53 protein-coding genes and 1 tRNA gene (1 of these 54 cut by a window edge) are annotated in these 55,551 nt (G+C 66.7%); 36 read left to right on the top strand and 18 right to left on the bottom strand.

The annotated features are described in order from the left end of the window. Positions 1-228 precede the first annotated feature (228 nt). The 3 genes from ACYQR9_RS02280 (at position 229) to ACYQR9_RS02270 (ending at position 3,357) form a co-directional block, all read left to right on the top strand. A complete protein-coding gene (locus ACYQR9_RS02280; protein ID WP_461228558.1) occupies positions 229-747 on the top strand; it encodes a Ros/MucR family transcriptional regulator in 519 nt (172 codons plus the stop codon). A gap of 172 nt (positions 748-919) precedes the next feature. Then, positions 920-1,606, top strand: a complete 687-nt coding sequence (locus tag ACYQR9_RS02275; RefSeq protein WP_461228557.1) for a YoaK family protein — start codon at positions 920-922, stop codon at positions 1,604-1,606. A gap of 494 nt (positions 1,607-2,100) precedes the next feature. After that, positions 2,101-3,357, top strand: a complete 1,257-nt coding sequence (locus tag ACYQR9_RS02270; protein ID WP_461228556.1) for a sensor histidine kinase — start codon at positions 2,101-2,103, stop codon at positions 3,355-3,357. A gap of 335 nt (positions 3,358-3,692) precedes the next feature. Here the strand turns inward: ACYQR9_RS02270 and ACYQR9_RS02265 are convergent, their stop codons facing one another. From ACYQR9_RS02265 to ACYQR9_RS02255, 3 genes are all read right to left on the bottom strand, one after another. Then, positions 3,693-5,276 carry a UdgX family uracil-DNA binding protein gene (locus ACYQR9_RS02265; protein WP_461228555.1) on the bottom strand — a complete coding sequence of 528 codons (1,584 nt, stop codon included), beginning with the start codon at positions 5,274-5,276 and terminating at the stop codon, positions 3,693-3,695. Continuing rightward, complete coding sequence (locus tag ACYQR9_RS02260) at positions 5,276-6,490, bottom strand: putative DNA modification/repair radical SAM protein (protein ID WP_461228554.1); 1,215 nt, start codon at positions 6,488-6,490, stop codon at positions 5,276-5,278. Before ACYQR9_RS02260 ends, ACYQR9_RS02265 begins: the two co-directional genes overlap by 1 nt. Before the next feature lie 355 nt (positions 6,491-6,845). Beyond that, positions 6,846-7,490, bottom strand: a complete 645-nt coding sequence (locus tag ACYQR9_RS02255) for a RecX family transcriptional regulator (protein ID WP_461228553.1) — start codon at positions 7,488-7,490, stop codon at positions 6,846-6,848. 89 nt (positions 7,491-7,579) lie between these two features. Here ACYQR9_RS02255 and ACYQR9_RS02250 point away from each other — a divergent pair, with 89 nt between their 5' ends. Next, a complete protein-coding gene (locus ACYQR9_RS02250) occupies positions 7,580-9,010 on the top strand; it encodes a TAXI family TRAP transporter solute-binding subunit (RefSeq protein WP_207413329.1) in 1,431 nt (476 codons plus the stop codon). Between the two features lie 281 nt (positions 9,011-9,291). Further along, positions 9,292-11,538 carry a calcium-binding protein gene (locus ACYQR9_RS02245; RefSeq protein WP_461228552.1) on the top strand — a complete coding sequence of 749 codons (2,247 nt, stop codon included), beginning with the start codon at positions 9,292-9,294 and terminating at the stop codon, positions 11,536-11,538. A 120-nt stretch (positions 11,539-11,658) separates the two neighbouring features. On the opposite strand, the gene ACYQR9_RS02240 is transcribed toward ACYQR9_RS02245, so the two are convergent. From ACYQR9_RS02240 to ACYQR9_RS02225, 4 genes are read right to left on the bottom strand one after another with little or no spacing between them, the layout of a single operon-like run. Further along, entirely contained in the window at positions 11,659-11,877 is a 219-nt protein-coding gene (locus ACYQR9_RS02240) for a SlyX family protein (RefSeq protein WP_018045441.1), read from the bottom strand. Between the two features lie 13 nt (positions 11,878-11,890). Further along, positions 11,891-12,640 (bottom strand): oxygen-dependent tRNA uridine(34) hydroxylase TrhO, encoded by a 750-nt coding sequence (gene trhO / locus ACYQR9_RS02235; RefSeq protein WP_461228551.1) that lies wholly within the window; start codon positions 12,638-12,640, stop codon positions 11,891-11,893. Between the two features lie 28 nt (positions 12,641-12,668). Next, positions 12,669-13,685 carry an AprI/Inh family metalloprotease inhibitor gene (locus tag ACYQR9_RS02230; protein ID WP_461228550.1) on the bottom strand — a complete coding sequence of 339 codons (1,017 nt, stop codon included), beginning with the start codon at positions 13,683-13,685 and terminating at the stop codon, positions 12,669-12,671. Beyond that, positions 13,682-14,662 carry a 2-hydroxyacid dehydrogenase gene (locus ACYQR9_RS02225; protein ID WP_461228549.1) on the bottom strand — a complete coding sequence of 327 codons (981 nt, stop codon included), beginning with the start codon at positions 14,660-14,662 and terminating at the stop codon, positions 13,682-13,684. Before ACYQR9_RS02225 ends, ACYQR9_RS02230 begins: the two co-directional genes overlap by 4 nt. 271 nt (positions 14,663-14,933) lie before the next feature. Between ACYQR9_RS02225 and leuC the strand changes: the two genes are divergently transcribed. The 11 genes from leuC to ACYQR9_RS02170 all read left to right on the top strand — a co-directional run bounded on the left by leuC (position 14,934) and on the right by ACYQR9_RS02170 (position 29,365). Next, the gene (leuC, locus tag ACYQR9_RS02220) at positions 14,934-16,349 is read left to right on the top strand and encodes a 3-isopropylmalate dehydratase large subunit (RefSeq protein ID WP_056421992.1); all 1,416 of its coding nucleotides are present in this window, start codon (positions 14,934-14,936) and stop codon (positions 16,347-16,349) included. 104 nt (positions 16,350-16,453) lie between these two features. Then, positions 16,454-16,538 (top strand) — tRNA-Leu (locus ACYQR9_RS02215). Positions 16,539-16,771: 233 nt separating this feature from the next. Next, positions 16,772-17,026 (top strand): DUF6538 domain-containing protein, encoded by a 255-nt coding sequence (locus ACYQR9_RS02210; RefSeq protein WP_461228548.1) that lies wholly within the window; start codon positions 16,772-16,774, stop codon positions 17,024-17,026. A gap of 134 nt (positions 17,027-17,160) precedes the next feature. Next, complete coding sequence (locus tag ACYQR9_RS02205; protein ID WP_461228547.1) at positions 17,161-17,382, top strand: hypothetical protein; 222 nt, start codon at positions 17,161-17,163, stop codon at positions 17,380-17,382. Between the two features lie 139 nt (positions 17,383-17,521). Continuing rightward, complete coding sequence (locus tag ACYQR9_RS02200) at positions 17,522-18,619, top strand: DUF2806 domain-containing protein (RefSeq protein ID WP_461228546.1); 1,098 nt, start codon at positions 17,522-17,524, stop codon at positions 18,617-18,619. 595 nt (positions 18,620-19,214) lie between these two features. Continuing rightward, positions 19,215-20,195, top strand: coding sequence for a hypothetical protein (locus ACYQR9_RS02195; RefSeq protein ID WP_461228545.1), 981 nt, complete (start codon positions 19,215-19,217; stop codon positions 20,193-20,195). Positions 20,196-20,397: 202 nt separating this feature from the next. Further along, positions 20,398-23,526: a hypothetical protein gene (locus ACYQR9_RS02190; protein ID WP_461228544.1), complete on the top strand. Its 3,129-nt coding sequence runs from the start codon at positions 20,398-20,400 to the stop codon at positions 23,524-23,526. After that, the gene (locus tag ACYQR9_RS02185; protein WP_461228543.1) at positions 23,523-25,187 is read left to right on the top strand and encodes an SWIM zinc finger family protein; all 1,665 of its coding nucleotides are present in this window, start codon (positions 23,523-23,525) and stop codon (positions 25,185-25,187) included. The genes ACYQR9_RS02190 and ACYQR9_RS02185 overlap by 4 nt, the downstream gene beginning before the upstream one ends. A 316-nt stretch (positions 25,188-25,503) precedes the next feature. Further along, a complete protein-coding gene (locus tag ACYQR9_RS02180; protein ID WP_461228542.1) occupies positions 25,504-27,315 on the top strand; it encodes a reverse transcriptase family protein in 1,812 nt (603 codons plus the stop codon). 354 nt (positions 27,316-27,669) lie between these two features. Next, a complete protein-coding gene (locus ACYQR9_RS02175) occupies positions 27,670-28,662 on the top strand; it encodes a HAMP domain-containing protein (RefSeq protein WP_461228541.1) in 993 nt (330 codons plus the stop codon). Continuing rightward, positions 28,601-29,365 carry a methyl-accepting chemotaxis protein gene (locus tag ACYQR9_RS02170; RefSeq protein ID WP_461228540.1) on the top strand — a complete coding sequence of 255 codons (765 nt, stop codon included), beginning with the start codon at positions 28,601-28,603 and terminating at the stop codon, positions 29,363-29,365. The genes ACYQR9_RS02175 and ACYQR9_RS02170 overlap by 62 nt, the downstream gene beginning before the upstream one ends. A gap of 219 nt (positions 29,366-29,584) precedes the next feature. On the opposite strand, the gene ACYQR9_RS02165 is transcribed toward ACYQR9_RS02170, so the two are convergent. Both ACYQR9_RS02165 and ACYQR9_RS02160 read right to left on the bottom strand, forming a co-directional pair. Continuing rightward, positions 29,585-30,919, bottom strand: coding sequence for an IS1182 family transposase (locus ACYQR9_RS02165; RefSeq protein WP_461227898.1), 1,335 nt, complete (start codon positions 30,917-30,919; stop codon positions 29,585-29,587). Between the two features lie 338 nt (positions 30,920-31,257). Next, positions 31,258-31,956, bottom strand: a complete 699-nt coding sequence (locus ACYQR9_RS02160) for a glutathione S-transferase family protein (RefSeq protein ID WP_461228539.1) — start codon at positions 31,954-31,956, stop codon at positions 31,258-31,260. A 114-nt stretch (positions 31,957-32,070) separates the two neighbouring features. Here ACYQR9_RS02160 and ACYQR9_RS02155 point away from each other — a divergent pair, with 114 nt between their 5' ends. After that, positions 32,071-32,646, top strand: coding sequence for a TetR/AcrR family transcriptional regulator (locus ACYQR9_RS02155; protein WP_056421968.1), 576 nt, complete (start codon positions 32,071-32,073; stop codon positions 32,644-32,646). A 330-nt stretch (positions 32,647-32,976) separates the two neighbouring features. Next, positions 32,977-33,798, top strand: coding sequence for an oxidoreductase (locus tag ACYQR9_RS02150; protein WP_461228538.1), 822 nt, complete (start codon positions 32,977-32,979; stop codon positions 33,796-33,798). A 45-nt stretch (positions 33,799-33,843) separates the two neighbouring features. On the opposite strand, the gene ACYQR9_RS02145 is transcribed toward ACYQR9_RS02150, so the two are convergent. Next, entirely contained in the window at positions 33,844-34,752 is a 909-nt protein-coding gene (locus ACYQR9_RS02145; protein ID WP_056421964.1) for a LysR family transcriptional regulator, read from the bottom strand. 139 nt (positions 34,753-34,891) lie between these two features. On the opposite strand from ACYQR9_RS02145, the gene ACYQR9_RS02140 reads away from it, so the two are divergent. Both ACYQR9_RS02140 and ACYQR9_RS02135 read left to right on the top strand, forming a co-directional pair. After that, entirely contained in the window at positions 34,892-35,506 is a 615-nt protein-coding gene (locus tag ACYQR9_RS02140) for a glutathione S-transferase family protein (protein WP_461228537.1), read from the top strand. 41 nt (positions 35,507-35,547) lie between these two features. Next, positions 35,548-36,477 (top strand): pyridoxamine 5'-phosphate oxidase family protein, encoded by a 930-nt coding sequence (locus tag ACYQR9_RS02135; protein ID WP_461228536.1) that lies wholly within the window; start codon positions 35,548-35,550, stop codon positions 36,475-36,477. A gap of 37 nt (positions 36,478-36,514) precedes the next feature. On the opposite strand, the gene ACYQR9_RS02130 is transcribed toward ACYQR9_RS02135, so the two are convergent. Further along, positions 36,515-36,685 (bottom strand): hypothetical protein, encoded by a 171-nt coding sequence (locus ACYQR9_RS02130; RefSeq protein WP_200919005.1) that lies wholly within the window; start codon positions 36,683-36,685, stop codon positions 36,515-36,517. Between the two features lie 268 nt (positions 36,686-36,953). Between ACYQR9_RS02130 and ACYQR9_RS02125 the strand changes: the two genes are divergently transcribed. From ACYQR9_RS02125 to mscL, 3 genes are all read left to right on the top strand, one after another. Continuing rightward, the gene (locus ACYQR9_RS02125; protein WP_018045459.1) at positions 36,954-37,664 is read left to right on the top strand and encodes a phosphatidylserine decarboxylase; all 711 of its coding nucleotides are present in this window, start codon (positions 36,954-36,956) and stop codon (positions 37,662-37,664) included. An 89-nt stretch (positions 37,665-37,753) separates the two neighbouring features. Continuing rightward, positions 37,754-38,599, top strand: a complete 846-nt coding sequence (locus ACYQR9_RS02120) for a CDP-alcohol phosphatidyltransferase family protein (RefSeq protein WP_056421958.1) — start codon at positions 37,754-37,756, stop codon at positions 38,597-38,599. A 56-nt stretch (positions 38,600-38,655) separates the two neighbouring features. Beyond that, on the top strand, positions 38,656-39,078 hold the full coding sequence (mscL, locus tag ACYQR9_RS02115; protein ID WP_461228535.1) for a large conductance mechanosensitive channel protein MscL: 423 nt from the start codon (positions 38,656-38,658) through the stop codon (positions 39,076-39,078). 2 nt (positions 39,079-39,080) lie between these two features. Here the strand turns inward: mscL and ACYQR9_RS02110 are convergent, their stop codons facing one another. The 3 genes from ACYQR9_RS02110 to ACYQR9_RS02100 form a co-directional block, all read right to left on the bottom strand. Next, positions 39,081-39,386 (bottom strand): hypothetical protein, encoded by a 306-nt coding sequence (locus ACYQR9_RS02110; protein ID WP_461228534.1) that lies wholly within the window; start codon positions 39,384-39,386, stop codon positions 39,081-39,083. A 208-nt stretch (positions 39,387-39,594) separates the two neighbouring features. Next, positions 39,595-40,005, bottom strand: coding sequence for a DUF1236 domain-containing protein (locus ACYQR9_RS02105; RefSeq protein WP_056421956.1), 411 nt, complete (start codon positions 40,003-40,005; stop codon positions 39,595-39,597). Positions 40,006-40,229: 224 nt separating this feature from the next. Continuing rightward, positions 40,230-40,973 carry a sigma-70 family RNA polymerase sigma factor gene (locus ACYQR9_RS02100; protein WP_056421955.1) on the bottom strand — a complete coding sequence of 248 codons (744 nt, stop codon included), beginning with the start codon at positions 40,971-40,973 and terminating at the stop codon, positions 40,230-40,232. Between the two features lie 302 nt (positions 40,974-41,275). Between ACYQR9_RS02100 and ACYQR9_RS02095 the strand changes: the two genes are divergently transcribed. Then, positions 41,276-42,043, top strand: coding sequence for a DJ-1/PfpI family protein (locus ACYQR9_RS02095; RefSeq protein WP_082470619.1), 768 nt, complete (start codon positions 41,276-41,278; stop codon positions 42,041-42,043). A gap of 172 nt (positions 42,044-42,215) precedes the next feature. After that, positions 42,216-43,685, top strand: a complete 1,470-nt coding sequence (locus ACYQR9_RS02090; RefSeq protein WP_461228533.1) for an amino acid permease — start codon at positions 42,216-42,218, stop codon at positions 43,683-43,685. 63 nt (positions 43,686-43,748) lie between these two features. Here ACYQR9_RS02090 and ACYQR9_RS02085 read toward each other — a convergent pair whose 3' ends face one another. Further along, the gene (locus tag ACYQR9_RS02085; protein ID WP_056421952.1) at positions 43,749-44,660 is read right to left on the bottom strand and encodes an MBL fold metallo-hydrolase; all 912 of its coding nucleotides are present in this window, start codon (positions 44,658-44,660) and stop codon (positions 43,749-43,751) included. A gap of 822 nt (positions 44,661-45,482) precedes the next feature. Between ACYQR9_RS02085 and ACYQR9_RS02080 the strand changes: the two genes are divergently transcribed. The 5 genes from ACYQR9_RS02080 (at position 45,483) to ACYQR9_RS02060 (ending at position 47,361) form a co-directional block, all read left to right on the top strand. After that, entirely contained in the window at positions 45,483-45,656 is a 174-nt protein-coding gene (locus ACYQR9_RS02080; RefSeq protein ID WP_207412307.1) for a hypothetical protein, read from the top strand. Further along, positions 45,653-45,976 (top strand): hypothetical protein, encoded by a 324-nt coding sequence (locus ACYQR9_RS02075; protein WP_056421950.1) that lies wholly within the window; start codon positions 45,653-45,655, stop codon positions 45,974-45,976. Before ACYQR9_RS02080 ends, ACYQR9_RS02075 begins: the two co-directional genes overlap by 4 nt. A gap of 132 nt (positions 45,977-46,108) precedes the next feature. Next, the gene (locus tag ACYQR9_RS02070; protein WP_200919001.1) at positions 46,109-46,267 is read left to right on the top strand and encodes a hypothetical protein; all 159 of its coding nucleotides are present in this window, start codon (positions 46,109-46,111) and stop codon (positions 46,265-46,267) included. 242 nt (positions 46,268-46,509) lie between these two features. After that, a complete protein-coding gene (locus ACYQR9_RS02065) occupies positions 46,510-46,761 on the top strand; it encodes a hypothetical protein (RefSeq protein WP_207412308.1) in 252 nt (83 codons plus the stop codon). Positions 46,762-46,941: 180 nt separating this feature from the next. Next, complete coding sequence (locus ACYQR9_RS02060; RefSeq protein WP_056421947.1) at positions 46,942-47,361, top strand: hypothetical protein; 420 nt, start codon at positions 46,942-46,944, stop codon at positions 47,359-47,361. Positions 47,362-47,374: 13 nt separating this feature from the next. Here ACYQR9_RS02060 and ACYQR9_RS02055 read toward each other — a convergent pair whose 3' ends face one another. From ACYQR9_RS02055 to ftsE, 3 genes are all read right to left on the bottom strand, one after another. Further along, positions 47,375-48,067: a YdcF family protein gene (locus ACYQR9_RS02055; protein ID WP_056454796.1), complete on the bottom strand. Its 693-nt coding sequence runs from the start codon at positions 48,065-48,067 to the stop codon at positions 47,375-47,377. A 264-nt stretch (positions 48,068-48,331) separates the two neighbouring features. Further along, a complete protein-coding gene (locus tag ACYQR9_RS02050) occupies positions 48,332-49,300 on the bottom strand; it encodes a cell division protein FtsX (protein WP_056421944.1) in 969 nt (322 codons plus the stop codon). Then, complete coding sequence (gene ftsE / locus ACYQR9_RS02045) at positions 49,300-49,998, bottom strand: cell division ATP-binding protein FtsE (RefSeq protein ID WP_056421937.1); 699 nt, start codon at positions 49,996-49,998, stop codon at positions 49,300-49,302. The genes ACYQR9_RS02050 and ftsE overlap by 1 nt, the downstream gene beginning before the upstream one ends. 159 nt (positions 49,999-50,157) lie before the next feature. On the opposite strand from ftsE, the gene ACYQR9_RS02040 reads away from it, so the two are divergent. The 6 genes from ACYQR9_RS02040 to ACYQR9_RS02015 all read left to right on the top strand — a co-directional run. Next, positions 50,158-50,937 (top strand): zinc-ribbon domain-containing protein, encoded by a 780-nt coding sequence (locus tag ACYQR9_RS02040; RefSeq protein WP_207412309.1) that lies wholly within the window; start codon positions 50,158-50,160, stop codon positions 50,935-50,937. A 70-nt stretch (positions 50,938-51,007) separates the two neighbouring features. After that, positions 51,008-51,577, top strand: a complete 570-nt coding sequence (hpt, locus tag ACYQR9_RS02035; protein WP_056421935.1) for a hypoxanthine phosphoribosyltransferase — start codon at positions 51,008-51,010, stop codon at positions 51,575-51,577. Between the two features lie 189 nt (positions 51,578-51,766). Continuing rightward, positions 51,767-52,132, top strand: coding sequence for a response regulator (locus ACYQR9_RS02030; protein ID WP_056421932.1), 366 nt, complete (start codon positions 51,767-51,769; stop codon positions 52,130-52,132). A gap of 96 nt (positions 52,133-52,228) precedes the next feature. Next, positions 52,229-53,434 (top strand): SMP-30/gluconolactonase/LRE family protein, encoded by a 1,206-nt coding sequence (locus ACYQR9_RS02025; RefSeq protein ID WP_461228532.1) that lies wholly within the window; start codon positions 52,229-52,231, stop codon positions 53,432-53,434. 69 nt (positions 53,435-53,503) lie between these two features. Continuing rightward, positions 53,504-54,475, top strand: coding sequence for an SMP-30/gluconolactonase/LRE family protein (locus tag ACYQR9_RS02020; protein ID WP_461228531.1), 972 nt, complete (start codon positions 53,504-53,506; stop codon positions 54,473-54,475). Between the two features lie 32 nt (positions 54,476-54,507). Beyond that, positions 54,508-55,551, top strand: the 5' portion of a protein-coding gene (locus tag ACYQR9_RS02015; protein ID WP_461228530.1) for an SMP-30/gluconolactonase/LRE family protein. Its footprint extends 147 nt past the window's final position; 1,044 of the gene's 1,191 nt are visible here — the first part of the coding sequence; it begins with the start codon at positions 54,508-54,510; the stop codon falls past the right edge of the window.

The raw sequence follows: 55,551 nt of genomic DNA, 5'->3' as shown, positions 1-55,551 counted from the left end.
TGGAAAAGTCTTTTCCGGGAAAAGTCAGTATTATGAGATGGGCACTGATTATATGAGGCGAAAATAAGACGTTCGTTAATAAATGTTTGTGTGCGATGACTGAAAAACAGCGCTCTGTCCGGTTTTATACCAACGGTTCCTGCCCAGGGAATTATAGCTCTTGAAAGATTGTCATTCTCGCCGAAGTCAATCTATAGCCTTTGATGGATTGGCAGGAGTACCTACCACATGAGCGATGATGCCCAAGAATTTCAGGCCGATTATATCGAACTCACGGCCGACCTCGTATCCGCCTACGTCTCCAACAACTCGATACCTGCAAGCGCGCTGCCTGATCTGCTAAACAACATTCACGCCGCGATCAGTGGTCTGGCTTCCAGAGGATCGGAGGCAACCGAGACCGACAAGATCGAAAAGGCGACACCGGCGCAGATCAAGAAATCGATTTCCCCGGACGCTCTGATCAGCTTCGAAGACGGTAAGCCCTACAAGACGCTGCGCCGCCATCTGACCCTCCGTGGTCTCAGCCCCGAAGCCTACCGGGCGAAATACGGCCTGCCGCCCGATTACCCGATGACCTCCGCGAGCTACTCGGCGCAACGCTCGGAACTCGCCCGGTCGCTCGGCCTCGGGCAGCCGCGCCGGGCCCCTGCGCCCGAACCGGAGGAGACGGTCGTTCAGGACGACGCTCCGGTATCCGAGAAGCCGAAGCGGGCGGGCCGTCCGCGCAAGGCCGCTACCGCCTGAGGGACACGTTCGGCCTGAGCCGAGGCCCGGTCGAAGCCGATCCGCACGCGACAGGCCCGAGCCGGTTGCGCGATCGGCTTCGAGTGACGCCGATCCGAAGGTGAGCGCGCTCGCCTTCGGCAGGCCTTGCGCCCGGGGAAGATCAAAGGCCCGGGAAGATCAGAGGCGCGGAATGCCCGTTCGGGATCATGGAGACACCTTGATCGGTGCCGGCCTCGCCTTCACTGCGGGGTTCGTGGACGCCGCCGCCTTCATCGCCCTCACCGGCCTCTTCACGGCGCATGTGACCGGCAATTTCGTGCTCATCGGTGCGGAGCTGATGTCCACATCCAGCGGCGTCATCGCCAAACTGCTGGCGTTGCCGGTCTTCATCCTGGCCGTCGCCCTGACGCGACTGGTCACCCTGGTCCTGGAGCGGAGAGGGGTGGCGCCGCTTCGGCCTTTGCTGGCCTTCGAGGCTGCCGTTCTCATCGCCTTCGCGGTTGCGGGCATCGCCCTGTCGCCCCTCGGATCGCCGGACGGCATCGCGGCGATCACCGTGGGCATGCTGGGCGTCGCCGCCATGGGCATTCAGAACGGGATCGGCCGTCTCGTCATCGGTCATCTGGCGGCGACGACCGTGATGACCGTGAATGTCACGCAGGCCGTGATCGACCTGACCGATCGCTTCTGCGGCGCGCGCGCCACTGCTCAGACCAATACCCGCCTGAAGCGGACGCTCTCGGCCGTGCTGGCTTTCGCCGTGGGGGCGTTGGCCGGGGCTTTCGGCGTGGCGGCCCTGTCCTTCTGGTCGATCTTCGTGCCGGCCCTCATCCTGACCGGGTTGATGATGATCCCCGTGCGAAGCCCGAACGCGTGACGAGGCGCGGCGGCTGCGTGGTTAGGGGCGAGGTCGACGGTCGTCTTATCCTGAAGCAGCCCCGCCGCCCCGATCTGCTCACGGGGTCGGCGGGGTGCATCGTGTCGTGTCCACACGACGGGAGCCGATACGCAACTTGGCTCGACATCAGGATGCACCGCTTCGGTTAGCAGAAGGCAAACTCCCCATCGGGCGACTGGCCCGGATCGGGAATGCGGGATCGTCCCCTCTCGAACCCCCTCGGGTCCGGCCTTCGCGACTTTTCGCAATCCCGAATCCTCGCGGAAACAATCCAGGCGACGGCGCAAGCATGCCTGCCCGTGGGAACCGTCTGTCCGCCACCATGCATCCCCGCAGCGTCTGAAGAGTTTGATGGAGGCACGACCGCGTGAATCGAGGGCGCTCGACGAGTCACATCTCGTGAGATCACACTGGGATCGCAGGGAAAGCCTTGGCTGTTTGAGGCCGCGGCCCCGCTGGGAAGAAAGCCGGACATGACGGCAGATCGATCGACGCCTCCGGGGGTGCCCATGGAGCAGGGAGGCGGAGCCGCGGAGCAGCTGGCCTACCGGCTTCGCCAGCAGGAACTCACCGCCGAGTTCGGGTTGTTCGCGCTCAGGACGCGCGTCATCGACACGCTCCTGCAGGAGGCGACGCGTGTCTGCGCGCAGGGGCTCCAGAGCCGGTATTGCAAGATCATGGAATACTTGCCCGCCGAGCATCAATTCGTGGTGCAGGCGGGGATCGGCTGGAAACCCGGAATCGTCGGTATCGCAAGGACGGGGGCCGATGCGGCGAGCCCATCCGGTTACGCCTTTCAGACCGGGCAACCGGTCATCTCGAACCATCTCGGGGGCGAAAGCCGCTTCCGCACGCCCAAAGTGCTCGAAGACCATGGGATCCAGCGGGCGATCAACGTCATCATCCGTGGCGAGGGCGAGCCGTTCGGTGTCCTCGAAGTCGACAGTCCGACGGAGGGGCGCTTCACCGAGGCCGATATCGCGTTCCTCCAGGGGTTCGCCAACCTGCTGGGCGGCGCGATCGACCGGCACCGCACGGAAGAGGAGCTGCAACAGACGGAAGCCCGTCTACGGCAGGCCTTGGCGCATCAGGAGGTTCTCACGCGGGAAATCAGCCACCGGGTGAAGAACAGCCTTTCGATCGTGGCGAGCCTCCTGAACATGCAGGGCGACATGGCGACCGATCCCGTCTTGCGCGCCGCTCTGGGCGACGCGCGGAGACGGGTCCTGACCATCGCGACGGTGCACGACCGGCTATGGCGCACGGACGAGGTCCAGGTCCTCGATCTGGCCGAGTTCCTGGCGGAGCTCTGCGAACATCTGGGCGCATCGGTGGGGCCGAACCACAGACTGACCTGCGAGGTCGCACCGGTCATGGTGGCGACGAACCATGCCGTGCCGTTGGGGCTCATCGTCAACGAGCTCGTCACGAACGCCTTCAAATATGCCTATCCCGATGGGGCCGGCGAAGTGCGGGTCTCGGTGACGCGGGAGGAGCCGGGACGGCTCCGTCTCGAAGTCTGCGACAGCGGCGTCGGCCTGCCAGCGGGCTTCGACCCGTCGCGGTCGAAGAGCCTCGGCATGACGGTGATCACCGGGCTCGGTCGCCAACTCGGCGGTCAACCGGAATGGCAGGATCTGCAGCCCGGCACACGGGTCGTGCTCGCATTTCCGTACCGGGAGGCCGGCGTACGAGAGGGGGCCGAGGATTCGGGCACCCTCTCGTCCTGAAGCCTCACAGGCCTCAGAGATCTGGGATGAGGAGGCAAGATCTTTCGGTCGGCAAGGTCTTTTGGTCGGCAAGGTCTCTTGGTCCGTATGTCCCGATCTCGCATCTCGTCATGCTGCCGATCGTCGGGTGACGGTCCGACACGCCATGCTCTGGCTGGGTCGCTGCGTGACGTCCACTCGGGCGGACGATCCTTCTTCCGGGGTCGCTACGGTCATCAGACTTTTCTATCCTACCCGAGGCATCTCAGGCGGACCCGTGACACCCGAATGCGCAGGTCGTACCCGCAGCTAGGGCAAGGTCATCGATCGTAGCGCCGGATCCCGTGGCCAAGCCGCTATCCCCCCAGCGTGCGCGCCAGATCCCCGACCCGTTTCAGGTCGGCCACGAAGGCCGCGTAAGCGTCTTCCTTGGCTTCGTCGGGGAGGCGCAGGAGGTAGGAGGGGTGCACCGTGATGAAGCCCTCATAGGGCTTGCCGAAAGAAGCGGGGCCGCGGGCGCGGGTGATGGGGATCGCCTTGCCCGTCAGGGCCAGGACGGCGGTGGCGCCCAGGGCCACGACGAGTTTGGGGGCCACGAAATCCAGCTCCCGGTCGAGCCACCAGCGGTAATGGCTCACCTCGCCGGCAGTGGGCTTCTGGTGGATGCGGCGCTTGCCGCGCTCCTCGAACTTGAAATGCTTGACCGCATTGGTGAGGTAGGCCGCGTTCCGCTGAATGCCCGCATCCGCCATGGCGCGGGACAGGAGCTGCCCGGCCGGTCCCACGAAGGGGCGGCCCTGCCGATCCTCCTGGTCGCCCGGCTGCTCGCCGACGAAGGCGATGGCGGCATGGGCAGGGCCTTCGCCGAGGACGGCCTGGGTCGCGCCCGGCACCAGGGGCTCCGAGCGCCGGATGATGGCGTTGAGCTCCTCCAGGGAGGTGGGATCCTGGTCGGACATGGCGGCGACGGCCTTGGCGGGGTTACGCTTGGTCGGCATCTGCGGCTCCCGTTCGATCATGGCTTCCGTGCGGGCTGAGGCGGCGCGGACGAGGCCGGGAATCGCCGCTGTTTCCGGCATGTTGCGCCAATACTTCTTCGGCATCTCCGCCCGCATGGCGGCGAGGTTGGTGCGGGCGGGGTTGAACGTGCTCTCATAATAATCGCGCCAGCCGGCCTCGAACCCGTCGGCCTCGGGCGCATCCTCGCGTCGTCCCGGCGGGCCGAAGGTCAGGGTCTCCCCATCCCAATGGGCGGAGCCGTCCGGCGTGAGGATCGTCCAGTGCAACGACCGGAAACGCGAGACGAAGAACGTGGTTGCCGCCTCCAGGATGTGATGGTCCGGCTCGAACCAGGCGACGAAGCGCTCGACACCGTCGGCCTCAGTCCGCCGGAACCGCAGGAAGGCGTGCATCTTGTGCAGGTCGCGGGCGATGGCCTTGCGCATCCGGTCCAGCCGATGGACCAGCGGGTCGCTTCCCACTTCCAGCAGGCCACGCTCGCCGTGAGTGATGCGCCAGATCAGGGTGTAGAGCAGGGCGTAGCGCTCGGGATCGCGATGCGGGACGACCATGCGGATCAGGTCGGCCGCCGCGCGCGGCAGGCTTAGTGGCGCATCGGAGCCGGATTCTGGCTGGGAGACCTGTCCGAACAGGCCGGGGGCCTGCCCGATGGACCAGACTACTCTATCGGGCGGGACCGATGCGGCGGCGAGCCGGCGCGCTGCGGTGCGGAACCCGTCGAGATCGGCGCCCTCGCGGAGGGTGATCGTTTGGAGTGATCCACCCGACCTTGCCCCCTCTGCGGGGGAGGGTGGCCCTCGCGTGAGCGAGGGTCGGGAGAGGGGAGCGCCATCTCCGGAAAGGTCGTCCCCTCTCCCGCCTGCTCCGCAGGCACCCTCCCCCGCAGAGGGGGGAGGGTGATGCTCACCATCGCGGTCCATCAGAACAGGCTCAGCTGCCGTGCCGGCTCGACGAGCTTGGCGCGCAGGTCCAGCCGGTCGGTCCCGCCGGGGCCCGGATGATAATCGGCGGCGATCAGGAACGGGCGGGCGCGCTTGAGGCCGGAGGTCAGGCGGGCGACGTCGTCGAGGCGCAGCCGTGTGTGGCGGCGCGCCTTCACGATCTTGTCCACCGCACGCGCACCGAGGCCCGGCACCCGCAGCAGCATCTCGCGGTCGGCGACGTTCACGTCCACGGGGAAACGCCCCCGGTGCTTCAGGGCCCAGGCCAGTTTCGGATCGATGTCGAGGGAAAACATGCCGTCTTCGGCGGCATCCGCCACGTCGTCGGCGGAGAAGTCGTAATACCGGATCAGCCAATCGGCCTGGTAAAGCCGGTGCTCGCGCTGAAGCGGCGGGGATTTCAGCGGCAGGATGGCCGAGCCGTCGGGGATCGGGCTGAAGGCCGAGTAATAGACCCGCTTCAGGTTGAACGAACCGTAGAGAAGGGCGCTCTTGCGGATCAGCGCCTCGTCGGTGGTGGTGTCCGCGCCGACGATGACCTGCGTCGACTGGCCGGCGGGCGAGAACCGGCGCTTCTCGGCCTTCGCCTCGGTGATCCGCGCGCCGATCTGCTTCATCGCCTTCTGGATGACCGGGCCGTTCTTCTCCGGCGCCAGCCGGTGCAGGCTGGCATCGGTGGGGAGTTCGAGGTTGATCGAGAGCCGGTCGGCATAGAGCCCCGCCTCTTCCACCAGCCATGGGCTCGCCTCCGGGATCGATTTCAGATGGATATAGCCGCGAAAGCCGTGGTCGCGCCGAAGGCTCTTGGCCACCCGCGTCAGCAGCTCCATCGTGTGGTCGGGCGACTTGATGATGCCCGAGGAGAGGAACAGACCCTCGATATAGTTGCGCTTGTAGAACTCCACCGTGAGGGTCACGACTTCCTCGACGGTGAACTTGGCGCGAGCGACGTTGGAGGAGCGCCGGTTCACGCAATAGGCGCAATCGAACAGACAGTAATTGGTCAGCAGGATCTTCAGGAGCGAGATGCAGCGCCCGTCCGGCGTGTAGGCGTGGCAGATGCCGGCGCCCGTGGTCGAGCCGAGTTCGCCCTTGCCCGCCACCCGTTTGGGTGCCCCCGACGAGGAGCAGGAGGCGTCGTATTTCGCGGCATCGGCCAGGATGCGCAGCTTCTTGGCGAGGGTCTCGTCCATGACAGGGACATGCGCGTCGTTCGTGTTTCGTTCAAGTTTTTGTCGGGCCGGGTCGGAAATGCCGCAGGGTGCGCAGGCCCCTTTCCCCGCGCGTGGAGCCGCCGCGTTCAGCAGGCATCGCGCGTCCCTCTCCCCCTTGTGGGGAGAGGTTAGGAGTGGGGGTGGCTCCGCCAGCCTCCGCAGCGTGAGGGTCGCCCAACCACCCCCACCTCCAACTCCTCCCCACAAGCTCGACGGATCTCGGGCAGGCCCGAGATCCGCTGGGGAGGAGGGCCGCGTAGCGCGCGAGAGGTGTGAATGCCCTAGGCGTGCGGGGAGAGGCGGAAGCACCGCTCGGCTGACGGAGATACCTCCATCACCGGTCGAGCCCGTCCTCCGCATTCACCTCCTCATCGACGACCGCCTTCGCCAATCCGTACGAGAACCCGGCCCGCGCCATCGAGGCGAGATCCTTGTCGCGGTGGGCGGCACGGAGGTCGGGGCGGCGGAACGGGCCGAGGCGGCGGCGCTTGGCATAGGCGCGGGCCGCCACCTCTTCCGCATTGGTGCCTTCCTCCTCGCCCCGGTCGCGCTCGGTCTCCAGGGTTTCGGCGATCAGCGTCCGGTCGACCCCCTTGGCGGCGAGCTTGGCCGCGAGGCCGCGGGCGGAGGTCCCGCGCCGACGCAGGGTCGCGGCCCGCGCGGCGGTGAACCGGGCATCGTCCACGAGGCCGGAGGAACGGGCGCGCTCCACGATGGCGGCGACGGTCTCGGCGAAGGCGGCCGGGTCTTCGTCCCGGAGCCGGCACCTCTTGGCGACCCGGCGCTCCAAGGTCTGGCGCAGCATCGCCACGGAGGCGCTGTAGCGCTCCAGATAGTGCAGGGCGACGCGCTCCAGATACGCGGCCGTGACCGGCGGCGTAGGTTTTGCCTCGCGGGTATCAGATTTTGCCTCGCGGGGCGTAGCTTTTGCCTCACGAGAGGGCCCAGGCCGACCCGCTGCAACGTTTCGAGCGTTCATCGGTTCATCACGCTTCGGACAGGTTTCAGGATCATGTCGCGCATCGTCTCGACCGTGAACCGGTTTCCTGTCTTACCCCGAGAGGACGCATGCATGTCATGCCGGCATTCCTCCTGAAGCGCGAGTGGCTCCTGGTCGCGCTCGGCCTCGGCTTCGCCGTCCTGGCGGCCGCCGTGGTCTACCTGTCGCGCCCGACCGTTCTCACGGTGGCGGTCGGTCCTCGCGACGGGGCCGAGGCGCAATTGCTCGAAACCTACGCCCAGGCCTTGAGCCGGGCACGGGAGGACGTGCGCCTCAACGTGCGGGCCTATGACGACGTGCGCGACAGCGCCGCGGCGCTCCAGGCGGGTCGCGCCGACCTCGCCGTGGTCCGACCCGACGTGTTCCTGCCCGATAACGGCCTGACCTTGGCCCTCCTGCACGAGGAGACGCTGCTCATCGCCACGCCGGAAGCGAGCGAGATCGAGAGCTTCCCCGACCTTGCGAAGAAGCGCCTCGGCATCGTCGAGCGCCACGCCGCCGACCGGCCCTTCGTCACCAATCTCCTCGCCTTCTACGATTTCACGGCCGTGCCGGCGCCCGAACCCGGTCAGACGCTCGCCGCCAGCCATATCGCCCTCGTGCCGCTCAAGCCCGGCGAGGTCACGGCCGCCCTGCAGGCCGGCACCGTGGATGCCGTCGCCGTCATCGCGGCCCCGACCTCGAAGGCCGCGATTTCCACGGTGCGGGCGGTGGAGATGGCGTCCCACGAGAAGAAGATCACCATCGTCTCCGTCCCCGATGGCGACGCGATCGTGCAGCGGATGCCGGAACTGCAATCGGCGACGATCCCAGCGGGTACGTTCGGCGGCCGGCCCAAGCGCCCCGATGAGGACGTGAAGACGGTGGGCGCCTCCTACCGGCTGATGGCGCGGGGCGCGGTGAGCCGCTACTCGGTGGCGTCCGTGACTCAGCACCTGTTCGAATGGCGCTCGAAACTCGCGCCGAACGCCCCCATCGCCAACCTGATGAAGGCTCCGGATTTCGAGACGTCGGTGGCCGCCACCAGCGCCCGCCTGCCCAACCATCCGGGCGCGGTCGATTATTTCGAGCGCGAGCAGCAGACCCTGTTCGAACGCTACGAGGATTACGTCTACCTCCTCGCCTTCTTCGGCGGCACGATCGGCTCCGGCATCGCCTGGCTCGGCCAGCGCCTCGCCCGCCAGCGCCGCGAGCGCGTGGACGTGGTCCTCGACCGGCTGCTCGACATCCTCAGGGACATCCGCTCGGCCACCACGAGGGAGCAGCTGGACGGCCTCGTTCGCGAGACCGACGATCTCGTCACCGACGTCGTCCAGCACGCCCGCGAGCGCAATGTCGACACCCGCGCGATGAACGCCCTGATCCTGGCCATCGATGCGGTGCACGGCGCCATCGCGGATGCCCGCCGTTCCCTCGTCACCGGCGCCGAGCCCGAGCGCCGGCCCCTGCGGACGCGGTCCGCGCGTCTCCTCAGGCTGGATCGGCCGGCGGCAGAATAGCGGCGGTGACGATGTGGTTGGTCCGCTGCCGGCGGAACACGGGGAACGAGCGCTAGCGGCTGCCGTTCATGAGCAATCTTCGTTTTAATCCATCCAATGCGTAGAATTCATCTCATTCTCTCCTGGGAGTAAACTGCCACGCTTAACAAGAGATAAGATCAGGGGTCGCCGGATATTATTTTCGAATTCTGAAACCTTCGTGGTTAGCCATCCGTACCAGCCCGACCGCAAGCCTGCGAGCCGCATATGCATCTCAGGCAGCGCGTAAGGGAGACGACGCAATGGCTACGATCAATGGCGATAACGGCGACAACGTCCTGAACGGCACCGAAGACGAAGACACCATCAATGGCCTCGGCGGCAACGATACGATCGACTCGGTCGATCGCCCCGCAAACATCTTCGCAGGTTCGATCAATCCTGTGCGTGATGTCGTTCGCGCCGGATCGGGCGACGACACGGTGACCGGCGGCAAGCTCGATCGGTTGGTCGGCGGCGAGGGCAATGATTCCCTGTCGGTGAATTTCAATTTCAACGGACCGGTTGCCGGCTCGGCAACCCCGATCAGGTTGACGCTCGATGAAAACGGCACGGGCAGGGCGTCCGACGGTACCGTGATCTATGGCTTCGAGTCGGTGAACTTCAACCTGTCCGACACCGGCGACAATGTCGTCGATACCGGCAATGTCCGGGCGCAGCTGACGGGTGGAAACGGGAACGACACGCTCACCACCGGGTCGGCGGACGATGTCGTGTATGGCGGCGGTGGCGACAACGTCATCTCGACGGGCGGCGGCAACGACACGATCGGTGGCGGCTCCGGGATCGACACCGTCTTCGGCGGCGACGGCGACGATACTTTCGGCGTCAGCATCGCCACCGATGGCAGTGACCAGGTGAATCTCGGCGACGGCAACGACACCGTCCGGTTCGATCGCGCCGACGGTGGTGCCGGCAACGTGCGCCTGACCTTCACCTCGGCCGAAGTGGGCAACGGCAACACCAACGATGCCGGCAGCCTGACCAACCAGGATGGCGGGCTCGCGGTCCGCGTCCAGGCGGAGGATGCCGACGGCAATCTGACGGGGCCCATCTCCCGCTACGACGATGAGGGCATCACCTTCGTCGCCGGAACGCAGGGCATCACCTTCGACGTCCGCGACCTCGTCTCGGGCACACAGCGTGGCAATACGTTCGAGGGCGTCGTGCTCGGGACCAATGGGGACGACGCGCTGACGTTCTTCCCGCCTTTCCGTGCCGGCCAGGATTTCTACTACAACGCCGGTCAGGGCAACGACACGATCACCGCCGGCACCGGTAACGACTTCCTTGTCGGCGGTGCCGGTAACGACACCATGATCGGCGGACTCGGCAACGACAGCTACATCGTCGATTCCCTCGGCGACACGGTGGTCGAAGGCGCCGATGAAGGAACCGACACCGTTCTGTCCTCCATCACCTACACCCTGCCCGACACGATCGAAAACCTCGTCCTCACCGGGATGGGCGCCGTCGACGGCACCGGTAACGCGCTGGACAACAGCATCACCGGCAATATCGCCGACAACCGGCTGGATGGGGGAGCCGGGAACGATCGTCTCACCGGTGGCGCTGGCAACGATGTCCTGCAAGGAGGCGTCGGCGACGACATCCTGCAGGGAGGTGCCGGCGACGATGTCTACGCCGTGGATGGAGCAGGAGATCAGGTCATCGAGTTGGCAGGCGAGGGCAACGATACCGTTCGCTCGTCCGTGAGCTACACCGTGTCGGACAATGTCGAGAACCTCGTCCTGAGAGACAATGGCGACCTGAGCGGCAGCGGCAATGACCTCGACAATCGCATCACCGGCAATGACGGCGACAATCGTCTGAGCGGCGGCGCCGGAGACGATACGCTGGTGGGTCGCGACGGCGACGATACGTTGCTGGGCGGTACCGGAGCCGATGCTTTGATCGGTGGCGCCGGGAGCGACACCTACGTCATCGACAACGCAGGCGATCGTGCCCTTGAGCAGCCGGGCCAAGGCTTCGATACGGTTCGGTCCAGCGTCAGCCACACGATGGAAACCAACATCGAGAAACTGGTGCTCTACGGTTCGGACGATCTGACCGCCAACGGAAATGTCGGTCGCAATCAGATCTACGGCAATGCCGGCGACAACGCGATCTACGGCGATGACGGCCGGGATCTCCTCTTCGGCCGCGACGGGGCCGACACCTTCGTGTTCAAGGCCATCACCGACAGTGACGTCGCGGTTTCCGGACGCGACATCATCAAGGACTTCGGTTTCGCCGAGGGCGATCGCATCGACCTCAGCGGGATCGACGCGGACTTCGGACAGGCCGGAGATCAGGGCTTCCAGTTCGTCGGAACGGACGCCTTCTCGGGTCAGGCCGGCGAACTGCGCACGAAGTTCGGTGGCGGCAACACCCTCATCCAGGGCGACACGAATGGCGATGGAGCGGCGGACTTCGCCGTTCTGCTCCAGGGCCATCAGACCCTGGACAACGGATCGTTCGTGGTCTGATCCACTCGCCATCAAAAGGGGGGCTGCTGTCGAGGCAGCCCCTTCTCATGTCCGAAGGCCGCCTCCTCGGCGCGGGTGGCGGCGGCCCCCTCCTCAGCCCGACCACGGCCGGGCAGGGGCTCAATAATGCGGCGGGGGCGGTTCCGGGGCGCCGGTGCCGGTGCGGGCGCCGGCCTCCTCGACCTGCTCAACGAGCTTGGCCAGATGCCGCGTCAGGGCATCGATCTGGCGCCATTGCGCGGTGATCGTCGCGTTGAGGTCGTCGATGACCACGTCCTGCTCGGTCAGCCGCATTTCCAGGGCGTCGATGCGGGCGGAGAGCGTATCGTCGTCGGTCATGGCTGGCCCCGCCTCATCGCAATATCTCGGGATCGTGGTCGGGCCGCTCGACGAGGCCGGGTCCGAGCGCGATGCGGTGGTCGAAGACGAAGCAGTCGCCGCGCCAGCGGCTCTCGGCCTCCGGGATCGTCTCGAGATAGCGCAGGATGCCGCCCTCGAGATGGTGGACAGTGGCGAACCCCTTCGCGCGCATATACGCCCCGGCCTTCTCGCAGCGGATGCCGCCGGTGCAGAACATCGCCACCGCCGGATGCTCGGCGGGGTCGAGGCTGTCGACATAGGCCCGGAAATCCGAGAACCGCGACAGATGCGGGTCGGTGGCGCCTTCGAACGTGCCGAGATTGACCTCGAAGGCGTTGCGGGTGTCGAGGAGGAGCAGGCCCGGCGTATCGAGCAGAGCGTTCCACGCTTCGGGCGGCACGGGTGTCCCGGCCTCGCCCGCATCGGTGGCGCCGTCGTCGAAGGTCACGATCTCCCGCTTCAACCGCACCTTGAGATGAGCGAAAGGCGCGGCCTCCGCCCTCGAAAGCTTCACGTCCAGATCCCTCAAGCGCTCGCCGAAGAGCGGGCCGTCGCGCAGCTCCGACAGGAGCGTGGCCATGCCGGCCGCGCTTCCCGCGATGGTGCCGTTGATCCCCTCGCGCGCCAGGAGGAGCGTGCCGAGGATGCCGAGTTCCACGCAGCGCCGCTCCAACGCGTCACGCAGGTCTGCGGCGTCGGGCAGGGGAACGAAGCGGTAGAGGGCGGCGACGGTGTAGGGCATCGGCGGCAGGGTCTATCAGGCGTGGTCGTCAGGGGGAACCGCTGGGCGCCGCGGCCTCGATCCGGCGCAGGATGAAGGTGGTGCCGACCTCGGGCTCGCGCCGCCAATGGTTCTCCCCCGCCGGCACCAGCCCCACCACATGGCCGCGCCGTGCCACCAGGGTGAGCCGGCCGGGAGCCGCCAGCCACGCGGCCGGATCGAAGGTCGTCAGCCCGCTGTCGCGGCAGCCCTCGAGCAGGCGGACCGTGGCGGTCCCGCCTCCCTCCGCGGGTTTCAGTTCGAGGCGGCAGACGTCCTGCTCGCGGTAGCGGTCGAGGGCGTAGATGCCGGCCGTCGGCCGCGGGCCGGCAGGCGTCGCTGCGCTCGTCTGCGCCCCAATATTCTGGCCGCCTGCCGCAGTCGGATCGTCCCGCTCGAGCTTGTACCCGGAGCCGCCATCCGGCGCCGGCGCGGGAGGCGGCGACATCGCCACGATCTGGAGAGGAACGAGGCTGTAGACCTCGCCTCCCTCGGTCTTGGCCATGAGGCTGCGCCGGTCGTCCCGCGCCTTGAAGATCAGGACCGGCCGGACGTTCTTGTCCACGAGGCGGACGACGCCGTCCACGAACAGCCAGGCGGCGACCTCGTTCAGGATCGGCAGGGCACGGCGGCACCCGGCGGGAAACGACAGGCGCCGCCCGCTCTCGAAGCTCTGCGACGCGAGGGTCATGACGCAGCGCCGCGTGCTGCCGTCCCGCGACAGGTCCCAGGTGCCGGGAACGCCTTCGATGGTCGGTGGCAAGGTCTCCACGAAGCCGGTTGGTGGGCTCACCGCGGCTGGCGTCTCCGAGGGGCCGGAGGCGGCGGGGGGCTCCGCCGGTGTCGGGGCGGGCGTCGCGGCCGGGGGCGCGGTCTGTGTCGAGGGCGTGGTCGGTGTCGAGGGGGCCTGGGGAGCGCCCTGAGCCATCCCCTGGCCCCCATTCTGGGTCATAGTCTGGGCCTGCGCCGGACCGGCCAGGGCCGCTGCCGTCAAGAGACCGGCGAGGGGGCGTGCGAGACGGATCATCGGGCCGCTCCGGTGCTGGGCGCGTTCGTCGGCGTTTCCGGCACCGGCGTCAGTGGTCCCTTGCCGGAGAACCAGGAGAGCAGGTTGTCGACCACGAGCCGGCCCATGACCTCCCGGGTCTGGACTGAGCCGGAGCCCACATGCGGCAGCAGGACGACGCGTTCCAGACCGAGGAAGGCCTCCGGCACCTCGGGCTCGGCGGCGAAGACATCGAGCCCCGCGCCGTGGATCGTGCCCGATCGCAGGGCCTCGATCAGCGCCGGCCCGTCGATGAGGCTGCCGCGGGCGACGTTGACGACGATCCCGTCGGGGCCGAGCGCCTCCAGGATCTCGGCATTGACGATCCCGTTCGTCTCCGGGCCGCCAGGCGCCACGATCATCAGGACATCCACGGCCCGCGCCATCTCCAGCAGGGTCGGGTGGAAGGCATAGGCCACGTCGTCCTGCCGGCGGCGGCCGTGATAGGAGAGGGCCACGCCGAACCCTTCGAGGCGGCGCGCGATGGCCCGCCCGATCCGGCCGAGGCCGAGGATGCCCACATGCCGGCCGCGCAGGGTCGCGGTGAGCGGGTAGGTCCGTGTCGGCCAGTGCCCGGCGCGCAGGTGGCGGTCCGCCTGCGGGATCTCGCGCACGGTCGCCAGGAGCAGCCCGAGGGCGAGGTCGGCCACCTCGTCGGAGAGCACGTCGGGCGTGTTCGTGACCACCACACCCCGCTCCGCCGCGGCGCCGACATCGATCGTATCGTAGCCGACGCCGAAACTCGCCACGATCTCGAGTTGGGGCAGTTTCTCGATGAGGGCGCGGTCGACGGGGGCCTGCGCCCCGGTCGCCATGGCGCGGATGCGCGGTCCGATCTCGCGATAGAACGCGTCGGGATCGGGCGCGGTGTCGGCGCGGTGGAGGGTGAAGGCGCCCGCCAGCGCCTCCATCACGCTGGGCTGCATCGGCTTCAGGAGCAACAGGTCGGCAGGCTGCATGTCGCGCTCGTCATCCGTCCCCGGAAGTGGCCAAGAGAGGCGTGGCCAAGAGACGATACGGCTGTAATCCGCCGTCCCGGCAGGGTCCAGCCATCGCGGCGGGTCCGCATCGGCCAAGGTCGCCATGCGGCGCGCGGGCGGCAGTCATGACCGCGATGCGCCGTGTGCGCCGGCCTACTTCCAAGCGGGCCTTTCGAACATTACTAAAGAGGGCGAGAGTCACATATCCGCCCGCGATCCGATCAACGACGAAAACCGAAACAGCCACGCCATGACTGCCCCGCGCACCCTCTACGACAAGATCTGGGACGACCACGTGGTCGATGTCGAGCCGGACGGCACCAGCCTCCTCTACATCGACCGTCACCTCGTCCACGAGGTGACGAGCCCACAGGCCTTCGAGGGGCTGCGCGTGGCCGGACGGCGCGTGCGCCACCCGGAGAAGACCCTGGCCGTGGTGGACCACAACGTCCAGACCTCGGACCGCCGCTTCGGCATCGAGGATCCGGAGAGCCGCCTCCAGCTGGAGACGCTGGCCGAGAACGTGCGCGATTTCGGCATCGAGTTCTACGATGCCCTCGACCGCCGCCAGGGCATCGTCCACGTCATCGGCCCCGAACAGGGCTTCACCCTGCCGGGCCAGACCATCGTCTGCGGCGACAGCCACACCTCGACCCACGGCGCGTTCGGCGCGCTGGCGCATGGCATCGGCACCTCGGAGGTGGAGCACGTGCTCGCCACCCAGACGCTGCTGCAGCGCAAGGCCAAGAACATGCGCGTGACCGTGGACGGCACCCTGCCGCCGGGCGTCACCGCCAAGGACATCATCCTCGCCATCATCGGCGAGATCGGCACCGCCGGCGGCACCGGCTACGTCATCGAATATGCCGGCGAGGCGATCCGCGCCCTCTCGATGGAGGGGCGCATGACGATCTGCAACATGTCGATCGAGGGCGGCGCCCGCGCCGGTCTGGTGGCGCCGGATGCCATCACCTACGCCTACGTCAAGGATCGCCCCAAGGCCCCCAAGGGCGAGGCGTTCGAGCGGGCCCGCGCCTATTGGGACAGCCTCGCCACCGACGAGGGCGCCTTCTTCGACCGCGAGGTCCGTCTCGACGCCGCGAGCCTGCCGCCCCTGGTGAGCTGGGGCACCAGCCCCGAGGACGTGGTCTCGATCTCCGGTCTCGTGCCCGACCCGGCCGCCATCGCCGACGAGAACAAGCGCCAGTCGAAGGCCAAGGCCCTCGACTATATGGGCCTCACGCCGGGCACCAAGATCACCGACATCACCCTCGACCGGGTCTTCATCGGCTCCTGCACCAACGGCCGCATCGAGGACCTGCGCGCCGTGGCCAAGATGGTGGAGGGCCGCAAGGTCCACCCGTCGGTCTCGGCCATGGTGGTGCCGGGCTCCGGTGTGGTGAAGGCCCAGGCGGAAGCGGAGGGCATCGACCTCATCCTCAAGGAGGCCGGGTTCGACTGGCGCGAGCCGGGCTGCTCCATGTGCCTCGGCATGAATGCCGACCGCCTCAGCCCCAACGAGCGCTGCGCCTCCACCTCCAACCGCAATTTCGAGGGCCGCCAGGGCCATCGCGGGCGCACCCACCTCGTCTCCCCCGCCATGGCCGCCGCCGCCGCCGTGGCCGGCCGCTTCGTCGACATCCGCGAGTGGCGCGGCGAGGCCTGAGCGCCCAGCTTGGGCGGAATCCGCGAAACGGGCCGGAATCGCGATTGACGCGGCCGGCCCGTCCGCCTAAACGAACCTCCGCGTCGGCAAACATCTGCCGACCGGCCCAGGTGGCGGAATTGGTAGACGCGCTGGTTTCAGGTACCAGTCTTGCAAGAGGTGAAGGTTCGAGTCCTTTCCTGGGCACCATTTTTCTGAGAAGCGTCTTTCCCTCAGAAACTCAAGCCGGATGAGTTAGTTGCGACAGGCAGGCCGTGCCACAACGGTGTGCCACATGCTCCTCAGGCTTCCCCGTCCGATGAAGCGGTCAGACTCCTAGCTCGTGCAGGTTGAGCGGCGCACTTTGCTGATGTGCGCGAGGCGGCGATAGGCCGTACTTTGCTGGTGCCGCTGGGCCCCGAGACCATCCACATACCCCGACGATGGGCACCATACGGTTCTCTCTGAGGACCCGTGACCCTAGTGAGGCGAAGGCGCGACAAAGGGCGGCTGCGGCGGCGGTACAGCGATCCTGGGCACCCTTCGCACCGCTCGCCCCGCCACGCTCGACCATAAGCAGGCTACAAGTCTGGCCGAAGACCTCTATCGGTCTTGGGCTGATAGTGGCGGAGATCGAACCATCGTCATCGTTCACAAAGGCGGAGGCAAATGGGAGGCGGTCCAACAGAAACTCGTGAAGGCGTAGGGTGTGGTGCCTAAAGTTGGGCCTCAGGCCCAGGTGAGTACGCTCGACCGGTTGGGACGGGTCTTCGGGTGTGACGGCTTAAGCACAGTAGGCGACACGGCAACACGGAAGCGGAAAGACAGCACCGTGACGATGATGACCAAGGAAGAAGCGGACCCAGCGGTGGCCTCTGGAGAAGTGAGGGCGGGCATCGAGCGGGCCTTCGACGAGGTCGTATCTAGCCGGACGGGGGCCAAGGGAGCGGCCCACCCGGATACCGTGAGGCTGATGGGCGAGGCGTTCGACCGCACGGAGGCGACGTTGGGCAGCAACGTGCTGCCGTTCAGGAGGCCGGGCGGTCGAGCATGAGGTCGGCAAAAGGGCGGCCGGGGGTGGGCATGAAGTCTGCTCCCGGTCGCTGTCGATGTTGGTCCCCTCGATTGCTGCATGCCCTCGACATCGTACGGCTGAGCATTATGCTCGTCCAAGAAAACGCGAGGGGGCAGATTTGACTTGGGTACCAGGCGAAGCATTGCTCAAACGTGTCTGGGAAAGCGTTGAGAAGTTTGGAACAGGCCGGCTAAGTCCAGCGCAGATACGGCGTGAAGGATTGGCAAGAGCGGATGTGCGCCGCATCGAACTGTTGAATGAGGCCACCGCGCAACAAGACGTAGCAGAAGTTCTTGCTGGTCGAGCCCGACTTGGCCGTGCCGGCGAACTAATTAGACTGCAAGTAGCGCCGAAAGAATCCCCGCTTCTTTTAGAGGATATGTCTGACCAAGCTGATTCATCAATGCTATTGTATAACGAAAATGGTAACGATGGCGAGCTAAAGCACTCTATTTCCTCCGCTCGGGAAATTGTGGAGCAAGCGTGCATTTCAAGGGATTTGCATGCCTTCAAACGATTGGTCAATCTTCGCGAAACCGTGCGAATGGCGGAGAGTGAAGTTGATAGTGAACCGGAATCGCCGCTAGGTGTTGAGCCGCCGCCAATCAGCCCAGATTGGCTAAACGATTGGCGCGAGGGAGCTGAGCGCACATCTGAGGCAGAAATTCAACGACTATGGGCAAAGGTCCTCGTAGGCGAAGCTAAAGTAGCTGGTTCATTTTCATTGAGAACCTTAAACTTCCTGCGAACGCTCGACCAGCAGGACGCCAAACTCATAGAACAAATCGCACCCTTTGTTTTTAATGGCAGCAACATTTTTAAGCCGCGCGATGAGAAGTCGGTCGGTAATTTGGGATTTCAGTCTTTACTTGCGCTTGAAGAGATGGGCGTCATGACTGGCGCTATTGGGTTGGGTTTAACATTTACTGTTACAGTTAAGGCGGGCCAAAGGGCCTTAGTTAAAATGCATAAGAATGTCGGGATTGTCCTGTCCTCTGATGAAGAAAAATCTGCTACTTTAGGGGTCTTAGTGCTTAGTAGAATCGGAGTTGAGCTTGTCAAGCTCGGCGATTTTACAACCCCCTCCGCCTATCTCGAAGTCCTTGCGAAACAGTATGAGATTCAAGGTTTTACTGTATCACGAGTTGAGTATGCTACAGGATGGGATGGCCATTCGTTCATTGTGAGTGCCGCTCCAATCGTATCGCCGGAGTGATGACGGGCATCTGCACCTAAGGATAATCAGCTTAATATACTGCCAAGCCTGTGCTGCAGGACCGTGCCGTAAAGACGCTCTGCCAATCTCCAATACATTTAAGATCAACAAATTAGCGGTTATCCTGTTCAATTCTTTCCTGGGCACCAAGCAAAAACTAAGTAGCCCATCGACTTAGTTTCCAGCCTCGCTTCCCGCACTTCGTTCACATGCGCGGAAGAGATCGAAGCCCGCTGGGTCAGCTGCTCGTTATCTGCGGTTTCGGTACAGCCTGCATCGTCCCAGTGATCCGGCGTGACTGAGCACGGCGGTCTCGGCGCGATCCCTGAACTCCCAATCGGCGTACAGGATATCGCGGTGCTCTCGGTACAAAAGCGGCGTTGCGCCCTTCGCGCTCTTTTGCGCGATGCCAACGAAGCGCGGGCGGGCGTTGTGCGGTGTCAGCGGCGACGCGGAGCAGGGCGGACGGCTCATGCACGGATCCCGGTGGCTTGACGCTCCGAGCCTCCGCCGGCCAAGCTCTCGGGAATTGCGAGCAGGCGTCGGGGCATTCCCCGCCGACGCCGACGTCCCACTCTCGAGAGACCCTTCCGGAATGCGTCTTCCCCGTTTCCGCCGCGCCACCGGCCGGCTGCTGGCCCTCCTCGGCCTTGTCGTCTCCTTGCTCGTCTCGGCCCCGCTCCTGCCGGCCCGTGCCGCCGAGGCGGTCTTTCCGCCTGCCGGCGGGATCGGTCTGGTTCCACCCGCCGGCATGACGTTGGCTAAGAGCTTCGCCGGCTTCGAGCATCCGTCCGGCGCCTCCATCGTCATCGTCGCGATGCCGGCCGAGGCGTATGGGCAGCTCGCCGAAAAGTTCACCCCCGATTCCCTGCGTTCGACGGGCTTTGCCGCCGTGGGAGCGGCCGAGCCGCTGTCCGTCGCCGGCGGAGAGGGGCGGGTCCTGCGCGGCAGCCAGTCGGCCAGGGGGATCGCCTATACCAAGTGGGTCGCGGTGGTGCGGGGCGGGGATGGCACCGGCCTCGTCACCGTGCAGGTTCCGGAAGCGGCCCGTGGGCAGGTGCCGAACCAGGCGGTGGAGGCGGCGCTGGGCACGATCGCCTTCCGCTCCCCCGGCAGCGTCGCCGACCAGATCGCGGCCATGCCCTATTCGGTGGGGGACCTGGCCGGGTTCCGCCCGGTGCGGACGCTGATGGGAAACACCCTCCTGCTCACCGACGGCCCCAAGGACGTCGATCCCGAAGGCACCCAGCCGCTCGTCATCGTGGCGCCTTCCCTGGGGAAGGCTCCGGTGGCAGCCGGCCAGCAGAGCGCCTTCGCCCGCAAGGCGCTGGGCACCATCCGCGAGGTGAAGGACATCGCGGTCACCGACGAGAGCCGCACCACCGAGGGCGGCGCGGTCGTCATCCGCCTGCGGGCCACCGGCAAGGACGTGCGGTCCGGCCGAACGGTCGGCGTGACCCAGACGATCCGCTTCGAGGGCAAGACCTACCTGCGCGTCATCGGCCTCGCCGGCGCGGACCAGCCGGACGCCCTCGCGCGGGCCGAGCGCGTCGCCGCCTCGGTGGTTCCGCGCTGAGCAGGCGGGGCGGATGGGGGACGCGCCCATGACCGTCCGCTCCGGCCCGCCAGGGTTGCCCCCGCGATCGCGGGGAGGCTAGACATCCCTGCGACCGGAACGCCGCACGTCACCGGGCCGGTCGCCGCCTCTTCCCCGTCTCGCGAGGAGCCACGATGCAGAGACCCAAGGATCGCAGTGTCGCCCTCTCCGGGTCCGCTGCATGAGGGTCGTCCGCGCGGCGCGCCTCCACCTGAAGGAGGGAGCCTCCGACAAGGTCTACGAGGTGGACCTCGTGGAGAACGACGCGGTCGCAGCACCCGAGCGGTTCCTCGTCAACATCCGCTACGGACGACGCGGCGCGATCCTGCGCGAGGGATCGAAGACGCCGCAGCCGATCGCGGCCGATGCCGCCGCGAAAGTGTTCGACAGCGTCGTCGTCGCGAAGATCAACGGCGGCTACCGCCGGAGCGACCAACCCGTCGCGTCATCCGTGACGGGCGCGGCCGGGGCCCCGGCCGAGGGCCGCGACGGCATCCTTCTCGCGCGGCTGGCATCCTGCCGGCGCGGGCCGTGGCCGGAGAAGGATCGCGAGCGCCTGCTCTGGCGCATCGGCCAGCTCCGGATCGCGCAAGCGGAGCCGGCCCTCGTGGCGATGGTGCAGGATGTCGGGCCGGCGGGGGCGAGCTACGCCCTGGTCTGGGCGCTGGCCCGCGCCGTGGGCGGCAAAGCCGCACCGATCCTCGAGGCCGTGGCGGCCGAAACGAGCAGCGTCGTGATCCGCGATCTCGCCCGCTTCGCCCTGGTCTCACCGCTGATGGGCGCGCAAAGACGCCCCTCGGGCGAGGAGGCGGACCTGCCGGAGGCGGTCGCCCGACCGGCCCGCGCCAACGACGCGGATGGCCTCGTCGCCGCGCTGACCGCCCTCGCCAGGGCCAAGCCCCTCGCCGTCGGGCCGACGCTGGTGGCGCTCGGCCGCTGCACGCAGGACGATGTAGCGCTGCATGCCTGCCTCTGCGCCGCGCTCCCGCGCTTGGCCCCCCGGCCTCCCTACCTCATCGGCCTGCGCCGCCTCTTCAAACATGCCGAGATGGCCGACGATGCCGGCCTCTTCGGCGCCACCGCCCTCCGGCTCGAGACCGCGAAGGCGATGTACAAATCCGGCGACCCCCTGGTCTACTCGGCCGAGTTGCGGCGGCAATTCGTGGTGCGCGATGCACGCGGCGGCCCGGACGCGTGGATCGGCCTGTCCTCGGCCACGTCGCTCTACCTCAAGCGCCGGATCTGGCGGGCCCTGCGCAAGCGCGGCGAGGTCGGCGATCCGGCCTTCGCCGAGATGGCCGCCGGGCTGCTGCTGACAGTGCGGCCCGAGGATCTGGGTCCGCGCACGGTCTCGACCCTGTGGCGGCGTCAGGCGAACGGCACCTGGGGCCGCGAGCCTCGCCTGCGCGGCCCCCTCGCGACCCACTGGGCGGCGAGCCATCTCCTGTTCCGCCATGCCCCGCAGGCACGGCCGCGCTCGGGCTCGGCCACGTTCTTCCTCGATGCCGAAACCGACCTCGACTCGCGGGACGAGGCCTTCCCCGATCTCTGGAGCGCCCGGCCCGACCTCGCCCTCCGTCTCGCCACGGAGGGGCGGATCGACCCCGTGGCGATGCTGGGACTGCGCGTCCTGAGGGCCGACGCCGCCGCCTGCGCCGCCCTCGATGCCGCCGCGGTCGGTCGCCTGCTCGGCGCATCGCTTCCCGCCGTCGCCGCCCTCGGCCTGGAAATCGCGCGGGAGCGGCTCGCCCGGGGCGGGGCCGATCCCGAACTCCTCGCCGTCCTGGTCCAGGCCCGGTTCCCGGAGGCGCGGATGCTGGCCCTGCGGCGGATCGAGGCCGAGGCGGATTTGCCCTGGTCGAACGTGGCGCTGGCCTTCGCGCTGCTCACGAGTGCCGCGCCGGAGGTCGAGGCGGCGCTCCTCCCCCTCGCCCGCGAGCGCGGCCTTCCGGCCGGCGTCGCCGGGCCTTTGGCCGAGCGGCTGGTGGCATGGCTGCGGGCGATGCCGCCGGTCCTCGACGCGGAGGCGGCGGCATCGGTCCGGGCCATGCGCTCCGGCCTGCCGCTGCTCTGGCCGGACCACGACATGCCGGTGCCCGGGCAGGACATCGCCGCGTTGATGGCGCATCCGGCCCCGGAGATGATGGCTGCGGGCGTCGCGTTGCTGGCCTTGTCCGGCAGCGATGCCGATGGCCTGCCCGCCGAGCAATGGTACGCCCTGATCGGCTCGGACTCCCTGGACGTGCGGGACGCCGCCATCGGCCTCCTGTCGCGCCTCGACGATGAGCGGCTCCGCCGGCACGCCGACCCCATCCTCGCCTTCGCCTGCGGGCCTTCGCCCGTCCTGCGACAGGCGGCGCGGCCCCTGGTGAGGCGCCTGGTCGATGCCGATCCGGCCAGCGCCGGCCCGCTGGCGCAAGCCCTCATCGCGAGCCTGTTCCGCACCGCGCCGGACGACCGGTTCGTCGCCGACGTGGTCGCGCTCCTGGGCGAAGCGATGCCCCGCGAGCTCGCTGCCCTCGACGCCGGCACCCTGTGGCGCCTCCTGCAGGCGCAAGCCAAGGGCGCGCAGCGCCTCGGGGCGATCGTGCTGGCCGAGCGGGCGCCGGGCCTCTTCAGCGTGCGCCAGATCGCGCGGCTCGGGGGCCATTCGCATCTCGCCGTGCGGCAATGGGCGATGGCCGCTTATCTCGCGGAGCCCGCCCGCTTCCAGGCCGAGGCGGCCGAGGCCGTCCTCCTCGTCGAAAGCGACTGGCCGGAGACCTTCGCCTTCGCGGAGAGCCATTTCGCGACCTGGCCGGAGGAGGCCTGGACGCCGGAGGCGCTCGCTGTCGTCACCGACAGCGTCAAGCCGGAGGTCCTGGCCTTCGCCCGCCGGCTCCTGCGCAGCCGGCTGCGGCCGGGAGAGGCGGATGCCCAGATCCTGCGCCTCCTCGAACATCCCTCGCCCTCGATGCACCTCCTGGTGACGGAGCTCCTGACGGCGCAGGCGGTGGAAAGCGAGGAGGCCTTCGCGCGTCTCGTGCCGCTCGCCCGCATCGTCATGCTGCAGGTGCTGACGGGGCGGACCGCCAAGGACAGGATGGCGGCCTTCCTGAAGGGGGAGGCCCTGCGCAGCCGCGAGCGGGCGCAAGGTTTGCTGCCCCTCTTCGCCGACCTGTCCCTTAGCGTCACGGCGCGCGACCGGAACGCCGCGATCCTGGCGCTTCGCGACATCGCCAACGCCTATCCGGATCTCGATACGCCCCTCGTCCGTCGCCCCTCCGTAGCGCGGCAAGCCGCCGGAACCTTGTCGGAGGGTGCCCGATGAACGTCGTCCATCGCTACCTCGGCGAGAGCCGCGCCGTCACGGAAGGGGGCACGACGCGGCTCGGCTTCGCGCCCGATACCTTGCGCGCGCCGACCTTCTTCAACGGAAGGGTCGCCTGCCACCTGCCGTTCCGTGAGGCGATCTCGGCGCTGCACCACGTCGTGGTGTCGGACCTGCGCTTCAAGCCGAAGGACCGCAGCGCCTATTTCGCCTGGCTGCAGGCCAACGAGCAGCAGCTTCTCGCCGAGGCGCTGGCCGGGCGGGACGAGCTGGAGGCCGAGATCGAGTCCCTGCGCCGCGAACTCAGGGACATCGATGCCGCGTCCCAGACGGTGATGCGGCCGTTCTACAAGGCCCGGCAGCTTTATTTCGACCGCCTCTACAAGGAGGATCTCGACGCCTGGATCGTCCTCGACCCGGTCATCACCGTGCATCCGGACGAGATCTTCTTCGAGTGTTTCAGCCTCGACGAATCCACCTACGGGCGCCTCTCCTGCGACCATGACGTGTTCGCGCGCATGGGCGAGATGGCCTTCGGCACCACCAACATCGATTACAGCCACGCTCTGTACGACGAGTTCCAGAAGATCCGCAGCGACCGGAACACCGAACTCGCCATCGACCCCACCGGCTTCTCCGTCCAGACCGCCGGCACGGAGGAATACCGCGAGGACAAGATCGATCTGCCCGATTCCTGGATGCGGGGCTTCCTCCAGGTCTCGAGCGCCATGACGCAGCCCGCCAGCGTGGTCGATCTCCACCCCGTCGACATGCACGCGATCCTGACGCGCCTCGCCGCCCGCCGGGAGCGGCACGGCCCGCGCTCCCTGCGCTTCCTGCTCGAACCGGACCGGCCGGTGAGCGTGCTGATCGAACCCTGGAACGAGCGGCTGACCTTCCGGCGCTCGATCTACCGGGGATCGGCGAGCGCCGAGATCCGGCTCTGGGGCCGGCGGCGGCTGGCGATCCTCGCCCGCGCCCTGCCGCTCGCCCGATCGGTGCGCCTCCATCTCCTCGGCACCGGTCTGCCCTCCTTCGCGGTGGTCGATTACGGCGGCCTGCGCTTCACCCTCGGCCTGTCCGGCTGGACCGCCAACGACTGGTCCCGCGCCGGCCAGTTCGACCTCCTCGCGCCCCGCACGGATGTCGATGCGGGCAGCGCCGCGCGGGTCTTCGCGGCGCTCGGCCGCCATCTCTTCGCCGATGCCGGGACCCTCGCCGCCGAGACCGGCCTCGACCGGGCGACGGTGGAGGCCGCGCTCGGCGGCTACGTCCAGGCCGGCCGCGTCATGTTCGACCTCGACAAGCGGGTGTTCCGCTTGCGCGAACTCACCCGCGAACCGCTGGATGCGAGCGCCCTGCGCTTCGCCTCGGAGCAGGAGGCCAAGGCCGACCGTTTCGTCGCCGCCGGGCTGGTGACCCTCGGCCCCATCACCCGCGCCGAGGGCCGGCGCAGCCTCACCGGCTCGGTGCTGGACGACGGCCGGGCCATGGCGACCGCCGTCGAGATCGACGCGGATGACCGCATGGTCGGAGGCCGCTGCACCTGCGGCTTCTACATCCGGAACAAACTGATGCGCGGCCCCTGCGAGCACATGCTGGCCCTGCGCCGCATCGTCCACGCGCAGGTCGAGGGCAAGCCGATGAGGAGTCAGGCGTGAGGAACCGCGTCGGGAACCGATTGATGCCCTCCCCGGCATGCGTTAAGCTTCACCCCCTGAGGGACGTCGGGCGGAGCGGACCTTGCATTCTGGGCGGCGTTTCGCCGTCCCTGCACCCTGCCCGGCAAAGCGTCACTGGCCCGCTCTTCACTGGGCCGGCACAGACCCCTACCGCGCGCTTTCTGTTTGGGTTCCTTGAACCCAAACGCGCGGTAGGGGTCGTGCCGGCATCGAGTGGACCGGACCAGTCCCGAGACTTGACGAAGGCTTTCCGCCCGGCGTCCCTCACTCGTCCTCCCGTCCGGGCGCGCCGCCCATGAGCGTCCAGCCCGGCTCGCTCACCCGGCAGCAGCTCTACGACCGCATCCGCGAGAGCTCGAAGGACGAGGTCGTCCTCGAAGAGATGATCCGGCTCGGCTACTGGCCGGCCGGGACGGATCAGCCGAACCTCCCCGAGGACGTCATCCGCCGCCGGGGCGAGCTCACCCGCGAACTGACGGAGCTGCATCGCAGCGCGGCGCTCTGGAAGAATCCGGACGCCGCCCTCAAGGCGATGCACAAGCGCCGCAAGAAGGCGGCCCTGGAACGGCGGCGCGAAACCAAGCTCAACGGCGCACGCGGGCGGCACGAACGCGCGCTCGCCTGGCACGGGCGCCGGAACCGGGAGATCCTCTATCTCGGCGAGGGCGTCTCGGCGGGTCTCTCGGCGCGGGGAGACGCTCCGGTGTCGCGAGCCGACGGCCTGCCGGAACTGGCGAGTCCTGGCGCGGTGGCCGAGGCCATGGGGATCGGCCTCGGCGAGCTGCGCTTCCTCGCCTATGACCGGGCGCTTGCCACGGTGAGCCATTACCAGCGTTTCACCATCCCGAAGAAGACCGGTGGGCTGCGTGCCATCTCGGCGCCGATGCCCCGGCTCAAGCGGGCGCAATACTGGATCCTCGATGCCGTGCTCGCCCATGCGGGCATCCACGAGGCCGCCCACGGCTTCGTTCCGGGCCGCTCGATCCTGACGAACGCCGCCCTTCATGTGGGGCGGGACGTGGTGGTCAACCTCGACCTCAAGGACTTCTTCCCGACGCTGGATTACCGCCGGATCAAGGGCAAGTTCCGGGGCCTCGGCTATGCCGAGCCGGTGGCTACGGTGCTCGCCCTGCTCTGCACCGAGCCGGACGTGGACGAGGTCGAGATCGACGGGCAGCGTCTCTACGCGGCGCGCGGACCGCGCCGCCTGCCCCAGGGGGCGCCCACGAGCCCGGCGCTCACCAACCTCGTCTGCACCCGCCTCGACGCGCGCCTCACCGGCCTCGCCGCGTCGCTCGGCTTCACCTACACGCGCTATGCCGACGACATGACGTTTTCCGCCTCGGGCGAAGCGGCGGGCAAGACCGGCGCGCTCCTGAAATTCGTGCACGAGATCGTTGCCGCCGAAGGCTTCACAATCCATCCCGACAAGACGCGGGTGATGCGGCGGGGGCGGCATCAGGAGGTCACCGGGCTCACGGTGAACGAGCGGGTCGCGGTGCCGCGCGAGACCTTGCGGCGGTTCCGCGCCCTGCTGCACGGCATCGAGGGGCACGGACCCGCCGGCCGCCGCTGGGGCCGGAGCGAGGGGCAGGCGGTGCTCGGGGCGGCTTTGGGCTTTGCCCGCTTCGTCCGGATGGTCACGCCCGAAGCCGGTGCTCCCCTGGTCGCGCAGGCGCGGCGGCTCGCCGAGAAACACGGGGCGCCGCAGCAATCGGCCCAGCCCCGGATCACCCCCTTCCGCGCGCAATCCGCCCGGGGTGTGCCGCCGCGCGAGGGCTGGTGGAGCCCGGCCGAACGCCCGCCGCCGCAGCCCGATCCCATCCTGTTGGAGGCGGAGCGGCCCGCCATGAGCATACCCGGACGAAGCGGCCTGCCCTCCATAGGCCGTCGCCCCGAGCCGGCCTCCGACCAGCCGCGTCCCGGATCGCCGCCCGGCGGCGATGTCGGAGAGGACACTCCGCTGAAGCCCTGGATGGTGGTGCTCGGCGTGTTCGTCCTGTTCCAGGCCGGCGCCATCGTGCACCCGGTCCTGGGATTGCTGGTGCTCGCTGCGGCACTCGTCATCGCAATCCGGCGCTGGCTCCGTCGCCGGCGCGGCAGGTGATCACGGGCCGCTCTAAAGGTGCGGTAAGGCCTACATCTGACAAAGCCATATTCGATGCATGGTCTGCCGAGGCTGGACGGCTCGAAACAGACCCGCTCTTACACATCCCGGCGCCGAACATCTCTGACTCGTATCCATAATGCCCGAGCGGGGTTGTGCGGACGTCGTCGCGCAGCCTGATTTATCTGAGAAAATTGAAATATAACTCACTACTGGCCAATCAAGACTGTAGATATCGAGTTTTTTGAGTCATTTTCTGCGTTATAATTTCGTTAATCCGCTATATATATTACGCATGGCATCAATCGTTGCTGATCAAGGCGGGTGCCCGTGAGGAATAAGATTTTTGCACTCATGGCTGTGTCGCTTGTCGTGCTGTGCTCGACACTCGCGATATACATCGGCGCGTTTACGCTACGGCCGATGGCGCGGGACGCCGCAATGACTTCGGCCATGACCGGCATCGCCCGATCCGTCGAAATGTTCATGGTTTCGACAAAGAAATTCAACGCCGAGTTCGAACAGGCCTCTTCCAAACAAGATAAGGACGCTGTCCGAGAGACGTGGACGACGACGATCCGCGCCGTCGACGACGCTGTCATCCATGATTTTGGCCCCGACAATCTACGGGTCCGCCTCGTGAATGATCCCGCCATCACGGGCATACCATCGTCGGGCGGAACCGCGACGGCGGTCGAAACGGATTTTGAGCGAAAAGCTCTGCAGCAGTTCATCGACGGTCGCAATGAACCGATCGTCACCGAGGAAGACGGCTTCCTCAAGATTTCGGCTCCACTTCCGGCCTCCGCACATCCGGGATGTGCGAACTGTCATGACTTACCGGTCGGATCGAAGACCGTTCTGGGGTCCATCAATGCGTATGCCCCGCTGAAATCGGCGATCGCAAAATCCGACAGCGAGGCGAGGACCGTCGCTTCCGTTCTCGCCGTCATGATTACGCTGGTGTTCGGCTGCCTGTTCTGGCTCATCCACAAGCTCGTCATCGTCAGGGTTCAAGCCGTCACCAAGACCATGCTCGATCTGGCCCGCGGCGACATCCATGTCGCGATTCCCTTCAGCAAAGGGCGGGACGAACTCGCGCGGATGGGCCAGGCCATCAACGTTTTCCGCGAGAATGCATCGCAACGCCAACGCCTCGAAGCCGAGGCGCGGGCCGATGAGCAGATGCGCATTCGGCATCAATCGAAAACCGAAGAACTGATTGACGACTTCCGGAACCATGTCGGCTCCTTGCTGGAAAAAGACGACGTCGGATGCCGCCCGAATGCAGGCTACTGCGGCAAGTCTTGGCGGGATCGCGGCAGCATCCCTCAGCAAAGCCAATGAAGCGACTGACGCAGCCAACGAGTCGGCAGACAGCGTGAGCACGGTTGCGGACTCGGCGAGCAGGATTGCCTTGTCGATCAACGAGGTTGCCGACCGTGTCTCTTACTCCGCCGAAGTGGTTGGCCGCGCAAGCCAGAGTGCCCTGTCCAGCAACACGATGATTGCGGGCCTTTCCCAGGCCGCGGCCCGCATCGGTGACGTGGTTCAGGTCATCTCAACGATCGCCCGACAGACCAATCTGCTGGCGTTGAATGCAACCATCGAAGCGGCGCGCGCGGGGGATGCCGGCAAGGGGTTCGCTGTGGTGGCGAGTGAGGTCAAGCAATTGGCCGAACAGACCTCCGCCGCCACCCAGGAAATTGCCAAGCAGGTGGATGGCATCCAGACATCGACCCGGGACTCCGTCGTCGCGATCGAAGCCATCACGGTGTCGATGCACGAGGCCAACGCGTGCATGAGCCTGATCGCACAGTCGATCTCTCAGCAGGGCGCGGCCACGAAAGGGATCAGCGACAGCGCGCTCGGCGCCTCGGAGGGGACGGCGCGGGTCACCAACGCCATGGAGGAGTTGGTGGGCGCTGCGAACTTGACGACGGTGGCCTCGGGAAACGTCGCCAGCGTCGCGACCGAACTGGTGTCCGCGAATGAAGACCTCGCGAGCACGGTGGAGACCTTCCTCCGGTCCGTGGTCGCGTCTCGCTGATCGGGCGAATGGTCCCCGGATGAGGGGATACGGGTCGATCGTGAAAGCCGGGCATGTTCGCCCTGGCGCTCGGGATGGCCACGGCGGGCGGGCGCCCATGTCGGCGGGACAGCCCGAACCCATCCTGGTGGAGGTACCAACCCCTAGGAGCCCGTCCGAGTAACGATTTTTCGGATTGAGGTCGGGGTTGAGATCAAGGCGAGCCCGCCCGCGTCATGCTCAGCGCCCGGCCTTGGCCAGCTTGAGGAGGTTGTGGGCGGTGCAGATCATCGCCCATTCGCCCCGGACCTGATCGAGCCCGCGGAGCAGGAACTGGCGGAAGCCCAGGGCCTGCTTGATCTGCCCGAATACCGGCTCGACGACCTGCTTCCTGAGGCGGTAGCGGCTCCGGCGGCCAGCCCGCTTCAGCCGCGCGGCCATCGCACGCATCAGGGGCGTCTTCGTCAGCTTACGACGCCCGGCCGCATCCGCCTCGCCGTGACGCGCCCGCCCCGGAGCGAGATAGGCGGTGATCCGCCGCTCCTTCAGCGCGGCCAGGTTCGCCTCGTTGGCAAAGCCTGCATCGCCCGAGACCTCGCGCGGCTTGCGCCCGAGATGAGCGCGGACGTCGTCGATGAGCGGCACGAGGGCGCGAGCGTCGGCGGCGTTCGTCACGAGGCGGTGGGCTACGATGATCTGATGCGCGGCATCGACGGCGATCTGCCCGTTGTAGCCCTGCACGAACCCGTCGCGGGTCGGCAGGATCCGGCTGTCCGGGTCGGTGAAGTTGCGCTGCGCCCGGTCCGGCGGACCGCCGTCCTCACCGCGCAGGGGCCGCCCCTGCCGGCGCATGCCCGAGGATGCACCCGGCCCGCTCTCGTCCTCGGGGTCGGGCGGATCGACCGCTTCCGCTTCCAGCGCGGCCTTGGCGGCGCGGATCGTCTCCAGCCGTCGCTGCTTGTCGGCCATCCAGTCCGGCGTCTCGTCGCCCCGTCGGTTCGCGCCCTGCACCGCATCCTCGGCCGCGTCCGCCTCCCGCGCCTGCTCCAGCCAGGCGTCGACTTCGGCGGCCAGCGCCGGCTCGGCCGTCTTCATGCGTCCGTAGCTCATCGCCTTGTGGCGGGAGGCGTTGGCCTTCACCTTGGTCCCGTCCACCGCCACGTGGGCGAACTGGACCAGACCGGCCGCGCGGCACAGGCGCAGCACCTGCACGAACAGGTCCGACAGGGCCACGAGGTGGCGCTTGCGGAAGTCGGCGATGGTGCGGAAGTCCGGCCGGTTCAGCCCGGTCACCGCCATGACGTCGACCCGCTCCTCGCAGGCCCGGGCGAGCTGACGCGACGAGTACAGGCCACGGCTGTAGCCGTAGAGCAGGAGCGCCACCATCATGCCCGGGTGGTAGGGCGGGTAGCCGCGCTCCTCGACGTAGGTGTCGAGGATAGCCGAGAGGTCGAGCGCTTCCCGCACCGTGTCGCGGACGAAGTGCGCCATGTGCCCGGGCGGCACGAACTCGTGCAGCGAGGGCGGCAGCAACCAGCCCTGATCCACATCCCAGGAGCGAAACACCTTGGCCATGAGCCGAGTGAATCACCCTCTGGCCTCGCCGTCGAGAGGATTACTCGGACGGGCTCCTAGACGTCCGAGATGGGTGAGGGCGGGCGCTGAGCCTTTGCCTTGAAGCGGACATTCCGCTCCCGGCCCATGCCAGTCGTTACGATGAAGTCGGCGCTTCCCCAAAGCGATCGCCATCGTGTGCTTTGAGAACGTCGACGATGCCTCGATCGACGATGTCCCCCACGGCAGCGCGGTACTCGGAGGGCTTCCCCTGGATCAAGTCGATCCGTGCAAAAGGCATGATGATTTCCTGGGGCAAGATTGCGGTCGGCCCCCCACCGGGACCGACCGCTTTGCGCTCACGTCCGGTTGTCGATCTCCGGCACACCGCTGCTCCTGTCCGAATAGGCAGCGATAAAGGCCGGCCGAGACTGCCAGCGCTGCCAGAAGGCATCGAGATGCTCGAAGCGCTCATCGAGCGGAGTGGCGTTCACCGGGAACTTGGAGAACGCGATGGCCGTCGCCAACGTGATGTCCGAGAACGTCGGCTGATCGCCGCCCAGCAGCCACGCATGGCCGTCGGAGAGGTGCCGGTCAACCAAGCCGGCATGCGCCAGGGCCACCTTGCGGGAGTGCTCGCCCCAGGCCGGATTGCTGGTCAGTTCGAGCTTCGGGCCCAGACCCTGATGCAGGACATGGAATGCAGTGACGATGGGATAGAGGATGTGCACCCACACCCGGTTGTCCCACATCTGATCAAGGCCACGCTCGTGCGCCGTCTCGCCCATGATCTTGCGGCCTTCGAACGTGTCGTCGAGGTAGCGAGCGATGGCGGAGGTCTCGCTCAAGTAAGAGCCATCGGCGAGCGCGAGGGTCGGTGTCTCGCCCCAAGCGTTCATCTTCAGGTGCTTCCAACCCCGCTGCTCGCCGACCGGTGACATGTCGTAGACCGTCTCGTCGAAGTGATCGGCGATGCCCTTCTCGTGCATGAAAATCCGCAGGCGCTGCGGGTTCGGGAAGGCCGAGGGTGAGGTGAAGAGCTTGAGCTTGTCGGACATCGGTATCTCGCTTTCCTAAGGGTTTTGCCTGTCTGTCAGATGACAGACATCGAACTACGACCGATATCTTGTGTCGTCAACCCCTGTCTGCCATATGACAGGAGGAGGTTGAGAATGGCAGCGACGTTGAAGAGGGATGTGCGTGAGGCGATCCTCGTGGCCGCGAGGGAAGCAGCGATGGCCTATGGATACGGCGGCATCAATTTCCGCGACCTCGCTCAGGCCGTTGGCATCAAGGCCGCCAGCATCAACTACTACTTCGCCAATAAGGCCATCCTCGGCGAGGCAGTCGCGCGCCGCTATTGGGAAGACATTGCCCGCGATCTTGAAGCTATTTCAACGGATGCGCAAAGTCCGATGGAAGCGCTGCGGCAATACCCCAGCATTTTTCGTCTCTCTCTGGAGCGCAATAATCGCATGTGCCTCAGCAGCTTCATGGCGACAGAGTATGACGCGTTGCCTGAGCAGGTTCTGAAGGAGGTCCAGTCTTTTGCAGACGTCAATACGGCATGGCTACGCGAGCAGCTCGTTGCTGCAAAACTAGTCGAGGCGAAGGACGGGAATACGAGAGCCCTTGCCATCTATGCTGCTGTAGCCGGAGCTCAGATCATCGCTCGAAGCCGTTCGGATATAAATCTGTTCGACTCGTTGGTCAGGAGCTATCGAGAGACAGGACTCCTTCCGAACTGATCAAAAGCCCGCACGAAGACAAGGTCCGCTTCCATGCTTGGTCGATCGTAAGCGGTCAGGCTTAAATCCACCGATTCCAGTCGTACTCTCTGGCTCGCTGGGCCGCCTGGAAGCAGACCTTCCCAGCGTCTGCCAAGGGTCGTGAGCGAACGGTAACAACCGTGAAATTTCCGCCCCTTGCCTGCCGGCGACTTGGGCGGTGGCCACGTGAAGTCGACGCACGCCATCGCGGATGGGACGGCTCCCCCGACACGTCTTGCAATTATAGATTATGATTATAATCTATAAGCCGAAGCAGTCCCCCGAGGGGACGCATCGTGGGAGAGCGTCGTGGGCAAGACGGACATCAAGACGGCCATCGTCACCGGAGCGGCATCCGGCATCGGACTGGCAACGGCCAAGGCCCTGAAAGCGGCGGGCTACCGGGTCTACGGCACGAGCCGCAGACCCGCGCAGAGGCGGGACGGGGACGTCACGATGCTGGCCTGCGACGTGACCGACGACGCCTCCGTCGAGGCCCTGGTGCAGACGGTCCACGGCGAGACCGGGCGGATCGATCTGCTGGTCAACAATGCCGGTTTCGGCATCAGCGGCGCGGCGGAGGAATCCACGGTCGCGCAGGCGCAGGCACTCTTCGACGTCAACCTGTTCGGCGTCATCCGCACGACCCGGGCGGTGCTGCCGCTGATGCGGGCGCAGGCGGGCGGCCGCATCGTCAACATTAGCTCCATCCTGGGGCTCGTCCCGGCGCCCTACATGGCTGTCTATTCGGCCAGCAAGCACGCGCTGGAAGGCTATTCGGAATCCCTCGACCACGAGGTCCGCGGCCAGGGCATCCGCGTCGTGCTGGTCGAGCCCGCCTATACGCGCACGGCCTTCGACGCGAACCTGGTCTCCCCCGATGCCCCGTTGAGCCTCTACGATTCCGATCGCGCCGGCCGGGAGCGTTTCACGCGTGAGGTCATGGCCACGGCCGACGCGCCCGAGATCGTCGCCGAGGTCGTGGTGAAAGCCGCCACCGCGGCGGCGCCCCATCTGCGCTACACCGCCGGATCGATGGCGCGGCAGGCCAGCCTCCTGCGCCGTTTCGTGCCGGCAAAGCAGTTCGACAAGAGCTACCGCAAGCAGATGCGCCTTCCCCCGGTCTCCTGAGCCTCCGCCCTTCGGGGGACGTGGGAAACATGGTCCGCCCGTCTCTCAGCCACGATCGGGATTGACCATCGGGTCGGCCTGGAGCCTCGCCGCGGCCAGATCGATGAAGGCGCGCACCTTGGCCGGCGCGCGCCTTCCCTCCAGGGTCACGATATGGACCGGGAGCGGCACCGCGTCCGGATCGTCGAGGACCAGCCTGAGCCGGCCTTCGGCGACCGATGGCGCCACCTGATAGGACAGCAGGGGCGCGATCCCCTGGCCCGCAAGGGCGGCCGCCAGGACCGCGTCGATCGTGTTGCAGATCAACCGTGATTGCGTGGCGCCACGCGTCGGCCCTTCGGCCGGGGAATGGCGCTCGTAGGACAGTCGCGTTCCCATCAAACCGATGGTCGCGTGGCGGTGCAAATCCCCCATCGATTGCGGTGTCCCGTTCCGGTCGAGATAGTCCGGCGCGGCGCAGAGAACCCTGCGGACGGTGCCGACCCGGACCGCGACGAGCCCGGAATCGGCCAGATGACCGATGCGGATTCCCACATCGGCGCCCTCCTCGATCAGGTTGACCACCCTGTCGAGGAACAGCGCGCGCACGCTGACGGCCGGGTAACGCGCAAGAAAATCCGTAATGGCGGGCAAGACATAAAGCCGCCCGAACTGAACCGGAGCGGTGATCGTCAAGGTTCCGGAAGGTGTCGCGTAGGCGCCGGCCGCGAGTGCTTCTGCTTCTTCCATGTCAGCGAGAATGCGGCGGCAATCCTCCAGATAGCGTCCGCCCGCCTCGGTGAGCATCAGCGAGCGCGTGGTCCGCGTCAGCAGCCGGGCTCCGATCCGGTTCTCCAGGGCGGCCACCGCACGGGTCACGGCGGGTGGGCTCATGTTGAGTTGGCGCGCCGCGGCAGCGAATCCCCCGCTCTCCGCCACCCGCACGAAGACCCGCATCGCCTGCCACCGGTCCATGCCGGCTTCCTCCTCACCCGCGGATTATTCCAAAAACCGGAATAGTCGATTGCGGAGAATGCCGGTTCACGCCTTCCACGCAAGGGTCTCTGATGTGTCCGTGGCCGGCGCCCTCGTCCGGCCGTGGCGGAGATCCATCATGAAACTGTTCCACATGGCCCTGTCCGGGCATGCGCACCGGGCGCGTCTGTTCCTGTCCCTGGTGGGCGCGGATTGCGAGATCGTCGAGGTCGACCTCGCCGCCGGCGCGCACAAGACGCCGGAATTCCTCGCCCTGAACCCGTTCGGACAGGTGCCGGTGCTCGTCGACGGCGACGTGGTGGTTCCGGATTCCAACGCCATCCTGGTCTACGTGGCCAAGACACTCGGGCGCACGGATTGGCTGCCGGAGGATGCCCTCGCGGCGGCGCGGGTGCAGCGCTGGCTCTCGGTGGCGGCCGGACCCATCGCCTTCGGCCCCGCCGCCGCCCGCATGATCACCCTGTTCGACGCTCCCTTCGACGCCGGGGAGGTGATCGCCCGTGCACATCAAATCCTCGGCCGCCTCGAGGCGGAACTCACCGGTCGCGACTGGATCGCCGCCGACCATCCGACCATCGCGGATGTGGCCCTCTACAGCTACGTCGCCGCAGCCCCCGAGGGAAATGTCGATCTGGGCCCTTATTCCGAGATCCGAGCCTGGCTCGGCCGCATCGAGGCGCTGCCCGGTTTCGTGCCCTTTCCGACGACGGCGGCCGGCCTGCGCGTGGGCTGACACCACACCCTGTCACGAAACCCTTTTACTGGGAGATTCCCGTGTCATTGGTCCATCACCGCGCCTCACCCTGGCATTCGGGCGAGATCGCGATCCAGAATCATGCGGGCGTCACCGAGCGCATGGCCGAGATCGGTCCCCGCGTCATCCGCGACCGGATGATCGACCAGCATCGCGACTTCTTCCGGAACTTACCTTTCGTGGTGCTGGGGGCTGTGGACCTGGAGGGTGAGGTCTGGGCGACGATCCGGGCCGGCGAACCGGGATTTCTCGACGCGCCGGACCCCTTCCGCCTGCGCGTTCGGAGCCCCGCCGATCCCCACGATCCTGCCGAGGCTGGCTTGGCGGGCGCATCGGCGGTCGGTCTTCTCGGAATCGATCTGGCGACGCGACGCCGCAATCGCCTGAACGGGATCGTCCGGCGCGAGGAGGGCGACGAATTCGAGGTCCGGGTGCAGCAAAGCTTCGGCAATTGCCCGCAATACATCCGGGTCCGGCAGCAGCCTGAGCGTTTACTTGTTCCCGTCGCGGCTGCCCCGGAGATCGGCCGCGGCCTCGACGACCGCGCCCGGGCGCTCATCGCAGGCGCCGATACGTTCTTCGTCGCGACCTATGCGGACGGGGAGGAGGGGAACCGCCAAGTCGATGTCTCGCATCGCGGCGGCCCCAAAGGTTTCGTTCGGATCGGCGAAAACGACGTGCTGACGGTCCCGGATTATTCCGGCAACCGATTCTTCAATACACTTGGAAACATCCGCGCCAATCCTCGCGCCGGGCTCGTCTTCATCGACTTTACCAGCGGTGACCTGCTGCAGATGTCGGGTCGGGCGGAGGTGCTCCTCGATACTCCCGAGATCGCGAGTTTTCCGCGAGCCGAGCGGCTCTGGCGCTTCGCGCCCCGCACCCTCGTCCGGCGCGTGGGGGCCGTGCCGCTCCGGTTCGAGGCCGCTTCACCCCCCGGACGTGCCTGATCCCCTGGGCGGCACGGACTTCCCCCCGTGCTTCGCCTCAGCGACGGCGGACCTGGCTCTGTTTCGTGTGGAGCACCTTGCGTGCCCGCGCCTCGTGGATCGCGGCCACCTTCATCAGAAGGCGGCGTTCGACGTCCGAGGGAGCGCTCGCGGCACAGTCCCGCAGGGCGATCGCCGCTCGCACATGCATCAGCGCCCGATCCAGCATCCGGTCCTCGCTCTTCGCCTCATTCCCTTCCTGCCTAGCGCCGCTGTGCTTAAGGCATCATCAAGCCGGATGCCGGGGCGGAGCGGTCGCGCGCGCCCAAGGACGCATCCATTCTTCGTCCGTCTTCACGAAGGTCCGGCCCGGCACCGGGCAGGCCGTCCGGGCGCCGCCGATCCGCTCCGAGAGTTGACGCCGGCCGTCGGGACTGCCAACCCGGCCGCATTGCGGGCGCGGCCGCTCCCTCGGTCCGCAGGAGTACCGAATCTTCATGTCCGATCTGCTTGAGACGATCCGCAGAACCCTCGTGCCGATCCACAAGGAGGGCTACCCCTTCATCCTGATCGGCATCGTGCTGACCGTGCTGTTCGGCTATTTCGCCCAGTTCGCCGGCTGGATCTTCCTGATCCTCACGCTGTGGGTCTGCTATTTCTTCCGCGATCCCGAGCGGGTGACCCCGGTGGCGGACGGCCTGGTGGTTTCCCCGGCCGACGGCCGGGTGAACCTGATCTCCACCGTGCTGCCGCCGCCCGAACTCGACCTGCCGCAGGAGCCGATGACCCGGATCTCGGTCTTCATGAACGTGTTCGATTGCCACGTGAACCGCGTTCCCGTCACCGGCAAGATCGGCCAGATCGTCTACACGCCCGGCCTGTTCCTCAATGCGGAACTCGACAAGGCCAGCGACGACAACGAGCGCAACGGCCTCGTCATCGAGACCACGCATCGCGGCAGCCCCCTGCGCGTCGGCGTCGTGCAGATCGCCGGATTGGTGGCTCGCCGCATCGTCGGCTGGGTGCAGGCGAACGATACTTTGAACGTGGGCGAGCGCTTCGGCCTCATCCGCTTCGGCTCCCGCGTCGACGTCTACCTGCCGGTGGGGACTCGGGTGCTGGTCGGCCTCGGCCAGAAGGCGGTGGCGGGCGAGACCGTTCTCGCCGATCTCGGCGGCGGCCCCGAGCGCAGCTTCCGCCGCATCTGATCCCGCCCGGCCCCGCCCTGGCGGGGTCGCGATCCTTCGCGGACGGTGCCCTTGAGGCCCGTTCGCCCGTCTTTCTGAAAAGGCGCGTCATGGATGATCTCTTTCCGCCCTTCGAGCCGGATGCCAACGAGCCGAAGCCGCGCCGCTTCAAGGCGGTGCCTTTCCGGATGATCGCGCCCAACATGATCACCCTGATGGCGGTGTGCCTCGGGCTGACCGCGATCCGTCTGGCATTCGAGGGCAAGTTCGAGCCGGCCGTGATCGCCATCGTCGCGGCCGCCTTCCTCGACGGGATCGACGGGCGCGTCGCCCGCATGCTCAAGGGAACGTCACGTTTCGGGGCCGAGCTCGATTCCCTCGCCGACTTCGTCAATTTCGGCTGCGCGCCGGCGCTCATCCTCTACGGCTTTGCCCTGAAGGAGCTGCGCTCGCTCGGCTGGATCGTCGCCCTGATCTTCGCCATCGCCATGGCCCTGCGTCTCGCCCGCTTCAACGCGATGCTCGACGATCCCAACCGGCCCGCCTGGAAGAAGGACTTCTTCGTCGGCATGCCGGCGCCGGCCGGGGCCCTGACGGCTCTGCTGCCGCTCTATCTCCACTTCCTCGGCCTGCCGATCGAGCGTTGGGCCGCGCCGGTGGTGCTCGGCTACACGCTCTGCATCGCGCTCTTGGTGGTCTCCACCGTGCCGACCTTCTCCGGCAAGACCATGGGCAAGCGCGTTCCCCGCGAATGGGTGCTGCCGATCTTCCTCGTGGTGGTCGCGGCCTTCGGCCTCTTCATCAGCTACCCGTTCGAGGCCATGGTGGTGATGGCGGCCGGCTACCTCATCACCCTGCCGATCGGGGCGGCGCAGTATCGGCGCCGGGCGAAACACGAGGAGCGCCTCGACGCAACCGACCGTGGACAGATCGGTACGGCGCCTGTCGAAACCTGATCGCCTCGCCTAACGTCCCGGCGGGAATGCGGGCGGCGCAAGTTTTGGAGGCGACGGTGCTGGAAGAATTCAAGAAATTCGCGTTGCGCGGCAACGTCGTCGATCTGGCGGTGGGCGTGATCATCGGCGCCGCTTTCGGCTCCATTGTCACCTCCGCCGTCCAAGACGTGTTCATGCCGGTCATCGGCGCGATCACGGGCGGGCTCGACTTCTCGAACTACTACATCGCCCTCTCGTCGAGCGTGCAGAAGGGGGCGGCCTACGCGGACGCCAAGAAACAGGGCGCAGTGATCGGCTACGGCCAGTTCATCACGGTGGCGCTCAACTTCATGATCGTCGCCTTCGTGCTATTTCTCGTCATCCGGGCGATGAACAAGCTCCAGTCCCAGGAGGAGGCGAAGCCTGTTCCCGAAACCCCGGCGGACGTGAAGCTGCTGGGCGAGATCCGCGATATCCTCGCGGCCAGACCCAAGGTCTGAGATCAGATCGTCGTCGCGGGCGGTACCTTCAGGTCGTCGAGGAGGCCATCCAGGGCCTGCTCCACCGCCCCGGTGCCTTCCTCATGGGTCTTCAGACGGATCTCGAGACGGCGCAATTGCGGCTCGAACTCTTCCGGCACAGCCGGATCGCCGAGGAATTTCGGCGCATCGTCCTGCGTGGTGAAGACGGAGCGCAGCTGCTGGCCGAGATGATCCCGCACCGGCTCGGGCAAGGCCGGATCGACATCCGCGCCGCCGGCCTGACCGGGGGGCGATTTATCAATGCGGAAGAACGGATCGTTCGCCATATCGGGTCTCTCCTCAATCAAGAGCAATAACCAGCCGGGGCGGAGAGTGTTGCGTGCCCCGACTCACAAATGTTGATGGTACCCGATTCAGCGCCGGTATTTCTGGTATTCCTCGTGCGAACCCCGACGATCTTCCGATCCACGAAAAAGCCCCCGGTGCCGTGGCACCGGGGGCTCTTGCCGAATGGTCAGCTGCGATCGACGATGATTAGTCGATGACTTCGACGATGCGGCGGCTGCGATCCACCAGGACCGGACGGTCGTTGACGATGGTGTAGCGCGCGCCGCGGGCATTGTACTCGGACGGCACGTCGTAATAGGTCACGCCGGTGCCGGGCAGGGTCGCGCCGACGCGGACGTCGCCGTCGTAATTGTAGGAGCTGTGACGCTCGCGGGTGACGTACTGGCGGAAGCGGGGACGGTCGTCGACACCGAGGATGCCACCGACGGTTCCGGTCGCAGCGCCGACGGCACCACCGACGATGGCACCTACGGGACCAGCTGCATCGGCACCTTCCTGGGCGCCACGCTCAGCGCCGCGCACGAGGCCCTGGGCCTGGGCGGCGAGGGGGAGGGACAGAGCGATCGCCGAAGCGGCGAGAAGGGTCTTGATGTTCATGATCGAGATCTCCGTATCCGATGACCCGCGAACGGTGACGCTCAGCGGGGTTCGGGGCAGTAACGCCCCATCTCGGAAAAGGGATGCCTCGAAAATCGATTTTGCCGGAATGTCCCGATCATGCCCCCGATGGGAGAACGATATTCCCCGTCCGCAAGGCGTCGCGGAACGGGTAGCTCGGTGAGCATGGTGGGGAGCCGATCCCGACCGCCCACCGGGCGGCGTCAGGCGTCCTTCGGCATGGCCGACTGGATCAGCCGGTCCGAGCTGAGGTCTTCTTCGTCGTAGCCGAGCAATTCGGCGAGCCGCCCGCGGGCACGGCTGACGCGGCTTTTCACCGTGCCGACCTTGCAGCCCATGATCGTGGCGGCCTCTTCGTAGGACACACCCTCGGCGCCCACGAGGACGAGGGCCTCGCGCTGATCGGGCGGAAGCTTGGCGAGCGCCGTCTGCAGATCCTCGACATCGAGGCGGTCGCCCTGGTGCGGTGCCGTCGCGAGACGCGCCGCGTAGGAGCCGTCCTGGTCTTCCACCTCGCGCACGCGCTTGCGGTGGTCCGAGTAGAAGATGTTGCGCAGGATCGTGAAGAGCCAGGCATTCAGGTTCGTGCCCGGCTGGAACCGTGCGCGATGCTGCCAGCCCTTGAGCAGGGTGTCCTGCACGAGATCGTCCGACCGGGCGGGGTTGCTGGTGAGCGAGAGCGCGAAGGCTCGCAGCGACGGCACCGCCGCGAGCAGACCGTTGCGGAACTCGGGTTCCACCTGCTCGCCACGGGCCTTCAGGGCGGCTTCCAGCTTCTCGATGAGTTCGGCGAAGCGCGTTGCCGGCTCGTCCGCGCCAAGGCGGTCGTAGACGGTGCGGAGCTGGTCGCCGAGATGTGAGCGGATGGTCGCGGTCAGGCCCGGCCGCCCATCGTCGTTCGTGTCGCTCAGGAGGTCGTCGCTGGTTTCAAGGACGTCGCGTGTCATGGCTCGTCGTATTCTGGTCGTTGGGCAGGAAATCGTCCGGTTCGGGCCGGCCGTATCGGATCGGTCCGCCTGACATCGACGGCGAGGCCGTAGCGTGTCTCGGGTTGTAGCGCATCATACCCGGTCACGCACCCCGCCAAGCCACGCAAATGGCGACCTGCGCCGTTCGCGTCCACATGCGGCGGATGGCATCGGCGGCGGCGACATCTTCCCGATATCGAGGAAGGAGGGCCGCCTCTGCTTGCGCCCCATATCCGGCCATTGTCTCACCTGTCTCTCTGCCATCGCGAAAGGAATCGTCCATGCATCGTCGCGCCTTCACGGCGAGTCTCACGGCGGCCGTCCTGGCCGGGCCGGGCGATGCGGTTCGCGCGTCGGCTCGTAGCAGGCCACCCGTCAGCATTGCGATGCTGATGTTTCCCGGCATGACGGCTCTCGACCTCGTCGGGCCGCAGGCGATCCTGGCGGGTCTGGCCGGCGGCCGGCTCCACCTCGTGGCTCGCCAGACAGGCCCGATCCCCAGCGATACGGGTCTGACAATGGTGGCCGATACGTCCTTCGAGACCTGTCCGGGCGAGATCGACGTACTCTTCGTGCCCGGCGGCGACGCGACCCCCGGCCAGATGCGCGAGGAGGCGACCCTCGCCTTCCTGCGCGACCGGGCGGCACGAGCGTCCTGGGTCACCAGCGTCTGCACCGGTTCGCTCATCCTCGGCGCGGCGGGACTGCTCCACGGCTACCGCGCCACCTCGCACTGGTGCGTGCGCGAGACCGTGCTGCCGCGCCTCGGCGCCATTCCGGTGAACCGGCGCGTGGTGGTCGATCGCAACCGGATCACGGCGGCGGGCATTTCCGCCGGCCTCGACTTCGCTCTCGTCCTGGCCGCCCTTCTGCACGGCGACGATGCTGCGAGGACGAGCCAGCTTGTCGCCGAATATGCGCCGGAACCGCCCTTCTCCGCCGGCACGCCCGAGACTGCCGGGCCGGATATCGCCGCTGGCGCCGGAGCGATTCTCAAGGATCTGGTGGATGGGTCTCTCGCGGCGGCAGCGAGCTACGCGCCGCGATGAGGTCCGGGGCTCAGGGCCTCCGGCCGCACATGGTCTCCCTCCCCCGCGACGGCGCATCATTTTGCCGGAACTCCGTTGAATGGCCAAGGTTTAGCCCCTGGCGAGAAAGCTGCATGGTCGCGATGCGCTGGCCGCCGGACTTCCTCGCTCCAACCATGAAGGGCATCGATCCATGGCATCAGGCCTCGCTGGCGATCTCACCCGGACGAAATCCCTCGAGCGACTGAATGCCGATGCCGAAGGGGGAGAGCACAAGCTCGAGCGCACCCTCGGCCCCTGGAGCCTCGTCGCCCTCGGCATCGGCGCGGTGATCGGAGCCGGCCTGTTCTCCCTCACCGGCATCGCGGCGGCCGAGCATGCCGGTCCCGCCGTCGTGATCTCCTTCGCCATCGCGTCGATCGCCTGCGCCTTCGCCGGGATGTGCTACAGCGAGCTCGCGGGCATGATCCCCGTGGCGGGTTCGGCCTATACCTACGCCTATGCCACGATGGGCGAGTTCGTGGCCTGGATCATCGGCTGGGACCTCGTGCTCGAATACGCTGTCGGCGCGGCCACCGTTTCGGTGAGCTGGTCGAGCTACGTCACCCGGTTCCTGCGGGACACCCTCGGCATCAACTTGCCGCCCAGCCTCGTCAATTCCCCCTTCGAGACCTACACGGTCGACGGGGTGACGGCGCATGGCATCGTCAACCTGCCGGCGATCCTCATCATCGTCGCCGTCTCGGCCCTGCTGATGATCGGCATCCGCGAATCCGCCCGGGTCAACGCCGTCGTCGTGGCGATCAAGCTCGCGGTGGTGGCGGTCGTGGTGGGCGTCGGCCTGTTCTACATCAAGGCGCAGAACTACGTGCCGTTCATCCCCGAGAATACCGGGACCTTCGGCGAGTACGGTTGGAGCGGCATCATGCGCGGCGCCGGCGTGGTGTTCTTTGCCTATATCGGGTTCGACGCGGTCTCGACGGCGGCGCAGGAGGCCAAGAACCCCCAGCGCAACATGATGATCGGCATCCTCGGCTCGCTGGCCATCTGCACGGTGATCTACATCGCCTTCGCCGGTGTGCTGACCGGCCTCGTGCATTACGACGCCATGAAGGGCGATGCTGCGCCTGTGAACACGGCGATCGCCCAGACACCGTTCCCGTGGCTGAAAAGCCTCGTGACGCTCGGCGTCATCGCCGGCTTCTCCACCGTGATCCTGGTCCTGCTGCTCGGCCAGAGCCGGGTGTTCTATTCCATGAGCCAGGACCGGCTGTTGCCGGGCTTCTTCTCCAAGATTCATCCGACCTGGAAGACGCCCTATCGCTCGAACCTGTTCTTCATGGTGTTCACGAGTGCTCTGGGCGGCTTCCTGCCGATCAGCCAGCTCGGCCACATGACCAGCATCGGCACCCTGCTCGCCTTCATCCTGGTCTGTGCGGGAGTCATCATCCTGCGCCGGACCCAGCCCGATGCGCGACGGGACTACCGGACGCCGCTGGTGCCGCTGGTGCCGATCCTCGGCATCGTCAGCTGCCTCGCCATGATGGTGTCCCTCGACGGCCAGACCTGGCTGCGACTGATTGCCTGGCTCGCGGTAGGACTTGTGATCTACTTCGCCTGGAGCCGACGCAACAGCCGTCTCGGCCGGGAGAAGGCGGCCTGACCGTAGTAGTCTCGGCTGTCCCCGGGGAACGGGATCCGGTGCTCGGGAGGGCGGCCTGATCCGTCAGGCTGTCTTGATCAGCGACAAGAGAGGGCTTTTGGAATCCTTCTCCACCATCACCTCGCCCACATGGACGATCTGCCGCTCGCGCGCGACGAACGCCGTCGGCATTTCGGACTGCATCTCGGCTTCCACGGCACGCAGCATGGCGTCGCTATGGGCGGGATGGAGATGGATGATCGCGAGCGCCTTGGCACCGGCGGCCTTCGCCAGTTCGACGCCCTTCTGCCATGTGGAATGACCCCAGCCGCAGCAGCGCGGATATTCCGACTCGGTGAACATGCCGTCGTAGACGAGGAGGTCCGAGCCTTCCACGAACCGGCGCAGGGACTCGTCCGGCCACGGGTCGGAATGCTCGATGTCGCTGATGATGCAGAGGCGTTTTCCGCCATGGTCGAAGCGGTACCCCACCGATCCTTGCGGGTGGTTGAGGAGGATCGTGTCCACACGCGACCCATCGGGGAAATCGAGCGCCTCGCCGGCCTTGAAACCGTGATGGGCGAGGGTGCAGGGAAGGATGTCCAAGGTCACCGGGAAGAGTGGCGGCGAGAACAGGCGGTCCAGGGTCTCCTTCGCGCTCGCTCCGTCGAGATTGCCGCAATAGGTGTTGATCGTCCGTTCCGGGTTGAAGATGACCGGCTTGAAGAACGGCAGACCCGCCGTGTGGTCGAGATGCAGATGGCTCAACAGGAGGTCGATCTCTTTCGGCATCTCCTCGCGGTGATGCAGCCCGCAGGCATTCAGGCCCGAGCCGGCATCGACGATGAACAGGCGCGAGCCGCAGCGGATCTCCAGGCACGGGGTGTTGCCGCCGAACTCGACATAATCCGGCCCGCTAACGGGCGTGGAACCGCGGACGCCCCAGAAGCGTAGGGAGAGGCCGTCTTCGGTCGAGGGCGTGTGCGTCATACTCATGGTTCGACTACCGATTGCCCGATCCGCCTGAGACCCGGTGCCTTTCGGCGCACCGATGCGATCCATTCTTCGCGAGAACGGTCACAAACAGGTTGCCAGGATCGAAGTGGGGTTGACCATGAGGTAGTCAGCCCCCTCCGACATCGATGTGCGGCCACGCACACAGCTTGGAGACGCTCGTCCTCGGCAAAACCGCGCTCACCGGCCAGCTTTCAATCGGAGCGAGCCCAATATTCGCCTGCGTGAAATGGCCGACGCTCCGGGCGGCGGTTGTTTCGGGCAGAGCCAATGTGGCGTTGACGAGACGGCGAAGCCGGCCCTCGTGACGAGTTCGTGCCCGATCCTGACGACAGCATCTCCGTCGCGATTCCAGAGAAAATCGGGAAATGTCTTTGCCGGAGCCTTCTCGGCTCGGCCCATCGACCTTTGCACTCTTCGGTCTCCGACACTTGGACTTCCCGATCCTGATCGGCACGTGCTTTACCGAGGTCTATCGTCCGGGAAACGATGAGGGCCGAGGCTGCGCATGGATTCCGGCCTATGGGGGAAGGACCGGCTGACGGCATGGGCCGTCACGGCCATCGCTGGTGCTGGATGCGGATACAAGGAACCGGACGTGGAGCAGCTTGGCGCTCTCCCGTGCTACCGCTGATGGGCGGTGATGGCTCACGAATTCGAATATTTCTAAATCAAGACTGCGGAATATTTCCGCTGCTCGCGTTTTATAGTCTTTCCAATATTCCAGCTTACTCTTGATTGATTGGGGTGATTGCCTCTTTATGTCGGTTATCGGGGCAATGCGTGATGAGAAGGCCCTCCAAAATGGAACGGATGCTGGAACTGGTCCGCGGCTATGCACGGCTGGCGTGGTGGGATGGCTGTGCCGTCGACATGCGCCTTCACCGCCTTGCCGACTTCATCGATTTCCTGGCTGCCGCGAGGGAGCCGGTGCTTAGGCACGAGCCGATTCCGATTGTAAAAGGAGAGATTGCGTGAGCGCCTTCCGATCGACCCGGCCATGTATCGAGCCGCCCAAAGAGGGAAGCGAACTGGACGAGGCCTTGCGCCGCGCCTTCTGGACCAGCCTGAACCGACATCCCCTTCCGGCGCTCCAGGCGCTGGCCACGGCGGCACGGACCATCGGGACCCTGTATCGACAGATTGCCCAGGCACATGAAGGCCCCGGCGGCTGTGGTTGCGGTTGGGAGCCCGATCCGGACAGCGATCTCATCGTGCTCGAAGCCAATCTGGCCGCTTCCCTGCTGAAGCCGCCCGAACCAGACCTCGCCCACATGGTGACGCTCGGACGAGCGTGACGTCCCATCGGGGTCACTGGCGCGCCGGGGCGTCGATCCACCGTCCCACCTATCGAGACGCAACATCGCGGAAGGGATTGGTTAACCCACCAGCCCGCATGATTGGGGCGATCCTGCAGGGTGGAGGTGGGAATGGACGTGATCTACCGCGGTCTCGAAACGTCGCTCCTCGGCCTCACCCTGGTCCTTGGCATCGCGGCCTTGGCCCTTCCTTCGCTGGCGCCCCGGATACTCGGCGCTCCGGAACTCGCCGTGACCCTGCCCTTGCTCAGTGTCACCGCCGCACATTGAGGGTTTCGCGCCGGATTTGCGACCCGGCAGTCGATGTTTGAGGTGATCGCCTCAGGCGACGATCATGGCGCTGGCTGTGCGGTTCGACACAATCGACCCATGCTGACGACTTTCACAGTGCGTTGCGTCATCGCACTGCAACTGTTTCGCCCTCACGCGACTTTATAGACCAAGCGCTGCGGTGAGCGCACTGGCTTGGGTCTTTAAGGCGCTCCGGACAACGGCGCGCGGGCAAGGTTGCGATGGCGAAACGATTCGGTCTTTCCGCTGCGTTGGGCGTTGCGCTCATCGTCGGCGCCACCTCTATCCCGGCCTCCGCGATGCCGGGAACCGAGGGAGCCTCGTCCACGAGTGTTCAGCGGGACGCGGAAGTCGGCAAAGTCGCATTGACGGTAGAGGCCGAGGACGATGCCCTGGCCTGCACGAAATCGCGCAAGCGGTTGTTCGTCGATGGCGAGGGCTGGATCGTTCGCCGGGTCACCACCTGCCGCTGAGGTGATCGCCGCTGCAGTCGTGCGGGACCGGTTCATGCATGGGGTCTCGTCCGTTTCGTTCATTCCGGCTATCCGACCACCGTATGGCTCGTTCGTCAGTCGAGCCATCGTTCCCGGCTCAGGCCTACGCGCTACGAGGTTCGCATGTTGGCGATGAGGAGATGGTCAGCGCATTCAGCAATGCTGGTGCTCACCCTCCTCATTGTGCCCGTTGCCCATGCGCAGAGAGCGGTGACTTCCGGCTACGGTCATTCTGATCTCCGGTTCGATGATCGCTACGCCGGACCGTATCCGGCTGCGGCGTATGGTGTCGCTCCGCTGGTACGGTTCCCGCGTCCGACCGAACTCGTTCCGAGCGCTTGGGGCTATGGAACTTACGGCATTCCCACCGCGACCGGCATCCGTCCCGCCTCAGTAGGGACACCCGTTGTATACGTGATCGACACGCCCGCCCGCCGGGTCATGCGCCAGACCCGCAATCCCGGGCCGCGCATTGTGTCGCGTAAGGCGCGAAAGCCGGATCCTGCATCTCTTGCCATACACCATCAGGCCGGCGCGGAGGTCGTGACCCTGCGCATGGAGCGCACCAGCTCGCGCTGAAGACAGAGCCTTGTCAGTATTGCGCGCGCAGGACCGCTTCGGAGACGAGCTTGATCGGCTTTCCCCTGCCCATCATGATCGCCGCCCGCGACTGTTCCGGGTCGGCCTCGAACCGCGTCCGCAACCAGGCGACGAGGAACTTCAGGTATTCTGAACCGATGAGCTTCGCCGTTCCCGGATGACGCCACCAGCGGTCGGCGTCGAAACCTTCCGCGATCACCGGATGGGGGAGGACGCGGTCCTTGCCCATCAATGCGTGGTCGAGCTCCACCAGAGTTCGGGGCATATGATAATTCGACGTCACCACGGCCACGGTGTTGAACCGGTGCTGGCGCATCCAGCGACGGGTCTCGATGGCGTTGCCGATCGTGTTGCGGGCCCGATAATCGAGATCGACGCAGCACTCGATCCAGTGGCGCTGGCTCGGATTGAGCCGGGCGATCTCGTCGCGGCTGGTCCGCTCGTTCACGCCGGTGATGAGAAGACGTCGGCCATAGCCACCGGCCAGAAGGTCGATCGCGTCGCCGATGCGCTGGGCACCCCCGGTCAGGGCCACGATCCCGTCCGCACGGCCGTCGAGAGTGCGCTCGTCACGGGCGATCGATTCCGCGAACACCAGGAAGCCGGCGACCAGGGCCAGGGTAGCGACGGCACCGAGTCCGAGAGCGATTTGACCGAGACGGCGGAGGGTTGAAGACATCACCATGGCGATCCGCGCGGGAGGCACCGACGATTCCGCCCGACCCCGTGGCCAGACCCAACCGAACGCCTCTGGAGGGCGAGTGGTGCCGTGTCCTGACATCCGCGTGGCCATTCTCCAAAGGTAGCGCGGAATGCGTCATCCGCGAGGCGACATTTCCGCCCCGATGGGTTTACGAATGGTTAACGCGGATCCGGCGCGGATGTCTGTAGTCCTATGATGTCATACGGAACCGCTGATCTGGCGGGTCCGGCGACCGGAAAACCGGCTTCAGCGCAGGAAACGCCGGACGGTCAGCCGCGAGACGATGCCGGTGACCACCGATGCGATGACGCCGATGAGCAGGACAGCGGCATAGCCGCGCCAACCGATATGGAACGCACCGAATAAGGCCTCGATCTCGTCCCCGGCGGGTCCCGAACGCCAGACCTGGGCGAGCAGTCCGGCGAGCGCGAACACGGCCAGAGCCAAGCACGAGCCAATGATCCCGCCACGCAGGCCGAGGCGGAAGAACCGACGCTGGAACGCGCGGGCGATGAAGTCGTCGTTCGCGCCGACGAAATGCAGCACCTCCACGACCTCACGATTGCCGGCCATGGCTCCTCGTGTGGCGAACACGACGGCGAGGCCGGTGGCGATCAGGACGAGGGTCACGATACCGACTCCGACGCCGACGAAGGTATTGGCCATGGTCGAGAGCCGCTGAAGCCACAGGGCATGGTCGTCGAGGCTCGCGACCCCCGGCATCGCCTCGCTGAGCGACCCCCGCAATCCCTTCAAATCCGGGGGAGGGGATTCCGCGAGCTTCAGGGTGACGAGACGCGGTACCGGAAGGTCCGAGAGGTCGAGGCCGCTCCCGAGCCAGGGTTCGAGCAGGCGCTCCGCCTCCGTCTTCGAGAAGATCCGCGTGCTGGCGATGCCGGGCGTGGCCTTGGCCAGCGACTCGGCCCTCGCCACATCGGCATCGATGTCACGGCCGACGCTGGGCCTCACCTGGATCGTCACTTCCTGCGCGACGCTGCCCTGCCACTGGTTGGCACTGGACGCGACGATCTCGGCCGCCCCGGCGCACAGGGCGGCCAGGAAGGTCAGGATCGCGATCACCGCGGCGAGCGCCCGGCTCGCCGCCGAATCGGTGGGGACAAGGGGCGCGTTGCGTCGCAGGGTCGCCGGCAGGCCGGCCTCCTGGTCGGGTGTGACGGGCATCGCGGGACGCGGGTCTAGGCTAGCCTCGCCCATCAGCGTTCGATCTGAAGCCGGCCCTGGCCCAGAACGAGCCGGGGGGCGTCGACGAGGTCCATCAAGGCGAAATCGTGGGTCGCGATCAGGACCGAGGTGCCAAGGCGGTTGAGTTCGATGAACAGCCGCAACAGACGGCGGCCGAGGCCGGGATCGACATTGCCGGTGGGTTCGTCGGCAAGGAGCAGGTCGGGCCGGGCGATCAGCGCGCGGGCGATCGCCGCGCGCTGTTTCTCGCCGCCCGACAGAAGCGGCGGCAGCACATGCATGCGCTCGCCGAGGCCGACCCAGCGCAGGAGTTCCACCACCTCGGCGCGGTAACTCGTTTCCGCCCGACCCTGGACGCGCAGGGGGAGGGCGACGTTCTCGTAGGTGGTCAGGTGGTCGAGCAGGCGGAAATCCTGAAACACGATGCCCATCCGCCGGCGCAGGCCGGTGAGCGCCTCGTTGGAAATATCGCTGACCTCTTCCCCGAACACCGAGACCAATCCGCGCGTCGGCCGCACCGAAAGCAGGATCAGGCGCAGCAGGGTGGTCTTTCCCGCGCCCGAAGGGCCGGTGAGGAACTGGAACGAGCGCGGGGCGATCTGGAAGCTCACGTCGCTCAGCACTTCCGGCCCGAGGCCGTAGCGCATGCCGACATTCTCGAACTGAACCACGGGCTCCTCGACGCCCGACAGGAGGCTGTCACGGCTCACGCTAGGGTCCCGGATCCGTCGATGCGCGATTCTGCTGACAAGCCTGCCCTCCCATATCCGCCGCTTCACGGAGGATTAACCGCTTCCGGCGATGACGGTGTGAGTCTTTTTCACCGAGCCGGCAACTGCCGATCGAGATATTCGAGGCGACGATTCGCCATGCTGATCGTATGCCCCTCCTGCGCAAGCGAATACGACATCGCCACCGACAGGGTCGGCGTCGAGGGTCGCTCCGTGCGCTGCGCCGCCTGTCGCGAGACCTGGTTCATCTCACCCGACGAGGTCGCCGCCGCTCTTGCCGAGGAGATGGCCGAGATTCAGGCGGCGATGGGCTCTGTGGAGGGGCGCGGCGAAGCGCAGGCCGATCTCGATGCATGGGAAGCGGCTTTGGCCGAGGAGGCCCAGTCCGCGACGGTGGAGCCGGTGTCCGAAGATAAGCCGGTTCGCAAGGCCAGGGGGCGGACGCCGCCAAAGAAGCGCTGGAGCGCCCCGTCGCCGGCCGCCGCCTTCGGGCTCGCCCTGCTGGCCGGCATTCCCCTGGCGCTCCTCGCACGCAGCACCGTGGTGCGGGCCATGCCCCAGAGCGCCTCGCTCTATGCCCGGATCGGTATGCCGGTGAACCTTCGCGGCATCGAGATCCGCGATCTCGCGGCCTACCAGACCCAGGGCGAGGGGGCGGCGTCCCAACTCGTCATAGAAGGCGACGTGGTCGGTGTGGCGGGCACCACCGTCCCGGTACCGCCGATCGAAATCCAGGTGCGCGACGCGCAGGACCAGACCATCTACCGCTGGACCGTGACGCCGCCGCGTTCCAGCCTCGAGGACCGCGAGACGGCCCGGTTCAGGGCGAGCCTGTCGTCTCCTCCGGCACAGGGGCGTACGATCAAGGTCGGGTTCGCGCCGGAACGTGGAGCGCCGGAAGCGGATGTCGCTCACTGACCCCTGACATTGCCGCTGGTTGAGGGCAAAAACCGATGCCAGCCGGCTCTGCTCGTGGTAGGGAGAATGTATGACCAGCCCGACCCGACGCGTCCGCGTCCTCTTCGACGAAGCCGCCATCGCGAACCGCAACGAGGAGCTAGCCGCAGCCATCGTCGCGGCCAAGCCCGAGAACCTCCTTGTCGTGGCGGTTCTCAAAGGCAGCTTCATGTTCGCCGCCGACCTGCTGCGGGCCTTACACCGCTCGGGCCTGTCGCCACAGGTCGAGTTCGTGCACCTGTCGAGCTACCGTAGCGGGACGGTATCCTCGGGGCAGGTCGCGATCCTGCGGGACGTGGAGAGCGAGGTTCGCGGACGCGACGTGCTGCTCGTGGACGATATCCTGGAATCGGGACGCACCGTCGTCTTTGCCAAGGATCTGCTCATGGCGCGTGGGGCCAAGCGGGTGCTGACCGCCGTTCTGCTGGAGAAGCCGGGCAAGCGGGCCGTGACCATCGATGCCGATTTTGTCGGCTTCACCTGCCCCGATGTGTTCGTGGTGGGCTACGGCATGGATGTCGCGCACGAATATCGGCAACTTCCCTTCGTCGGTCTCGTGGACCATGTGAGCAGCGAGCCGGATCTCTTCGGCGGAACCTGAGCCCCCCTCTTCAGGGAGGCGAGGCACGCGATGAATCGGGTTCGCGAGGGTTCACCCGTGGGTTTATGGCGACAATTGCGCGCGGCCACATATTGCGCAACATTTACGTATTATTTGATGCAAAGCAGCCCTTGACATAGGGGCTGAGTAGAAGCGCAGTCTGGGCGGTCCAGCAGAGACAAAGAGTTGATGGCGCGAATTCTCCTTGTTGATGACGAAGAGCCGGTACGTGGTTTCCTGAAGCGGGGCCTGGAAATTGACGGTCATTCCGTCGTGACGGCGTCGGATGGCAGTGACGGACTGGATCGGCTGACGGAGGCGGACGGGGCGTTCGATTTGATGCTCACCGATATCCGCATGCCGCTCATGGACGGCATCGCCCTCGCCCTCGCGGCAAAGCGCGATTTTCCCAACTTGACCATCCTCCTGATGACGGGGTTCGCCGACCAGCGCGAGCGTGCCCGCGGTCTCGACGCCATCGTCACCGACGTGCTGACGAAGCCGTTCTCGCTGGCGGACCTGCGTTCCACCGTGAGGCGCGCGCTCGCCGCCTGAAGACGCGTCATCCTTGAAAATTTGATTGAAGCTTGGCCGCCGGTCGTTGCGTTGCCGGAGGGAGCAGTACCTCTCTCTCCCCGCCACGAGTGCCCCATGATGTCATCGACGACCACCCGCGCCGCCCTGGCCGCGGTGCTTCTCTCCGGCACGATCGTCGCGGGCTCCGCATGGGCCGAAGCCCAGACCGGTTCGGCACCCGCCGGCGCCCTCGCCAAGGTCGCCAGCTTCGAGCACCAAGTGACCGGCGTTACCGTGACGAAGGACGGACGCGTCTTCGTCAATTTCCCCCGTTGGACGGAGGACAGCGCCGTCTCCGTTGCCGAGGTAAAGGACGGTCGGATCACGCCCTTTCCCGATGCCGAGTGGAACGCCTGGCGCAACGCGCGCAAGGACGAGGTTTCGGCGGGCGACCATTGGGTCTGTGTCCAGAGTGTCGTGGCGAGCCCCGACGGCAATCTCTGGGTTCTCGATCCGGCCGCTCCCGCCATGGCCGCATTGGTGAAGAACGGGCCGAAGCTCGTGGAGATCGACCTCAAGACGAACAAGCCCGCTCGCATCATCGCCTTCGACGAGGCGGTGGCCCCGCAGGGCTCCTACCTCAACGACGTCCGCTTCTCGCCGGATGGGAAGACCGCCTACATCACCGATTCGGGTGCGAGCGGTGCCCTCGTCGTGGTCGATCTCGCCAGCGGCAAGGCCCGTCGCCTCCTCGACGGCGATCCGACGACCCAACCCGACAAGAGCGTCACGGTGACCTATGAGGGCAAGCCGCTGCGGCGACCCGATGGGCGCGGCGTGGAATTCGCCGCCGATGGTATCGCCCTCTCGCCCGATGGCGGCACCCTCTACTGGCAGGCGATCAAGGGGCGAAGCCTCTACAGCCTGCCGACATCCGCGCTCACCGGATGGCTGACTTCGTCGCTCGTGCCGGAGGCGCTCAGCGACCGGAGCCTGTCGGCCAAGGTCGAGACGGTGGGCGATAACGGTCCCGCTGACGGCCTCATCATCTCGCGCAAGGATGGGCGGATGTACGTCACCTCGCCCCAGGACGATTCGATCAAAGTTCGGGACCTATCCGCCAAGGGCTCCGCCCTCACGATTCTGATTCAGGACAAGCGCCTGCGCTGGCCCGATACTTTCGCCGAGGGACCGGACGGGACCCTCTACGTGACGACCTCTCGTATCCAGGATTCGGCCTTCTACAAGGCCGACGCCCCGGCGGCTCTGCCGACCGACCTGTGGAGCATCAAACCGACGAGCGACGCCGCCGGCTCGACGACGAGCCCATCGTCTCGCTGAGACCGCAGCCCTGGCCTGTCGACGAGACCGGCCGGGGCCTCGCCGCTGCCCTCCGTTGCGAGCTTTTCCATGCGCCGACGCGATATCCTCTGCGGCCTCGCCGCATCTTCCCTCTGGAGCCCGCCGGCCTCGGCGGCCCCGATCCTTCGTTCGGACGATCCCCGGTTCGCCGAACTGGTCGATCCCTCCGCCCGGCCGGTGACCCTCTACCGCGAGGGTCGGTGGTGCGAAGGCGTGTGCTGGGCGCCGCACCTTGGGGGGCTCATCGTCAGTGACGTGCGATCGAACCGCATGCTGGTGATCGGCGAGGATGGCGGAGTGATGCCGTTCCGCGATCCGTCCAACAATGCCAATGGAAACGTCCTCGATGGCCAGGGACGTCTCGTCACCTGCGAGCACCGCACCCGTCGCGTCGTTCGCCGCGAATCCGATGGATCGATGAAGGTATTGGCCGACATGTATGGCGGCCAGCCATTGAATTCCCCCAACGACGCGGCGCTCGCGCCGGACGGTGCGATCTGGTTCACCGACCCCGTCTTCGGCATCACCGTGCCGGATGAAGGCATTCAGACCACGCCTTCCCAGTCCGCGAGGCGGGTCTACCGGATCGATCCGGCCGGTGAGATCCTGGCCATGACCGACGCGGTCGGCCAACCGAACGGCATCGCCTTTTCGCCGGATGGGCGAACGCTCTACGTCACCGAGACCAGTGCCGCCCTCGACAATGCGGAAGGGGCCCGCGCTATCCTCGCCTTTCCGGTGGAAGAGAGGCGCCTCGGTGATCCACGCGTCGTCGCCTCGCTCGAGACGGGCGCTCCGGACGGGCTCGCCATCGACGAAGCTGGGCGGATCTACGCGGCCTGTGACGACGGCGTGCGCGTCTACCTCCCCGACGGGACGTTGATCGGCCGGATCGCCACCGCGACGCCGGCCTCCAATGTCGAGTTCGGCGGGCAGGACGGGAATCGCCTCTTCATTTCGGCGGGCTCCGTGGTGGCGGCCATCGATCTCAAGGTCCGGGGCGCGGTGAAAGCCCGCTGACCGCATTCAAATCCTTCAGGATTGCAGCATCCATGACCTTCGCTCGACGTGACATGCTGGCTGCCGGCCTCGCCGGATTTGCCGCACTGACCAGCCAGGCCTCCGCTGAGCAAAAGGGTGTGTCCCAAGCGGAATCCGGCACGGGGGTCGCCAGCGATCAGGGCGTTCCCGGGCTCGAACTCGCCATGGTGGCGAATGCGCCCTCGAACCCCACCGGCATCACCCTGTCGCGAAGCGGCCGCGTCTTCGTGATGATGCCGCGCTTCAACGCCAAGGTCCCTTTCACCCTCGGCGAGGTCATGCCGGACGGGAGCGTGACGCCCTATCCCGACGAGGCCACCAATCAGCCCGACCCGAAGGCCTCTCAGCACCGGCTCCTTCACGTGCCCAATGGTGTGATGGACCGCGACGACAGGCTCTGGGTGCTCGATGCCGGATTGCCGGATGGGTCGGGCCCGCCCATGCCGGGAGGTGCCAAGCTCGTTCGGTTCGATCTGACCACCAACCGGATCGCCCAGGTGGTCCCGCTGGAGGCCGGCGTCACGGCCACCTCCTCGCTCAACGACCTCAGGGTCGATATCCGGGACGGACGGGCGGTGGCCTTCATCACGGACCAGGGCCAGGACGGCCATGGTGCCATCCTCGCGGTCGATCTCGCGAGCGGTCGTGTCACCCGGCGACTCGCCCGGCATGCCAGCACCGAGTCCCAGAAGGGCATCGTCAAAGTAGTCGAGAATCGCCAGATCCTGCAGCGCAAGGCCGAGGGGCCGCCGCGTCCGGTCCAGGGCGGCGCGAACGGCATCGCCCTCAGCCCCGACGGCCGACGCCTCTACTACGCCCCACTGATGGGCCGGCGCCTCTATGCGGTGGAGACCGCTCTTCTCCTCGACCCGGCGGTGTCCGATGCCGAGGTCGCCGCCGCTGTGGAGGATCTCGGCGAGAAGGGCATGACCGGAGGGCTGATCGCCGATTCCAAGGACCGCGTGTATCTCGCCCTGCAGGAGCACAACGCGGTCGGCCGGCGCGAGACGGACGGCACTGTCACGATCCTCGCCACGGATCCCCGGCTCATCTGG

The sequence above is a fragment of the Methylobacterium sp. CM6241 genome (genome assembly GCF_054817845.1).
Note: the sequence above shows the minus strand (reverse complement) of the source record. Positions and strands in the feature narration are given on the sequence as shown.

Excerpts from the sequence above, each read along its gene's own strand:
- ACYQR9_RS02280 (WP_461228558.1), top strand. The coding sequence starts at position 229 with ATGAGCGATGATGCCCAAGAATTTCAGGCCGATTATATCGAACTCACG.
- ACYQR9_RS02275 (WP_461228557.1), top strand. The coding sequence starts at position 920 with ATGCCCGTTCGGGATCATGGAGACACCTTGATCGGTGCCGGCCTCGCC.
- ACYQR9_RS02270 (WP_461228556.1), top strand. The coding sequence starts at position 2,101 with ATGACGGCAGATCGATCGACGCCTCCGGGGGTGCCCATGGAGCAGGGA.
- ACYQR9_RS02265 (WP_461228555.1), bottom strand. The coding sequence starts at position 5,276 with ATGGACCGCGATGGTGAGCATCACCCTCCCCCCTCTGCGGGGGAGGGT.
- ACYQR9_RS02260 (WP_461228554.1), bottom strand. The coding sequence starts at position 6,490 with ATGGACGAGACCCTCGCCAAGAAGCTGCGCATCCTGGCCGATGCCGCG.
- ACYQR9_RS02255 (WP_461228553.1), bottom strand. The coding sequence starts at position 7,490 with ATGAACGCTCGAAACGTTGCAGCGGGTCGGCCTGGGCCCTCTCGTGAG.
- ACYQR9_RS02250 (WP_207413329.1), top strand. The coding sequence starts at position 7,580 with ATGCATGTCATGCCGGCATTCCTCCTGAAGCGCGAGTGGCTCCTGGTC.
- ACYQR9_RS02245 (WP_461228552.1), top strand. The coding sequence starts at position 9,292 with ATGGCTACGATCAATGGCGATAACGGCGACAACGTCCTGAACGGCACC.
- ACYQR9_RS02240 (WP_018045441.1), bottom strand. The coding sequence starts at position 11,877 with ATGACCGACGACGATACGCTCTCCGCCCGCATCGACGCCCTGGAAATG.
- trhO (WP_461228551.1), bottom strand. The coding sequence starts at position 12,640 with ATGCCCTACACCGTCGCCGCCCTCTACCGCTTCGTTCCCCTGCCCGAC.
- ACYQR9_RS02230 (WP_461228550.1), bottom strand. The coding sequence starts at position 13,685 with ATGATCCGTCTCGCACGCCCCCTCGCCGGTCTCTTGACGGCAGCGGCC.
- ACYQR9_RS02225 (WP_461228549.1), bottom strand. The coding sequence starts at position 14,662 with ATGCAGCCTGCCGACCTGTTGCTCCTGAAGCCGATGCAGCCCAGCGTG.
- leuC (WP_056421992.1), top strand. The coding sequence starts at position 14,934 with ATGACTGCCCCGCGCACCCTCTACGACAAGATCTGGGACGACCACGTG.
- ACYQR9_RS02210 (WP_461228548.1), top strand. The coding sequence starts at position 16,772 with ATGGGCACCATACGGTTCTCTCTGAGGACCCGTGACCCTAGTGAGGCG.
- ACYQR9_RS02195 (WP_461228545.1), top strand. The coding sequence starts at position 19,215 with ATGCGTCTTCCCCGTTTCCGCCGCGCCACCGGCCGGCTGCTGGCCCTC.
- ACYQR9_RS02190 (WP_461228544.1), top strand. The coding sequence starts at position 20,398 with ATGAGGGTCGTCCGCGCGGCGCGCCTCCACCTGAAGGAGGGAGCCTCC.
- ACYQR9_RS02185 (WP_461228543.1), top strand. The coding sequence starts at position 23,523 with ATGAACGTCGTCCATCGCTACCTCGGCGAGAGCCGCGCCGTCACGGAA.
- ACYQR9_RS02180 (WP_461228542.1), top strand. The coding sequence starts at position 25,504 with ATGAGCGTCCAGCCCGGCTCGCTCACCCGGCAGCAGCTCTACGACCGC.
- ACYQR9_RS02175 (WP_461228541.1), top strand. The coding sequence starts at position 27,670 with ATGGCTGTGTCGCTTGTCGTGCTGTGCTCGACACTCGCGATATACATC.
- ACYQR9_RS02170 (WP_461228540.1), top strand. The coding sequence starts at position 28,601 with ATGCAGGCTACTGCGGCAAGTCTTGGCGGGATCGCGGCAGCATCCCTC.
- ACYQR9_RS02165 (WP_461227898.1), bottom strand. The coding sequence starts at position 30,919 with ATGGCCAAGGTGTTTCGCTCCTGGGATGTGGATCAGGGCTGGTTGCTG.
- ACYQR9_RS02160 (WP_461228539.1), bottom strand. The coding sequence starts at position 31,956 with ATGTCCGACAAGCTCAAGCTCTTCACCTCACCCTCGGCCTTCCCGAAC.
- ACYQR9_RS02155 (WP_056421968.1), top strand. The coding sequence starts at position 32,071 with ATGGCAGCGACGTTGAAGAGGGATGTGCGTGAGGCGATCCTCGTGGCC.
- ACYQR9_RS02145 (WP_056421964.1), bottom strand. The coding sequence starts at position 34,752 with ATGGACCGGTGGCAGGCGATGCGGGTCTTCGTGCGGGTGGCGGAGAGC.
- ACYQR9_RS02140 (WP_461228537.1), top strand. The coding sequence starts at position 34,892 with ATGAAACTGTTCCACATGGCCCTGTCCGGGCATGCGCACCGGGCGCGT.
- ACYQR9_RS02130 (WP_200919005.1), bottom strand. The coding sequence starts at position 36,685 with ATGCTGGATCGGGCGCTGATGCATGTGCGAGCGGCGATCGCCCTGCGG.
- ACYQR9_RS02125 (WP_018045459.1), top strand. The coding sequence starts at position 36,954 with ATGTCCGATCTGCTTGAGACGATCCGCAGAACCCTCGTGCCGATCCAC.
- ACYQR9_RS02120 (WP_056421958.1), top strand. The coding sequence starts at position 37,754 with ATGGATGATCTCTTTCCGCCCTTCGAGCCGGATGCCAACGAGCCGAAG.
- ACYQR9_RS02110 (WP_461228534.1), bottom strand. The coding sequence starts at position 39,386 with ATGGCGAACGATCCGTTCTTCCGCATTGATAAATCGCCCCCCGGTCAG.
- ACYQR9_RS02105 (WP_056421956.1), bottom strand. The coding sequence starts at position 40,005 with ATGAACATCAAGACCCTTCTCGCCGCTTCGGCGATCGCTCTGTCCCTC.
- ACYQR9_RS02100 (WP_056421955.1), bottom strand. The coding sequence starts at position 40,973 with ATGACACGCGACGTCCTTGAAACCAGCGACGACCTCCTGAGCGACACG.
- ACYQR9_RS02095 (WP_082470619.1), top strand. The coding sequence starts at position 41,276 with ATGCATCGTCGCGCCTTCACGGCGAGTCTCACGGCGGCCGTCCTGGCC.
- ACYQR9_RS02090 (WP_461228533.1), top strand. The coding sequence starts at position 42,216 with ATGGCATCAGGCCTCGCTGGCGATCTCACCCGGACGAAATCCCTCGAG.
- ACYQR9_RS02085 (WP_056421952.1), bottom strand. The coding sequence starts at position 44,660 with ATGAGTATGACGCACACGCCCTCGACCGAAGACGGCCTCTCCCTACGC.
- ACYQR9_RS02080 (WP_207412307.1), top strand. The coding sequence starts at position 45,483 with ATGGAACGGATGCTGGAACTGGTCCGCGGCTATGCACGGCTGGCGTGG.
- ACYQR9_RS02070 (WP_200919001.1), top strand. The coding sequence starts at position 46,109 with ATGGACGTGATCTACCGCGGTCTCGAAACGTCGCTCCTCGGCCTCACC.
- ACYQR9_RS02065 (WP_207412308.1), top strand. The coding sequence starts at position 46,510 with ATGGCGAAACGATTCGGTCTTTCCGCTGCGTTGGGCGTTGCGCTCATC.
- ACYQR9_RS02060 (WP_056421947.1), top strand. The coding sequence starts at position 46,942 with ATGCTGGTGCTCACCCTCCTCATTGTGCCCGTTGCCCATGCGCAGAGA.
- ACYQR9_RS02055 (WP_056454796.1), bottom strand. The coding sequence starts at position 48,067 with ATGGTGATGTCTTCAACCCTCCGCCGTCTCGGTCAAATCGCTCTCGGA.
- ACYQR9_RS02050 (WP_056421944.1), bottom strand. The coding sequence starts at position 49,300 with ATGGGCGAGGCTAGCCTAGACCCGCGTCCCGCGATGCCCGTCACACCC.
- ACYQR9_RS02040 (WP_207412309.1), top strand. The coding sequence starts at position 50,158 with ATGCTGATCGTATGCCCCTCCTGCGCAAGCGAATACGACATCGCCACC.
- hpt (WP_056421935.1), top strand. The coding sequence starts at position 51,008 with ATGACCAGCCCGACCCGACGCGTCCGCGTCCTCTTCGACGAAGCCGCC.
- ACYQR9_RS02030 (WP_056421932.1), top strand. The coding sequence starts at position 51,767 with ATGGCGCGAATTCTCCTTGTTGATGACGAAGAGCCGGTACGTGGTTTC.
- ACYQR9_RS02025 (WP_461228532.1), top strand. The coding sequence starts at position 52,229 with ATGATGTCATCGACGACCACCCGCGCCGCCCTGGCCGCGGTGCTTCTC.
- ACYQR9_RS02020 (WP_461228531.1), top strand. The coding sequence starts at position 53,504 with ATGCGCCGACGCGATATCCTCTGCGGCCTCGCCGCATCTTCCCTCTGG.